This window comes from Pseudomonas sp. GW456-L12, assembly GCF_059424045.1.
In genome coordinates this window covers 112,897-167,545 of record NZ_JBWKZA010000002.1, presented here as the reverse complement: position 1 = coordinate 167,545, position 54,649 = coordinate 112,897, and the positions used below count along the sequence as shown (strand labels likewise).

Below are 54,649 nucleotides of genomic sequence, written 5' to 3'. Positions count from 1 at the left end.
GTGACAGGGTTTGTTGGAGGAGCGATCTTGCGTCACTTGTGCGATCGCCCAGAGTATAGTATCCGTGTAGTGACACGAAATCCCGCCGTTTTTCCAGGTGTCGTTAAAAACTCGGTATTGCTCGGTGATTTGAATTCGACGCAGTCTTGGGGGGATGCGCTCAAGGGCATAGACGTGGTGGTTCACTCAGCAGCACGCGTACATGTTATGAATGAGCAAGCTGTGGACCCGCTGTCAGAGTTTCGAAAAGTGAATGTTGATGGCACATTGAATCTTGCAAATCAAGCTGTTGCTTCTGGTGTAAAACGTTTTATCTTTATAAGTTCAGTAAAGGTTAATGGCGAAGAAACTACTGCTGGAAACAAGTATACAGCTGACGGGGTTGTACATCCGGTTGATGACTACGGAATTTCTAAGTCTGAGGCTGAACAAGGTCTATTAAAGATTTCCGCAGAAACAGGAATGCAGGTTGTTATTATCAGGCCTGTCTTGGTATATGGGCCAGGTGTTAAAGCAAACTTTCTGAATATGATGAAGCTGGTCGGGAAAGGCTTCCCTCTCCCCCTTTTATCAATTGAAAATAAAAGAAGTTTTGTAGCTTTAGATAATCTTGTCGATTTTGTTGCTCTTTGTATAAAACATCCGCGCGCAGCTAATCAGATTTTTCTGGTCAGCGATGGTGATGATTTATCCACGCCCGAATTGTTGAGAAAGATGGCGCGTGCCCTTGGGAAAAAAGTAATTCTTCTACCATTTCCTGTTCGGCTATTGAGGGCTGCGGCGCGGCTTATGGGTAAAGAGAATATAACTGATCGTCTTTGCGGTTCGCTTGAGGTTGATATCAGTAAGAATCAAGAACTTTTAGGCTGGACCCCGCCTTTGAGCGTTGACAATGCGTTGCTTAAAACAGCCAAGCATTATCTAGGAAACCGTAATTCATGAGCGTCTGGTTCGTACTACCTATTATTTTTCTGTGTGCTCTGTTTTTGACCGCGAAGCTTCGTAGTTATGCGCTATCGCATAGTCTAATCGATGTCCCGAACGACCGCAGTTCGCACTTGATTCCCACACCTCGAGGCGGAGGTGTCGCTATTGTCGTGAGTTTTCTTCTTTTTCTACCATTTCTATCCTTCGAGAACACCTTGCCTTGGGGGCACACAGTTGGTTTTCTCGGTGCAGGAGCGGGCATAGCGATACTCGGTTTTTTGGATGATCATGGTCATATTGCCGCACGCTGGAGACTGTTAGGACATTTCGCAGCAGCCTGTTGGGCTATGTATTGGGTCGCGGGTTTACCTGTATTGTCAATATTTGGATTGCATGTAGATCTGGGTATATTTGGTTATGTTGTTGCTGCGTTATACCTCGTCTGGATGTTGAATCTTTATAATTTTATGGATGGTATCGATGGTATCGCCAGTATTGAAGCTGTCACCGTCTGTCTTGGCGCGGCTCTTCTTTATTGGATCGGTGGCTTCCATGAACTGGTTTGGGTACCTCTGTTGCTCACCTTTGCTGTATTTGGCTTTCTCTATTGGAACTTTCCTCCCGCACGGATTTTCATGGGGGATGCCGGGAGTGGCTTTCTAGGTATCATTCTAGGTGTTTTTTCGCTGGAGGCTGCTTCTGTCCAATCGGATTTTTTCTGGGTCTGGTTAATTCTGCTCGGTGTTTTCATCGTTGATGCGACTGTTACGTTGATACGCCGATTGTTTAGAGGGGAAAAGGTCTATGAGGCGCACCGTAGCCATGCCTACCAATTTGCATCACGGCAACTGGGCAAGCATCGACCGGTGTCATTAGCTATTGGGGCTATCAATATCCTTTGGCTGCTTCCGTTAGCTTTCTGTGTGATGGCGGGTTACCTAGATGGGATCGTTGGATTGCTGATAGCCTATGTCCCATTGATAATTCTGGCGATTAAATACAAAGCAGGGATGTCGGAGTCTCGTTAATGGTGTGCACTGCGCGTAGAATTGCATTTTTGTTGGTCGGCAATAGGTGAGTAAGGTGTCCGGAGGAGTTATGGATAGATTGAGAGCGTTCCTTCTGGGGTTGCCCCGTCGCCAGAAGCGACTGCTTCAGGTCCTTACCGATATATTGTTGGTCTGGCTGGCTTTGTGGATGGCATTTGTGGTGAGGCTGGGGCTTGATGAGATCATTAATCCGTTAGCTGACCATACATGGTTATTCCTTAGTGCGCCGGTGATTTCAATTCCTCTATTTATACGATTTGGTATGTATAGAGCGGTCATGCGCTATTTTGGTAATGATGCATTGATCGCGATCGTTAAGGCCGTTACGTTCTCTGCTCTAATACTGGGTATTGTAGTTTATTGGTATAGTAATCATCAGAACGTTATCCCTCGCTCAATAATTTTCAATTATTGGTGGTTGAGTTTGATGATGGTTGGTGGCTTGCGTTTAGCCATGCGCCAATACTTTCTCGGGGACTGGTTTTCCGCAGTACAACATGTTCCCTTTGCAAGTAGAGATAATGGACTGCCTCGGGTGGCCATTTATGGTGCGGGCGCTGCAGGTAATCAGCTTGTTGCGGCATTACGTATGGGACGTGTCATGCGTCCGGTAGCGTTCATTGATGACGACAGCGGAATTTCCGATCGCGTCATTTCAGGGCTTCAGGTTTACAAGCCAAAGCACATTCAACAAATGATCGACACCACTGGCGCCCAAGAAATTCTATTGGCGATTCCCTCGTCAAACCGAGCTCGGCGTCGTGAGATACTAGGATTTTTAGAGGGTTTTCCTCTACATGTGCGTAGTGTTCCTGGATTCATGGACCTAGCGAGCGGACGCGTAAAAGTTGATGATATCCAAGAGGTTGATATTGCTGATTTACTAGGTCGTGATGCTGTACCCGCTCAAGCAGATTTGCTTGAGCATTGTATTAAAGATCAAGCTGTTTTGGTAACTGGAGCCGGAGGATCGATAGGTTCAGAACTTTGCCGTCAGATACTGACACAACGTCCGAAGGTTCTGCTGCTGTTTGAGCACAGTGAGTTTAACCTCTATAGTATTTTGTCGGAGTTGGAACAACGTATTACGCGTGAATCGTTGTCGGTGAAGGTTTTGCCGATACTTGGCTCCGTGCGCGATCAAGAAAAACTGCGTGATGTAATGAAGACCTGGCATGTAAATACAGTTTATCATGCCGCCGCGTACAAACATGTGCCGATGGTAGAGCACAATATTGCAGAAGGGGTGATGAATAATGTCATGGGGACGCTCAACACTGCTCAGGCTGCATTACAGGTTGGAGTTGCTAACTTTGTATTGATCTCTACTGATAAAGCTGTACGTCCCACCAATGTAATGGGCAGTACCAAGCGTTTGTCCGAGCTTACACTTCAGGCCTTAAGCCAGGAGCTGGCCCCAGTTCTCTTTGGAGACGGCTCCGGTGTTTCGCAGGTAAACGAAACTCGTTTTACTATGGTGCGATTCGGTAATGTTTTAGGATCCTCTGGCTCAGTGATCCCATTGTTCCACAAACAAATCAAGTCGGGTGGACCTCTAACTGTTACTCACCCAAAAATCACTCGTTACTTCATGACCATTCCCGAAGCGGCTCAGTTAGTGATCCAGGCTGGATCGATGGGGCAAGGCGGAGACGTTTTTGTGCTGGATATGGGGGAGCCTGTAAGGATCGTAGAGCTGGCTGAGAAGATGATCCATCTATCAGGCCTGAGTGTTCGTTCAGAAAAAAATCCTCATGGAGATATTGCTATCGAGTTTACTGGGCTTCGCCCAGGTGAAAAACTCTATGAAGAGTTATTGATCGGAGATAATGTTGCGGCAACTCAGCATCCGATGATTATGTGCGCTAACGAAGATCATCTACCGTGGGGAGTTCTTAAGCTAAAACTATCTGAATTGTTGTGTGCTGTTCAACAAGATGATTATTCTCTCGTTCGCCAATTGTTGCGTGATACTGTGAGTGGTTATGCTCCTGATGGCGATATTGTTGACTGGATATATCAACAGAGGCGGCTTGACCCTTAATCGTGAAGGTGGCGGCTCGGTTTATTGATGCTCTATTTTGAGTCTGGTCTTAGCCGCTCTATCCGCAAGCGCGAATAACTATACTAAACCAAGCAGTTTTTGGATGCCGGTTAAGGAATACGCTGGGTCGGATGGGGGCGGGGCAATTCAAAGTGATGGAATATTGGGTCTTGAACGATATGAAAATACACTTGTTGCGTACTGTTGAGTGATCAATTGAGCGCCAATTAAGATTTATCTGTGGCAGCAAGCTTGAAGTAATTAAATCTTTTGCTGCTCGGAGCGTATACTTTTCGTGGAGTCCTCCATAACTGTTGTCCAGCCCTTAGCGTTGCATGTCACCTTGGTCGCTATATCGGAAGTACGACATAGCTTGGAAGGCACTATATGAGCAATCTAAAATAATGAAAACTGAATATTCACTAGAGGTTTTCGCTATCACTTTGGCAATGGTGATGGCGTTTATTGTGTCTTCAACGTTGCTTAAGTCGAAAATAGAAAGTGCGGAAGTTCCACATGCATATAAATTCATAAATGGTATGCGTGGATTGGCGGCAATATTTGTTTTTATTAATCATGCTCCCTTTGTGCTTTCTAATCTGGGTGTGCAGAATACAGTTTTTTCTTCTTGGGGGCAGTTGTATCCGAATCTTGGTTCTTTCGGAGTTCAAATATTTTTTTGTATAACCGGTTTTTTATTTTTCGATAAGGTAATCAGGAATGAAAAAATAGATTGGATTGATTTCTTTAGCGCGAGGATAAAAAGAGTTGCACCACTTTACTATGTATCTTCTCTACTGGTTTTTGTAATTGCTGCATCTTTCGCGGGATTTAAAATTTTAGATAAGGAGTCACTGATTACAATATCAGGTCTGCTTTCCTTTAATTTTATAGATAATCCAATGCGCATCGGTGGGGTTTCCCTTGTGCCGCTAAGTTCAGTAACGTGGACGCTTATCCATGAGTGGAGGTTCTATGCTGTTCTACCACTGGTGGCTATTTTTTATAGATCCAGATACAAAATAATCATTATGGCTGTTGTCATGATGTTGGCTGCTGTAGACCTTGGTTATTCTGCTGTTGTCTGTTGGGTGTATTTCCTAACTGGGATTGTGGCTGCGAGCGTACATAAAATAGCTGTAACAAATAGATTGCTGAGAGGTACGGCAGTTCTGGTTGCTATATTAGCATTTGTGCTTACATGTGGACTGGTTGAGGTTCCTGGTTATGGTGCGCTCAGATTCGTCTTGACTAGTTTATTTTTTATATGTGTAACTATTGCAAATTCATCGTTTTTGCACTTTCAGTTTTTGAATAGAATGAGTGATATCAGTTTCAGTATATATTTACTTCACTTGCCTATATTGTTTGTTTCTTTTAAAGTGGTTTCCGGTTTTGTGGAATTATCCAGTATTGATAAGTTTACATTTTGGGCAATAAATTTTTCTACGATACCTGTCATTGTTGCGATCTCTACATATACATTCGTGAATATAGAAAAGAGATTTATGAGAAAATCAAAAGCAGAGCGGCCTGAGGGCGGGTTAGCGCAAAGCGTTTGAACTGGCTAGTGTTGTTGTAGGTCTATGTGTGAGGTGCTTTTAAATCTGATCTGAATACATATTTAACAAATCAATAGTTAAAACTATCATTTTGTTAGATGGCAAGAAGATTCTTTCAGTTTCAATTGTACACACTCTGCAATGGACACATTTTTGACAGAAGTGCTTCATGGTCTAAGTTTGGGTGGCAGCTTTGGAAAAGCTGCTGCCTTTATCAATATTATGGAGTATTACCTATGCGTACGGCTTATTTTTCCTCCCTAGTCTTCGGTCTGTTGACCAGTCTTTGCGCCGTCACTTATGCGGCACCTATCCTCAACCCCAAAGTCGATGCCCCTGCGGTCGTAGAAATTGCTGCGGAGCAGGCAGGCAAGATCGATCTGAACACTGCCGATGCGGCGGCCTTGCAGCGCGAGCTGTCCGGCATTGGTGCGGTCAAGGCGCAGGCGATCGTTAAGTATCGTGAAAGCAATGGACCTTTTGCCTCGGTGGACGAACTGCTCGAGGTCAAGGGAATCGGCAAGGCGATTCTGGAAAGCAACCGGGAAAAATTGAAGGTCAACTGACGCTTCAATCCATGCGCAAGGCCGATCACTGATCGGCCTTGCGTTTTTCGGGCCCACCATAAGCAAGGTTGTGCCATTCAATGTTATCTATCGCATCGATAGAATTATGATCGTAATATTTTATTAAATTATGACTATAATCAAACCGCTTCCCAAGCAGCGTATCAATTCCTTGTCTTTCCCTTCTCAAGCACTTTTCTGGAGAGCCGTCATGAATTCGATTTCCCCCAAGGGGTTGGCACTTGTCACCGGTGCTTCATCTGGCATCGGTGCGGTTTATGCCGAGCGGCTGGCCGCTCGTGGTTACGATCTGTTGCTGGTTGCACGCGATGAGCAGCGCCTGCAAACCGCCGCGACCCGGTTACGGGCCGAGCACAAGGTGCAGGTCGAAGTGTTGAAGGCCGATCTGACGCTCCAGGTCGATGTGCTGAAGGTCGAGCAGCGCTTGCGCTCCGACTCGAACATCAGTCTGTTGCTGAATAATGCCGGTATCGCGGCTGACGGAAGCCTGGCCGTTGCCGACACCGATCAGTTGGAGGCAATGATCCAGTTGAATGTGGTCGCGGTCACTCGTCTGGCTGCTGCGGCCGCCGCCAGCTTTTCGGCGGCGGGAAGAGGAGCGATCATCAATATCGCTTCGGTGGTGGCGCTGATTCCCGAGCGTTTTAATGCGACCTACAGCGCGACCAAGGCCTATGTCCTGAGCCTGACTCAATCGCTTGCTGCGGAATTGGATGGTAAGGGTGTGCAGGTCCAGGCGGTATTGCCTGGGGTGACCCGCACTGAGATCTGGGAGCGCTCGGGCATCGACGCCCAAGGGATTCCAGCCGAGATGATCATGGAAGCCACCGAGATGGTAGATGCGGCTCTGGTCGGTTTTGATCAGGGTGAGTTGATCACCATTCCCTCGCTACCTGACTCGGCTGACTGGGAGGCCTTTGTAGCTGCGCGTTTTGCCCTGGGGCCAAACCTGTCGAAAAGCAGTGCGGCTGCTCGCTACAAATAACGGTGTCGAGGCGGGAGGTTGGTGGAGATCACTCCGCCTGACCATCCTGTTTTTTCAGATGCTCGCGTGTTACCTCCAGTGTCCGTTTGGCCAGGTCGGGGTTCTCGACACTGCGCGACAGCACCAGGGCCCCGACCAGGGTCGACATGATCACCAGGCTCTGGTCGGCGGCATTTTCTCCTTCGAGACTGGCCTCTACCTGTGCAAGTCGTGCATTGAGCACCGCATCAGTGGTGGGGCTGGCTTGCCCGCGCAGGCCCAGCTCCGATGACATGGTGGGCAGCGGGCAGCCTTCACCGGGGGAGGTCTGGTGCCACTCGGACAGGTAGCTGTCGATAAACGCCGATAGGGGGTGTTCCTGGGCAAATAGAGTGGCGCAGTGCGCATCGAGTTCTTCCGCCGCGGCCTGCAGGGCTTTTTCGACCAGTTCGTCCTTGGATTTGAAATGCGAGTAAAAACCGCCATGGGTCAGGCTCAGGGCTTTCATCAGTGGTTGCAGGCCTGTCGCCCCGATACCGTCGCGCCGAAAGCGCTCGGCGGCCTCCTTGATGATGCGTTGATGGGTTTGGGCTTTATGGTCGTGCGAGTAACGCATCGGGGAAGTCTCCACAGCTAGAGAGTCATCTTACCCAAGGTTGACGGAGGGGGGATTGCACTATTAACCCCGGAAACCTCATTTTTCCCACTGAATGGCTAGAAAGACATGGTTCGTCAGTGAGCCAAGTATCAGTTGGCATGAATAGTGATTATTGGATATCCATAGATTGTTCAACAATCGCAAGGCGATATTCATGAGCAACGTACTGTCCCTGGCCGATCAGATAACCCTCGAATTACGTGCCGATATCATCGGCGGTCGCTTGCTGCCGGGCATGGCCCTGGTAGAAAACGATCTGGTCTGCGCCTATAACGCCTCGCGCAACACCATTCGCGAGGCCTTGCATCGCCTGGGGCAGGAAGGCCTGACCCGCTATGCACGCAACAAAGGCGTCACGGTGCGCAGGCTGGGCATCGATGAAGTGCGGGATCTGTTCCAGGTGCGCCGTACCCTGGAGTTGCAGGCCATTGCCTCCAGCAAACCGCTGCGCGACTACCAGTCCGACCGGATGCTCGAGGCTATCGAGGCCAGCGAACTCGCCCGCGAGCGCGAGGACTGGCGCTCGGTGGGCACCCACAGCCTGGCCTTTCATCAACACATCGTTGGTCTGATGCGCAGCCCCTTGTTCGATGAGTTCTTCACCAACGTCGTGGCGCAGATGCGCCTGGTGTTCTGTGCCGCCCCTGACGAGCAGCATTTTCAATCGCCCTGGCTGGCCCGCGACCGGCAGATCCATGACTTGCTCGCCGCTGGCGACAAGCAGGCCGCCAGCGAAACCCTGGCGGTTTACCTGGACGATTCCGAACGGCTGCTGCTCGACATCCTCAGCCACTCTTCCCGCCACTGATCGAGGGTTTCAACCATGTACAAAGACTATCCCGCGGCTTATCAGGTCAGCAAAGGTTCGGCCCTGCAGGTGGACACGGTCTTTTATGAGCGGGTCCGTGACAGCAAGGACCAGCGCACCTTGATCGAGCAATTCGAAGTGCCGATCCGTACCGGGCGCGCCTGGCATGTGCCGGCCGGGCATGTGTTCCGGGTGACCACGCCGGCCGGCCCGCAGGTCGGGGACTTCAACGTCTGGAATGCCAACGATCCGCGGGAGCGTCTGTGGGCGGCGCGTACCCGGCAGTTGCAGGGCGCGCATGTCAGTACCCATGACCGGTTGTGGTCGAACCTGCCGTTTTTGCGGCCACTGGTGACCATCACCGATGACAGCCTGGCCGGTTACGGGATCGACGAGCATGGCGGGCGCTTGCACGACCTGCTCGGCACGCGCTGCGATCCTTACGTGAACCGCATGCTCACCGGGGAGGACTTCCATCACCATTGCCATTCCAACCTGACGCGCGCGGTCCTGCCCCACGGCCTGACCGAGTTCGATGTGCATGACGTGCTGAACATCTTCCAGTGCACCGGGCTCAATCATGACGACATGTACTTCATGAAGGCCTGCCCCGCGCAGAAGGGCGATTACCTGGAGTTCTTTGCCGAAATCGATCTGTTGTGCGCGTTGTCGACCTGCCCGGGTGGCGATCTGTCATTGCCCATGTGGGGCCCGGAGGCTCAGGATCCACTCAGCGTCTGTCGGCCGTTGGGCGTGGAGATCTATCGGCTTGACGAGGCATTGCTCGAAGGCTGGAGCCAGCCTGAGCGGGCGGCCTACAAAGGTTTGCATGGCCTGCACATCGCCAAGGCTGCCTGGGAGAAATAGCGCTGCCGGCCGCAGGGGCGGATAAAAAAGCCCCGCCATTTCGAGAAGGGCGGGGCTGTTCGATCGGGTTATCCAGTCAGCGGTCCTGCGCGTCCTTGGCGTCCGCTTCCGCGTTGCGTTCAGCAACGCGCTTGCGTTGCTCATCGGTCAGTTCCACCTTGTTGGCGGTGTCGCGCAACATCATCAGACCGCCAACGATCGAGCCGATTGCAACGACCAGAATCAACCAGGCATACCAGGGCATAGGGCTCTCCTTGAGGGCATACCGGCGGGCGAGGAGTTTCGCCCGTCAAGTTGCCATACCACTTCGAGTTACAGCGTTTTGCAGTGGTTCCATTGTAGGCCTGATCTGCCCCGGCAACCTCTCTTGCATCAATCTTCTCGAAGGTTGCATTCGGCCTTGCAAGCCAACTACAGAGAGATGCCATCCCCTCGGAGCCCGGTCAGCATTGCATCCGCCGGCGCATCGGCGCGCAGTTGCGCGGTCAGTTGGAAATAGATGAAACCGGCCACCATGAAACCGAGGAAGATCAGGCCGATCAGGCTGTTGAACCAGGCCATCGCTACCAGGCAGACCACGGCCAGTGCCAGGGCTATGGCCGGGACCAGCGGGTAGCCCGGTGCGCGGAAGGTGCGTTCCAGCTGCGGCTCGGCCTTACGCAACTTGAACAGGCTGAGCATGCTCATGATGTACATCACGATGGCGCCGAATACGGCCATGGTGATCATCGCCGCGGTCAGGGTCATGCCTCCCAGGTTGATCAGGCCATCGCTGTAGATGGCGGCGATGCCGATCAGGCCGCCGGCGATGATGGCGCGGTGCGGCGTCTGGAAGCGTGACAGCTTGGCCAGCGACGCCGGCAGATAACCGGCGCGGGCGAGGGCGAAGAACTGCCGCGAGTAGCCAAGAATGATGCCGTGGAAGCTCGCCACCAGGCCGAACAGGCCGATCCACACCAGCATGTGCAGCCAGCCGGAGTTGTCCCCGACCACGGCTTTCATCGCCTGGGGCAGCGGGTCGTTGATGTTCGACAGGGTGCGCCAGTCGCCCACGCCGCCGGCGAAGAACATCACGCCCATGGCCAGCAGCACAAGGGTCAGAATGCCGCTGATGTAGGCCTTGGGGATGGTGCGTTTCGGGTCCTTGGCTTCTTCGGCGGCCATGGCCGCGCCTTCGATGGCGAGGAAGAACCAGATGGCGAACGGAATCGCCGCGAACATCCCGGCAATCGCCGGCGCGCCGAAGGTGTCCGAGCCCGCCCAGCCGTTGAGGGCGAAGTTGCTGAAGCTGAAGGCCGGCGCGACCACGCCCATGAACACCAGCAGTTCCGCCACCGCCAGTACGCAGACCACCAGCTCGAAGGTGGCGGCGAGTTTGACCCCGAGGATGTTCAGCCCCATGAACACAATATAGGCGCCGACCGCCGCATGCTTCGGGTCCAGGGCCGGGAACTGCACATTCAGGTAGGCACCGATCGCCAGGGCGATGGCCGGTGGCGCGAAGACGAACTCGATCAGGGTCGCCAGCCCGGCGATCAGCCCGCCTTTTTCACCGAAGGCCCGGCGGCTGTAGGCAAAAGGGCCGCCTGCATGGGGAATGGCGGTGGTCAGTTCGGTGAAGCTGAAGATGAAACAGGTGTACATGGCCGCGACCATCAGCGAGGTCAGCAGAAAGCCCAGGGTGCCGGCGACGCCCCAGCCATAACTCCAGCCGAAGTATTCCCCGGAGATCACCAGCCCGACCGCGATCCCCCATAAATGCAGCGTGCCCAGCGTTGGTTTGAGTTGTGTGTTCATGCGTGGCTCCCGGAACGGAATGAAATGCTCGGGACTGCTCACTGCACCGCTCATGCCAGAGCGAAAACGGCCGTCGTAAAGCGCAAAAAGCTGTCGTATCGAGGATGTTTCCAGTTGTTTCGGGGCCGAAGGCGCCTGGGTTGGTGCACAGCGGTGCAACAGAGGAGGGCGGCGGAGCCTGGAGGCGCGCGATCGCGAGCAGGCTCGTTTCTACGTGCATCGTGCTTTTCCGGTGCAGCAGCAAACCGGCTGGCGATCCCTCCCCCTGGCCACGCCGATGGCCGGTGTAAATCCCGCGTAAAGCCTTTCTTTACGCTTTCTTTATGCGTCGCCCACGCCCTCGATCTCGTTCCTTTACAGCCTCCCTGCGGACAATGCCCCACACGCGGCGATTGCCGTACGACGGAGAGATTCCATGAGCGTTCTGGACGGGGTGTCCCTGCTGCTGGCAGTGGGGCTGTTCATCTATCTACTGGTTGCGCTGTTGCGCGCGGATCGGAACTAGGAGCGGCTATGCACAGTTATGACTATTGGCTGATCCTCGGCTTCTTTGCCTTGGTGCTGCTGCCCGCGCCTTTCCTGGGGCGGTTCTACTACAAGGTAATGGAGGGCCAGCGCACCTGGCTGACGCCGCTGTTGGGGCCAGTCGAACGCGCTTGTTACCGGCTTTCGGGCGTCGATGCGCAAAGCGAACAGAGCTGGCAGAAATACACCCTGGCCCTGCTTGCGTTCAACCTGGCCGGCTTCTTGTTGCTGTTCACGATTCTGTTGTTCCAGGACCATCTGCCGCTCAACCCGCAGAACCTGCCGGGGCAGGAGTGGACGCTGGCATTCAACACCGCGGTCAGTTTCATGACCAACACCAACTGGCAGTCCTACAGCGGTGAAGCCTCCCTGAGCTACCTGAGCCAGATGATCGGCCTGACTGTGCAGAACTTCGTCAGCGCCGCCACCGGTTTGGCGGTGCTGGTTGCACTGTGTCGTGGCATCGGCCGCAAGTCGACCAAGACCCTGGGCAACTTCTGGGTCGACATGACCCGTGCCACCCTCTACGGCCTGCTGCCGCTGTGCCTGCTGCTGGCATTGTTCCTGGTCTGGCAGGGCGTCCCGCAAACCTTCGCCCAGTATGTCCACGCTGTGACCCTGCAAGGTGTCGATCAGGTGATTCCATTGGGCCCGGCCGCCAGCCAGATCGCCATCAAGCAACTGGGCACCAACGGCGGGGGCTTCTTTGGCGTCAACTCGGCGCATCCGTTCGAGAACCCGACGGCCTGGAGCAACCTGTTCGAGGTGGCCTCGATCATCCTGATCCCGGTGGCCCTGGTGTTCACTTTCGGCCACTACGTCAAGGATCTGCGCCAGAGCCGGGCGATCATCGCCTGCATGCTGGCGCTGTTCCTGATCGGTGGCGCGACCTCGCTGTGGGCCGAGTACCAGCCCAACCCGACCCTGAACAACGTCGCGGTCGAGCAGACCGCGCCGCTCGAGGGCAAGGAAGTGCGTTTCGGGACCACCGCCACCGTGCTCTGGTCGGTGACCACCACCGCGGCCTCCAACGGTTCGGTCAACGGCATGCATGACAGCCTCAGTCCGCTGAGCGGCATGGTCGCGCTGATCAACATGATGGTCGGCGAGGTGATCTTCGGCGGCGTCGGCGCGGGCCTCTACGGCATGCTGCTGAACGTGCTGATCGCGGTCTTCCTCGCCGGCCTGATGATCGGGCGCACCCCGGAATACCTGGGCAAGAAGCTGCAGGCCAAGGAAGTGCAGTTGCTGGTGGTGACGCTGATGGTGATGCCGGTCGGCGTGCTGGTACTAAGCGCCATCGCCGCGAGCCTGCCGGGGCCGGTGGCGGCGGTGAGCAACCCTGGCGCCCACGGTTTCAGCCAGTTGCTGTACGCCTACACCTCGGCCAGCGCCAACAACGGTTCGGCCTTCGCCGGCCTGGGCGCCAACACCCCGTTCCACAACCTGATGCTGGGCCTGGGCATGTTGATCGGCCGCTTCGGCTACATCCTGCCGGTGCTGGCCCTGGCTGGCAGCCTGGCGCTGAAAAAGACCGCGCCGGTCGGCCAGAACAGCTTCCCGACCCATGGTCCGCTGTTCGTCACGCTGCTGACCATGACCATTTTGCTGGTGGGCGGGCTGACCTTTTTGCCGACCCTGGCGCTGGGACCGATTGCCGACCACTTGAGCTTGGCTGCCTTTGGAATGAAGGGCTGAGGACTTAATGATGAATATGCATGTTCCTGCCTCCAAGAAGGCTGTAACCGAAATGCCCGGCGCTAAAACCGCGGCCTCGAAACACACTGCTGCCGAACAACAGAAAACCTCGATCGCAGCCCTGTGGCGTCCGGCGCTGGTACAGGCCTTCGTCAAGCTCGACCCACGCCAGTTGCAACGTTCGCCGGTGATGCTGGTGGTCGAGCTGACTGCGATCCTGACCACGGTACTGTGCCTTGTGCCGGATACCGCGGTGCCGACCTTCGTCGCCGCGCAGATCGCCCTCTGGCTGTGGTTCACCGTGCTGTTCGCCAACTTCGCCGAAGCCCTGGCCGAAGGCCGTGGCAAGGCCCGCGCCGACAGTCTCAAGGCTGGCAGCGAAGGCCTGAGTGCACGCCTGAAAAAGGCCAATGGCAGCTTCCAGGTGATCCCTGCCGCCAATCTGCGCAAAGGCGACGTGGTGCGGGTCGAGGCCGGCGAGATGATCCCCGGTGACGGCGAGGTCATCGAAGGCATTGCCGCGGTCAACGAAGCGGCGATCACCGGCGAGTCGGCACCGGTCATCCGCGAGTCCGGCGGCGATCGCTCGGCGGTGACCGGCAATACCCGGCTGGTGTCCGACTGGTTGCTGGTGCGTATTACCAGCAATCCGGGCGAATCGACCCTCGATCGCATGATCGCCCTGGTGGAAGGCGCCAAGCGCCAGAAGACCCCGAACGAAGTGGCCCTGGATATCCTGCTGATCGGCCTGACCCTGATCTTCCTGATCGTGGTCGTGACCCTGCAGCCGTTCGCCCACTTTGCCAATGGCAGCCTGCCGCTGGTGTTCCTGGTGGCGTTGCTGGTGACCCTGATTCCGACCACCATCGGTGGCCTGCTGTCGGCCATCGGGATCGCCGGGATGGACCGCCTGGTGCGGCTGAACGTGATCGCCAAATCCGGTCGTGCCGTGGAAGCGGCGGGTGACGTGCATGTCCTGCTGCTGGACAAGACCGGCACCATCACCTTCGGTAACCGTCGTTGCGCGGCCATCCACGCAGCGCCCGGGGTCAACCACCAGGAAATGGCCGAGGCGACCTTGCTGGCCTCGCTGGCGGACGACACGGCGGAAGGCAAATCCATCGTCGAATACCTACGCGGGCTTTATCCACAGCCCGAGCCGGGCGCCGAAATGCTGACCGCCGTGCCGTTCAGTGCCGAGACCCGGCTGTCCGGTGTCGACTATCAGGGGCGGGTCTATCGCAAGGGCGCGGTGGATTCGGTGCTGGACTTCGTCGGTCTGCAACGGGGCGACCTGGCCCCGGCGCTGTCCCGGGAGATCGACAAGATTGCCCAGAGTGGCGGCACGCCGCTGCTGGTGTGCGCCGAGGGCAAGCTGCTCGGCGCCATTCACCTCAAGGACGTGGTCAAGCCCGGTATCCGCGAGCGTTTCGCCGAGTTGCGCAAGCTGGGGATCCGTACCGTGATGGTGACCGGCGACAACCCGCTGACCGCCGCCGCCATTGCCGCGGAGGCCGGGGTGGATGACGTGCTGGCCGAAGCCACGCCGGAGAAAAAGCTGGCGCGCATTCGCCACGAGCAGAACGACGGCCGCCTGGTCGCCATGTGCGGCGACGGCGCCAACGACGCCCCGGCGCTGGCCCAGGCCGACGTCGGCATGGCAATGAACGATGGCACCCAGGCGGCGCGCGAAGCGGCGAACATGGTCGACCTCGACAGCGATCCGACCAAGCTGCTGGACGTGGTGCAGATCGGCAAGGAGCTGCTGGTGACTCGTGGCGCCCTGACCACCTTTTCCATTGCCAACGACATCGCCAAGTACTTCGCGATCTTGCCGGCGCTGTTCGCGGCGATTTATCCACAGCTCGGCGTGCTCAATGTCATGCAACTGAGCAGCCCGCAGAGCGCGATCCTCTCGGCGATCGTGTTCAACGCCCTGATCATCGTCGTGCTGATTCCGCTGGCCCTGCGCGGCGTGCGGGTGCAGGCGGCCAGCGCGGCCCATCTGCTGCGCCGCAACCTGCTGATCTATGGCCTGGGCGGGATCCTGGTGCCGTTCCTGGGCATCAAGCTGATCGACATGCTGCTGACGGCTTTGCATCTGGTGTAACCCTGCGACCCTGTAGGAGCCAGCTTGCTGGCGATAGCGTCAACCCAGTGCAGACGCACCGCATCGCTAGCAAGCGGGTTCCTACGGAGTCCGGGTAAACCCGTTAACCGAATCGAGGATTTGATGATGTCCACAGTATTGCGTCCGGCCTTGAGCCTGATTGTGTTGATGACCCTGATCACTGGCGTGGCCTATCCGCTGGTGGTCACCGGTGTGGCCCAGGTGGCGTTCCCGAAACAGGCCAATGGCAGCCTGGTGCTCGATGGCGTGGGCCAGGTCCGTGGTTCGGCCCTGATCGCCCAGGATTTCAGCGGCGACAGCTGGTTCCACCCGCGTCCATCGGCCGGGGCCTTTGCCACGGTGTCCAGCAGCGCGAGCAACCTGGCGCCGAGCAACCCGGCCCTGGCCAGCCGTGTGATCGACGACGCCAACAAGCTGGCGGTGCCAGGGCAGGGGCCGGTACCGCTGGCGCTGCTGACGACTTCGGGCAGCGGCCTGGATCCGCACTTGCCACCGGCAGCGATTAACTATCAACTGGCGCGGGTCGCGGCGGCGCGCAACCTGCCGGTCGCCACGTTGCAGCAACTGGTGGATGCCCATGTCGAGCAGCCTCTGATCGGCCCGCCGGTGGTGAATGTGCTGGCCTTGAACAGGGCGTTGGAAAAGCTCGCCCTGTAGCCAACTGCTACAAGTTTGTATGTCGATGATTTGAGTCCAGAGAGAACAATGCATGAGTGATTCCGGCCGCGCCGACGCCCTGTTAGCCGATCTGTCCCATGACGGCCGTGGCCGCCTCAAGGTCTTCCTTGGCGCCGCCCCGGGCGTCGGCAAGACCTACGCCATGTTGCAGGCGGCGCACACGCAATTGCGTCAGGGGGTGACGGTCCTGGCCGGGGTGGTGGAAACCCATGGCCGGGCGGAAACCGAAGCCTTGCTCGGCGGTTTGCCGCAACAGCCGCTGGTGCGCTCCGAATACCGCGGGGTCATGCTCGAAGAGATGGACCTCGACGGCCTGCTCAAGGCCAAGCCCAAGCTGGTATTGGTGGATGAACTGGCCCATACCAACGCCCCCGGCAGCCGGCACGCCAAGCGCTGGCAAGATGTTCAGGAACTGCTGGCGGCCGGTATCGACGTCTTCACTACGGTCAACGTGCAGCATCTGGAAAGCCTCAACGATCAGGTCCGCGGCATTACCGGGGTGCAGGTCCGCGAGACCCTGCCCGACTGGGTGCTGCAGGAAGCCTACGAGTTGCTGCTGGTGGACCTGCCGCCTCGAGAACTGCTGGAGCGCCTGCGCGAAGGCAAGGTGTATGTACCGGAGCAGGCCCGGGCGGCGATCGATGCGTTCTTCACCCAGACCAACCTCACCGCGCTGCGCGAGCTGGCGATGCAGGCCGCGGCGGCGCAGGTCGACGACGATCTGGCCCAGGGGTATCGCAAGCTCGGGCAGGCCGCGCCGGCGGTGCGCGGACGCTTGCTGGTAGGGGTCGACGGCGATGCCCAGGCCGAGCGCCTGGTGCGTCATGCCAGCCATGTCGCCCGGCGGCGGCATCTGCCCTGGAGCCTGGTGCATGTGGATGACGGCCGGGTGCCTGACGAGCAAGCTCGCCAGCGCCTGCAAAGTGCCCAACAACTGGCTGAGCGCCTGGGCGGCGAGGTGGTCCTGCTGCGGGCCGGCGAGGTGGCCAAGACCCTGATCCAGCATGCCGCGGAGCGGCGCGCCAGCCTGGTGCTGGTGGGGCAGTCACGCAAACGCCTGCGCCGCCGTTTGTTCGGCGGCGGTCTGGCGGCGCGCCTGCTGCGCAACGCCCAGGGCCTGGAAATCAACGTGCTCGACAGCGAGGACGAACCCGGCCAGCCGCGCCTGCGGGTGGAACGTTCGCTGGTCTGGTTCGACTACGCCCTGGCGGTCCTGGCGACGGTCCTGGCTTCGGGGCTGTCGTGGGCGGTGGCGAGCGTGCTGGCGTTGCCGAACATCTCCCTGGTGTTCCTCGCCGCAGTGCTGCTGGTGGCGGTGCGCAGCAGTCTCGGGCCGGCACTGGTGTGCGCGGCGTTGTCGTTCCTGACCTACGATTTCCTGTTCATTCCGCCGACGTTCTCCTTCGCCATCCAGCGCGAGGAAGACGTGCTGACGCTGCTGTTCTTCCTGTTGATGGCGGCCCTGACCGGCAACCTGGCGGCGCGCCAGCGTCGGCAGTTGCAGGCATTGCGCGACACCCAGGAAGAAACCAGCGAGCTGCTGGACCTATCGCGCAAGCTCACCGCCGCCACCGACCGGCAGGCGGTGATCAGTGCCGCGGCGCAGCACCTCAATGGCTGGAAGGAATTGCAACTGTGCCTGCTCAATCGCGACGGGCAGGGCGGCTGGAAGGTCGAGACGGGTGGGCCCTTGCAGTTTTCCGAGTCCGAACGGGCCGCCGCCGACTGGGCCTGGCAACACGATCAACCGGCCGGGATGGGCACCGGAACCCTGCCTTTCGGGCGCTGGTGGTGGTGGCCGTTATCCGTCGACGAGGGCCCGCTGGGCTTGCTTGGAGTCTGTCCGAAAGAAGGCGAGGAGCTCAACGCTCAGCGTCGTCGCCTGTTGAGTGCCTTGAGCCAGCCCCTGGCCCAGGCTTTGGCCCGGGCACAGTTGGCTGAGGATCTGGAAGCGGCGCGCCTGCACGGCGAGACCGAGCAATTGCGTAGTGCGCTGCTGGCCTCGGTGTCCCATGACCTGCGTACCCCCTTGACCTCGATGCGCGGCAGCATCGACAGCCTGCTGGCGCTGGGGGAGGCGATCCCCCTGGAAGACCGTCGCGAACTGCTCGAAGGCACGCGGGATGAGGCCGAGCGCCTGGATCGCTACATTCAGAATCTGCTGGACATGACTCGTCTCGGCCATGGCTCGTTGAAGCTGGCGCGAGACTGGGTGGCGCCGGCCGATATCGTTGGCAGCGCGCTGAATCGCCTGCGAGTGGTGCTGGCGCCGCTGCGGGTCAGCACCGAATTGCCGGCCGAACTGCCGTTGCTGTTCGTGCATGCGGCGCTGATCGAACAGGCGCTGATCAATGTCCTGGAAAACGCCGCGCGCTTTTCACCGGCCAACGGCCGTTTGCAACTGAGTGTCGGGACCCGCGATACCGAGCTGCTGTTTGCCGTGAGCGACGAGGGGCCGGGAATTCCAGTGGAAGACCGGCCGCGGATTTTCGACATGTTCTACACCGCGGCACGGGGCGATCGCGGCGGGCAGGGCACCGGCCTGGGGCTGGCGATCTGTCAGGGCATGGTCGGTGCCCATGGCGGGCGCATCACGGTGGGCGAGGGGATTGACGGGCGTGGTACCTGCATCACCTTGTGCCTGCCGCTGCAGGCGCAACCCGAGCTTGAAGGAGAGGCCTGAGTGCCGGTAAAAAAGCGTCAATCCAACGAGGCCAGGAGGGCCGCACATGTTCTTTACGATCCAGAGCCACGCCTGCGCTACTCTTGCGCCACTTATTTGTCTTGAAGCGAAACCATGAGCCAGACCGCGACCATCCTGGTCATCGATGACGAGCCGCAGATCCGTAAATTCCTGCGCATCAGCCTGGTGTCCCAGGGCTACAAAGTGCTCGAAGCCGGCACCGGCAACGAAGGCCTGGCCCAGGCGGCGCTGAACAAGCCGGACTTGCTGGTGCTCGACCTCGGCCTGCCGGATATGGACGGCCAGCAGGTGTTGCGCGAGTTTCGCGAGTGGTCGGGCGTACCGGTGCTGGTGTTGTCGGTGCGGGCCAGCGAAGGGCAGAAGGTCGAAGCGCTGGACGGTGGCGCCAACGACTACGTGACCAAGCCCTTTGGCATCCAGGAGTTCCTGGCGCGTATTCGTGCGCTGTTGCGCCAGGCGCCCGTCGGCGAAGCGCAGGAAGCAGCCCTGGATTTCGGCCCGCTGACCGTGGACCTGGCGTATCGCCGGGTACTGCTCGACGGTGCCGAAGTGGCGCTGACGCGCAAGGAATACGCCGTGCTGGCGCAACTGGCGCGGCACCCGGGGCGGGTGATCACCCAGCAGCAACTGCTCAAGGATATCTGGGGGCCGACGCACACCGAGGACAGTCACTACCTGCGTATCGTGGTCGGGCATCTGCGGCAGAAGCTGGCGGACGATCCGACTCGGCCACGCTTTATCGTGACCGAGGCCGGGGTGGGGTACCGGTTGCTGGGGGCGGAGGAGTGAGCGGGCTGCTGATAGAGGGATCGTGACGCTCTTTCAATTCAGTTCGTTCTCGTAGCGGTCCAGGGTGTCGCTGGCAATTTCCCGTCCCAGTGCGATCAGTTCCGGAGCCTTGTAGAACTCGAAGAAGCGGCACACCCGCTTGGGCACGTTGATCAGGATGTCCGGCGGGTAGCCGGCGATCTTGTACTGGGCCAGCGAGGTCTGCATGACCTCGAAGCTCTGGTTGATCAGGTCCAGCAGGGAAGCGGGGCCGACGTTATCGATAATGAACGAGCCGGTGGCCGATTTCGGGGCACCATCGGTTTCCGGAGCCGCGGCCGGTTGCTGGGCCTCGGGCTCGGCGGATTCGATCCAGGGGTTGCCGATGTCGGCAGCCTCGCTGCGCAGCGCTTCCTGTTCGAGCAGCAGCAGTTGTTCGGCTTGCTTGCGGCGAAAGGGCAGGTGCGAGCCCAGGGAGTTGATCAGGCTGTCGAAGCGGCTCTTGAAGGCGGCGGGGCGTTGGATCACCGGCAACTGGTAACGACGCTGGTTGGTCGAGTTGAGGTTGACGGCGATGATCAGGTCGCAGTGGCTGGAGACCACCGGCACGATGGGCAGCGGGTTGAGCAAGCCGCCGTCCACCAGCATGCGATTGCCTTGCATGACCGGGGTGAAGAGGCTGGGGATCGCCGCCGAAGCCCGCATGGCCTGGTGCAGACAGCCTTCCTGGAACCAGATTTCCTGCTGGTTGGTCAGGTCGGTGGCCACGGCGGTGTAAGGGATGCGCAGGTCTTCGATGTTGATTTCGCCGACGATCTTGCGGATCTGGCCGAATACTTTCTCCCCGCGTATCGCCCCCAGGCGAAAGCTGACATCCACCAGCCGCAGCACATCCAGATAGTCCAGGCTTTCGATCCAGCTGCGGTAGTCGTCCAGTTTGCCGGCGGCGTAGATACCACCGACCACCGCTCCCATGGAACAGCCCGCGACACAGGCAATGTCGTAACCACGTCTTTCGATTTCCTCAATCACCCCGATGTGGGCGTAACCCCGGGCACCACCAGAGCCCAGGACCAGTGCGACACGCTTCTTCATGACTCGATCCTTCGCCAGACAGGTTTCCACAATGCACCCATCGAGGGTCTCGGTTCAATCACTGACGGCCTCTGCGGGCCCTGGATAGAGGGATTTTTTCCAGTGTTTTGCCGCATGGGGTTATGCTCGCGCGGCTATATTTTCCCTGACGAGCCAAGGCACTTTTAGTGGCGGCGATCGTCTTACGTTCACGATTGTTTTTATTGTTCGCAATTGCTTCTTATCGTTCACGACTGTTTCCCCCCTACCTTGAGGTGTCATTGATGAAAGCCTGGATCTGTCTACCGTTGATTGCATTGGTACTCGGTGGTTGTGCTGGCAAGACCGCCTATCGCGACAGCTGCGGTACGCAACTGGATGCGGCCTGGCATGAACTGGACCTGGCCAAGGCCGAAGGTTTCGCTGGCACAGTCAGCTATTCCAAGGCCCTGTCGCTGCTGACCGGGGCCAAGACCCAGCAGCAATTCGAAGCCTTCGAGGGCTGCACCAAAAAAGCCGAGAAAGCCCGTTTCTATATTCGTGAGTCGCGCGCCGGCCGCTGATCGCAAGGCTGTCGTTTGCCGCTAGACTGAAGAGCGCTCTTCAGTTTCCGTCTCGCAGGCGTCGTGAGCGCGCCTGCCAGTCATGCCAGGGCCCGGCCGCAGTCTTTGTGCTGCGAGCCGGGTCATTCGTTTCGGGAGTCAATGATGTCTGCCTTGGTTGATCGGTTGGTGGCACAGGTGTTGGGGCTGGAGGTGCGCTTGCTGGCGTGCCAGGCGCGTTTGCAGGCGGTGACCGACCCCGAGGCGCTGCACGATCTGCGTACCACGGTGCGCCGCTTGCGCAGCCTGTTGCGAGCGTTGCGCGGCTTGCCTGGTGTCGAGCAACTGGAAGCGGCGGCTTCGGCGGTAGGGCAACTGACGACGCCGTTACGCGACCGTGAGGTCCTGGCTGCGTACCTGCATCAGCATGACTACCATCAGGCCGCGGAACGCCGTACCGCGGGGCTGGCGGATGAATACCGGACAGTGGCGACGGGCTCCGAACTCCAGCAGCTGCTGCTGGTGCTGGATGCCTTCCCGCGTTTCCTGCGGGCGGCGCAACGTCAGGAGCTGTTGCGCGGTTTGCGCAAGCGCATCGAAAAGCGCCTGTCCAAGCAATGGAAGGCACTGGACGAGGCCCTGCACGATCCGGCTCACGATCGGCATCGTTTGCGCCTGCTGATCAAGCGTGTGCGCTACGCCGCCGAGGCTTATCCCGAACTTGCCGAACTGTCGCCCAAGGCGGTCTCTCGCTTGAAGGCCGCTCAGGGCGCGCTGGGCGACTGGCATGATTGCTGGCAATGGCTGGCCCAGGCCGAACGGCAGGCGGACCTGTTGCCTTGTGTTCCGGTCTGGCACGCCACCATGCACAAGGCCGAGGTTCGTGCCGATCGGGTGCTCGACAAGCTGAGCGCGGCCTGTTTCCGTAGCTGACTCCCGGCTGGCGGCTTATCTGTCAGTCTTTTTGGCGGGAACAAGTGCTTTACGCGTGTGCACTGCTGGTTAAGATCCTCGAACCCTTTTCTTGATCAGAGGTGCTCATGCGCTTTTGCGATTTGCTCGATGCCGTCCGCCACCAACCGTTGGAACTGTCGATTCCAACCGAGTGGGCGCAGGGGCGGGCCAGTTTCGGCGGATTGGTGGCGGCTTTGCAGTATGAAGCCATGCGCGCAAAAGTCCCCGCCGAACGTCCGGTGCGTTCACTGGCGATCACCTTTGTCGGTCCGGTCACCCCCGATGTGCCGGTCAGCTTTGAAGTCGAGGTGCTGCGCGAGGGCAAGGCCGTCAGCCAGGTGCTGGGGCGTGCGGTGCAGAACGGTCAGGTAGTGACCCTGGTACAGGGCAGTTTTGGTGCCTCTCGGCCGTCCGAGGTGACGGTTGTCGCCGAGGAAGCGCCCAGCATGAAACATTGGGACGAGTGCCCGGAACTGCCTTACGTCAAGGGCGTGACGCCGGAGTTCATGCGCCATCTGGCAATGCGCTGGAGCATCGGTGGCATGCCGTTCACCGGCAACAAGTCGCGGGACATGGGCGGTTGGGTGCGCCTGCGGGGCGACGTGAAGGAAGAGCCCATGACCGAGGCGCATATCCTCGCACTGGTGGACGCCTGGCCGCCGGCCTTGTTACCACACCTGACCAGCCCGGCACCCGGCAGTACCCTGACCTGGACCATTGAATTCGTGCAGCCGCTGCTGGCGTTGAGCACCCTGGACTGGTGCAAGTACCGGGTGAATATCGAACATGCCTGTGACGGTTACGGGCATGCGGCCGCGGCACTCTGGAGTGCCGAAGGCCGGTTGATTGCGCTCAGCCGGCAGACGGTCACTATCTTCGGTTGAACTCCTCTCAATGCCGGTGGCGCTTGCGCCATGCACGCCACCAGGCGCCGCTGAGGACGAAGCGTGGAAAGGTCACGAATTGTTCTACCAGCAGGCGCTGGACTGCATCTTTACGGTCACTGAACGGCTCGGCGGCTTGGGCCTCCAGGCTATGGCCGTGACGCTGCAGGCCCAAGGCTGCGATCAGGCCGACCACGCCGATGGCGACGTTGGTGAAGCTCAAGCCGAATACTCCTGAAACCAGCAACAGAAAGCCGACGATGAACAGCGGCACTGCAATCAGGTGCAACACCAGGTTGGTCGGGTTGCAGTGGTTATGCGGGTAGGAGCGCCATTGCCAGGCGGGGAGGTTGGGGTGACGTTTACCCATGACAGTGATCCTTGATTCGTAGAAGCCTATGTATCAAAGGATAGGCCCCACGCGAGGGGGCGGCGAATCAAGGCTGGCTATGGGGGCGATAGCTTGGCAAGGGTTTCGCCGCGGCAGGGAGGCTGATCCTGCTGCAACGAAACTCGCGGTTTTAAAGCTTCAACTGACCGATGGCCTTGCTCAACTCTCCGGCCAGGGTCGCCAGTTCGTTGCTGGTGGTCGCCGAGTCGACGGTCTGTTGCACCGTGTTTTCGGTGACGTCGCGAATACTCACCACGGCGCGATTCATTTCTTCCGCCACCTGGCTTTGCTGCTCGGCGGCCACTGCAATCTGGGTATTGCTTTCACGCATCTGCGCCACGGCCGTGGTGATTTCCGCCAGCGCTGCGCCAGCTTCCTGTGCCTGCTGCACGCAATCGTCTGCCTTGAACGAGCTTTCCTGCATGAAGTCCACCGCGTCGCGGGTACCTGCCTGCAGGGCGGAGACCATCCGGGTGATTTCGTCGGTGGAGGTCTGCACCCGCTTGGCGAGGTTGCGTACTTCATCGGCGACCACCGCGAACCCCCGGCCCATTTCACCGGCGCGCGCCGCTTCGATCGCGGCATTGAGCGCCAGCAGGTTGGTTTGCTCGGCAATGCTGTGGATCACGTTGACCACGCCATTGATCTTCTGACTGTCCTCGGCCAGGCGCTGGATCATCTCGGCGGTCTGTTGCACGCCGCTGGAGAGCCCGGAAATGGACTTCTGCACGCGGCTGACCACTTCCTGGCCGCTGCCGGCGAGGACATCGGCGGCCTGGGAGCGATCCCGGGTGGCGCCGGCGTGCTGGGCGATGTGATAGACGGTGGCGGACATTTCGTTGATCGCTGTCGCGGCCTGATCGGTTTCGCTTTGCTGGCCCAGCATGCCGTGACGCACATCGTTCATGCTCGATGCCAGGCGCGCGGCGCCGATATCCAGTTGCCGGGCGGTATTGGCGACGGTGTTGACCACCCGCTGATAACCCGCCTGCATCGCATTGAAGGCGCTGGCCATCTGGCCGACCTCGTCCGTGCACGACAGGGGCACGCGGGCCGACAGGTCGCCGGTCTTCTCCACATGCAGCATCACATCCTTGAGGGTGTTCAGTTGGCTGAGCAGGAAACGGATCAACAGTTGCGAAGCACCGAGCATCGCCAGCATCAGAATGAACACGGCCACCGCGTACTGGCTGAAGCGTTCGCTGAACACCTGATGCAGGCTTGGCCCATGGGCAAGCACCGCAACCCGTTGGCCATCGGCCCGGGGCAGCACCTGCGCGCCGATCAGTGGGTTTTCGCCGAACAGCGGCATTTCATCGAAGGCCACCCATCCATTGGCATTGCTCAACTGCGGCAGGGAGCGCTGGTCGAGGCTGGGGATCTGGCCGGCCGCGAAGCTCAGCAGATTCTCGGCATGGGGCAGCGCTTGCCCGGAGGGCCATGCGCCGAGCAGGCTCGCCTGGGCCTTGGCGTTGTTTTGTGAGGCCTGGCTACGCGCTTGCTGCTCCAGCTGGACGGCGTACAGGACCAGTAGCAGGGTGGTCACGAAGGCGACCGCATTGACCGCCCAGAACTTGTATTTCAATGAGATATTGCTGAGCCAGGCACCCATGGAAGGTCTTCTCTGATTAAGCGGAACAGTATTGGCAAGGTGCCATTATTGTGCCGCTATGCAGAGAGTTAAATCTTGATATGCGTCAAGCAATCTCGGGCAAGGCGAAGAAGGCACGGGCGTTGGCGGTACTGTGGGCCGCCAGCTCTTCCTGGCTCTCGCCGCGATGCAAGGCCACCTCGCGCAACACTTCGGTCAGGTAGGCCGGTTCGTTGCGACCGTTCTTCGGCTTGGGGCGCAGGCTCCGGGGTAGCAGATAGGGGGCGTCGCTTTCGAGCATCAGGCGACCGCGGGGAATCTCTCGTACCAGCGGGTGCAAGTGAGTGCCGCGGCGCTCGTCGCAGATCCACCCAGTGATGCCAATGTGCAGGTCAAGGTCCAGATAGTTGAACAGCGCGCGCTGTTCGCCGGTGAAGCAATGCACCACCGCGGCCGGCAAGCGGTCACGAAAGTCGCGGACTATTTCCAGCAGGCGCTGGCTGGCATCGCGTTCGTGGAGGAAGACCGGCAGTTGCAGTTCAACGGCCAGGGCCAGGTGTTCCTCCAGCACTTTTTCCTGTTGCCCTCGGGGGGAGAAGTCCCGATTGAAGTCCAGGCCGCATTCGCCCACGGCCTTGACGCTGCTTTCCTTGAGCAGGCTGCGCAAGCGCTGTGCGCTGTCGGCATTCCAGTCGCTGGCGCAATGCGGATGAATCCCGGCGGTAGAGAACAGTTGGCGGCCACTTTCATCCAGTTGCCGCGACAGCTCGAGTGCCTGTTCGCTGCCCTCGACACTGGTGCCAGTGAGCACCAGTTGGCAGACGCCGGCGGCATAGGCACGGTCCAGTACTGCGCGATGTTTTTCGGCGAAACTTGGATTGGTCAGGTTGACGCCGATATCGATGAGTTGCATGGTGCTATCTCCGCCTGCGGCCGGAAAGCATATCAGAGCTGTAGATTTATAAGAAAAGCTAAGAACTACAACGAGTTGAAGCTGTCTCTTGATGCCGGAAGAAAGGCTGCGGTTGGTTTGCCAGCCGTGGTTGTGCCAGTCTTTCGCATCTTGTCAGCGCTCTAGGCGCTCTGTTTCTGTCGCCCGCGTTTTCGCCATTGCTCGAAAACCCGGACAGTATTCTTCCCGGAGAGCGGATGACGCGACCCTCGGTTTTGCTAGCGTTGTGCTTGTTGTTGCTGCTGCCCCTGCCGGCGGTAGCACGCTTGGCTGGCCCTCCGGAAGCGGCCGTAGCGGGCAAGGTTCGCGACCTGGCGGACATTCGCAGCAGCCGGGTCTTGCGCGTGCTGGTCAACCAGAGTCGCAATAGCTCCGGTGAAGTCCAGGGCCAGGCCATCGGTGTCGAATATCACCGTCTGCGCGCCTTTGAGCAGTACCTCAATGGTCACGCTCGCGACGGTCAGGAAATCAGTCTCAAGATCATTCCCAAAGCCAAGGATCAATTGCTCGGTGCGCTGCAGCGTGGCGAGGGGGATCTGGTCGCTCCAGGAGAGTTGTTGGAGGCGCTACCGGGGCAAGCGGTAAGCCCCAGTGAACCGGTCGCCAGCAACGTGCCGTTGCTGCTGGTGGGAGTCAAGGGCGAGCGGCGCTACACCCGGCCTGAACAGCTCTCCGGCAAGACCCTGGCGCTGACCACAGGCAGCGCTGCCGGGGATGCGGTGAGCCAGATCAATCAGAAGCTGGCGCTGCATAAGCTGGCGCCGGTCAAGGTCGAGTGGGTCGATCCGAGCCTGGCAGTCGAAGATGTCCTGGAAATGGTCCAGGGCGGGATCTTTCACCTGACCATCGTCGAGAAGCCCATTGCCGAGCGCTGGGGCAAAGTTCTGCCGAAGCTGCGTTTTGATCGGCAACTGGTCATCAGCGAGCCTGGCGAGGAGCACTGGTTCGTGCGGCGGGATGCCTCGATGCTGCGGGCGAGCATCGATCGTTTCCTGAAGGTCTACAAGGCTCCGGCGGATCAGGATGTTGCGTTCTTACGCATCTATCGACGCCTGTATCAGGTGCATAACCCTTTGACCCGGGCCGATCGCCAGCGCCTGGAAAAATTGCGCCCGGTATTACAGAAGCATGCCGATGCCCAGAACATGGACTGGTTGAATCTGGCGGCGCTGGCCTTCAAGGAGTCGTCGTTGCAGCCCTCTGCCAGAAGCGGCAGCGGCCCGACCGGCCTGATGCAGATCACCCCGTCAGCCGCCCAGCGGGTAGGGGTCAATAACATCCAGACCCTCGATAGCAATGTGCTGGCCGGAGCCAAGTACCTGGCGTTGATCCGGCGCAAGTTCTTTTCCAGTCCCAAGCTCAACGAGCGCGAGCGTATGGCATTTGTCCTGGCGGCCTACAACATGGGGCCGGAGCGAGTGCAGGGTATGCGGACCGAAGCCCGGCGACGCGGGTTGAACCCCAATCAGTGGTTTTTCCAGGTCGAGCGCATTGCCATGGAACAGGTCGGAATGGGCGCCGTCAGCTATGTTAATAGCGTCAACAAATACTATTTGGCCTTTGACCGGGAACGCGAATCGTTGGAGCCGCAAGCGCGTAAGGTCGTCTCAAGGAAATAATCGATAAAATTGATTGTTATATTGCTATTTTTGCACTTTTAACATGAGATTTTGTGATTAATATAGCGACCCATTACCCAACACTACAAAGGACTACACAGCATGAGCACACTGATCAAAACCGTACTGAACACCCGTGCAGGCTACGGCCTGACCGTCCTGCGAGTTTTTGTCGGCATCATTTTCGCCGCTCACGGCGCGCAAAAGCTTTTCGGTCTGTTTGGCGGTTACGGATTGGCAGGTACGGCACAGTGGATGGAGAGCATCGGCCTGGCACCAGGACACTTGATGGCGCTGTTGGCGGGCGGTACCGAGTTCTTCGGCGGTCTGGCGCTGATTATCGGTCTGTTGGCACGTCCTGCCGCGTTGGGGTTGAGCTTCACCTTGCTGGTGGCGATTTTCTCCGTGCACATCAGCAATGGCCTGTTCATGGCGAACAATGGTTATGAGTTCGCCCTGGCTCTGCTCGGCGGTGCCATTGCGGTTCTGATCGAAGGCGCGGGCAAATTGTCACTCGATGCGGCAATTGCCAAGTAACTTCCGGAAAACACCCAAGGCCCGCTTGTAGCGGGCCTTTTTTGTTGCTGATTTCGTTATTGGGGATTCTTGACACTACCCCGTCGGCTTCTCTAGGATTGTTGCCCATGCGCCGATTTAAACAGCTACTTGCGGGGCGCCAGGTGATTCGGAATATCACCGACAGAAGCTCTACCGGCTTCGAAATACCGCTAAAGCGCTGGTTCGGTGTTGCCTCTCACCTGCCCGGCAGAAAATTGAGGCAGAGACACGACACGATGAATGCACTCCACCCTCCTGTACGTCTTGCGCCAATCACGGCGAATCTTGTTCAGCGCAATCCAAAAATTCTTCTTGGCGGCACACACCAGCCGACATTGCTGCGTTATCTCGATGGCTGGCCACGTCGCAGCACAGGCCCTTCGGCCTTTCTGATCCAGTTCATCGAAGACGGCGAGTCCTTGGCACGTTTTGCCAACGACAGTTTTGACCTTGCGGTGATACAGGCGCCCAGCTCGGAAAATGCTGCGGAAGTCATCCGGCATCTGACCCGTGTGGCTCGACAGGGGCTGATCACCCGTAGGTAAGTACCGTAGGTGATCAACCTGGCTGTCGAGGTGGGGGCGATGTTTCTGAATCCCAGCTAAAGGCTGCATCGATATCAGGGGGTCAAACTACGGAGTTGCGTTTGGCCAGCTCCGCCAGCGCTACCAGATTGGAAACATTGAACCGTTTTAGCAGCCTGACCTTATAGGTGCTCACCGTCTTGTGGCTGATCAGCAACGCATCCGCGATTTTCTGATTATTCAGACCGCTCGCCAGCAGTTTCAGGACGGTGATTTCCCGGTCGGTCAGTTGGGCAATCAAGACACTCTCTTGGCAGGCGGCGTTTGTATTCTGTTGCAAGGTGCTGATTGTATCCTCGGGGAAATAGCTATACCCCGACAATATGGCTTTTACCGCATTAGCCAGTTCGTTCAGATTATCGTTCTTGCACAGAAAACCAGCCGCTCCGGCCTGCAAACAGCGCAAGGCGAAGTTCTTGGAGTTGCTGGAAGTCAGCACCAGTGTCTTTATTGGCAGTCCAGCGGACTTTATATGGGAGATAACGGAAAAACCGTCGAGGTTGGGTATGTTCAAGTCCAGGATGAGCAGGTCTGGAAGATGCTTGCGTACCAGCTGGACGGCGTCGGCCCCGTTGTCCGCCTCCGCGACGATGTTGTGTTCGTGAGGTTCCAGAACGGTTCTTATGGCGAGTCGAATCAACGGATGGTCGTCGACGATGATGATACTTCCCATGCAAGGCATCTCGATATTTAGGGGGAGGGTGCCCTGCGTATGTTATCCGAGCACTCTGAAAACTAAATCAGACGAATCTGATAGTTGTCATTGTGTGGCTAAGTTATGGTTGAGCTCCGTTTTTATCTGGCCAAGCCACGCCCGCTATGCATATTATTATCTTTAGACCGACCTCTCATCTGAAAGGCTCTTGGTTATTCAACACTCTTTTGCGTCTTGATCGTTTTATCTACTGGTTTGCTCCTTCTCTAGCGATGTTGATGGGGGTGGCTGGTGTCGCGCTGTGTTTTTTTAGCTGGCAGCAACGACTGATATTGACAGGAGGGGCCGGGCTAGTACTGCTACTGCTGGCGGGAGGGTTAGTCATGCTATGGTCGAATTATGATTGGTGGCTGTTCAAGCTCAGTCCGCAGAAGGGTTTGAATATTCCTCTTAAATGAGATCGGAGTGGTCAAGGCTGTCAGCCATAACATGGTAAATCGAAAGCGTTGACTTTTCTGGTTGTGAGTTGTCGGATAGTTCTACCTGAAGAATGGGAATTGTCCGGTTGCTGGCATGTGTTGTTAGGAGGTATTTTTTACTCCGTGTGATATGTTTTTAGATATATGACGGAGCCTAAGTCAGCGATGCTGCTACGAACTATTTCCATCGAAAACGCAGAGCAAGAAGTGCTGAATGGTGCGGTGCTCTGCAGTTTTGCAATTCCTATGCTGAGGCGTAATTTTCTTGCCTATAGCTTAAATGAGGGCGCTGAAGTCGGAGAGTCGCGAGTTTATATTGCGATGTTGCATAAAAAGGGGAAAGAGTATGCGCTGAGTTCGATTGAAAGCGAGCGCGATTGGCGTCTGGTTATTCAGGTCTTCAAAGAGATAGTTACTCATGCAACGCGGCTTGAGATTCGACAACAAGGTGCTGCTGGCAGTGTTGGCACTCCCTACCATCTGATTGACCTTAAAGGCTGTGTGATACCGACGGGGAACCTTTCCGAGCATCGCTCACTCACCATCAAGAAAAATTTGGTGGTGAAACTCATATCATCAGAAGCTTCGACAGTTTGTCTGCCTGCAATTGATGACACCGAACTCAGCGTTCCAGCCCTTGATGTTTCTATTGAGACGACCTCTCAAAATACCCCTGCTGCAAAAGATGCCACAGAGTATGTGGACGAGGTTCCTGACTCGAACGAGTATGGTTCGCCAGAAACTGTTGAGGACCTTGAAGGGGACCTACCCGATGATGCCCCGTCCAGATCTGAGCCGATTGGAGAACCATATGAATTATGCCAAAAGGACGCTGAAACCGAGGCTTATGTAAGGGAGGGCTCTACTGAGGCCTCGTTATTGGCCGAGGATCTTCAACAGGGTATTGCTGGCTTAGCTATCACCAATATCGAAAGCCATGTCGACTCATCCAGGAATGATGCTCTCCTGTCAGGTGTTACAACACATAGAGTAGATGCTGACCAGTCTGCTGACCCGGAGGTCGATGCTGTACGTCTGCATCAAGGTATACAGAACACACTGGCTGACTTGGCGGAGGTGGTTCGCGATTTGACTTCGGAGGATGATGTGGAATTAACCCAGGGAAATGAGTACGACCTGTCGATGTCTGACAGAGTTCCGACTTTGGTAGACAGGCAGCTTCAAACCATCCCTGATATCGATCAGTCCGGTGAAAATGCTGTGGATGCAATGCCGGATGAGTCGGACGGTTGTGAAGCCTCACTAGAGCATTCGCTGGATAAGGATCAGTTCCTGATGGATACGGCTCCCGATACCGAAGTTGTATCTCAGGGGGCGGATACCGATCATCTGCTTTTTGATGTAGAGAACACGTTGTCGAATCTTGCACATATGGCGCAGGAACTGGCACAACAAAAATTGATTGCAGTGAAGCAGCAGGAGGCCTTGGAGCTTTTAAAGGAGCAATTGCAGGAGCGAGAACGCAAGCTTCAGGAAAAGGATGAATACTTGCGCCAGTTACAAAGCCAGCTTCAACAAGAGAGGATCGCTATCGATAAATCCGCAGAGCACAACTCCAAGGTGATTGCCGAACGCAGCGTTGCGCTACAGCAGTTGGCTGAAAGTGTGGAGTCCCGAGAGCGAAGTGTTGCGCGGCGCTCTGAGCTATTGCAGTTGGAGCAACAACGTCTTGAAGAAATTTCTGTAAAACAAAGTGTTCGTGCATCCGAGCTCGAAAAACGGGACATCGGGATCCAGCAAAAAAATGCCGAGCTTGTGGAAAGATTAGCGCAGCTATCCAGCACCCGTAAAAAGCTGAGTAATATTGTAAAAGGCTTCAATGAGACAGTGACCTTCAATAATAGTCTGCATAGCATATCTAGTACCTTATTCAACGATGACGAGTAAGGCGCCTCAGTTGAAATTGCAAGTGTCTATTTTAGTCCCTGGGTGTTTTTTCATATAAGGCAATATGTGATCTGTATGAAATAGTCGGCTAGTAATGGTTGGGCAGGAGACGGGAGGAATGGGGAGCATGCGTGTTCTTTGATGAGCGTTCTGATCGGACTTGCGCATGAGCTTGTTTTTACCTCGCATGACCAAGGCAGTCGCTTTTCATACAGAGCCTAGAGAACGATTCATTCTAGATGGTGGATGTTCCGATGGCATGCGTCTTACTGGAAGGTTTATTTTGCTCAATATTGGTTCTCAGTGCCCCGGTTGAATCATAATGCTGAACGGCTCATAAGGCTCTGCATGGGGAATTTAACCAATTGAGTACCAAGCTCATTACGCAGGAAGGTTTCGAGGCTCTGAAAAACGAGCTGGATTACCTGTGGCGGGAGAAGCGTCCGGATGTGACGCAGAAAGTCACTTGGGCGGCCTCCCTGGGGGACAGAAGTGAAAACGCCGATTATCAATACAACAAGAAACTCCTGAGGGAAATTGATCGCCGGGTTCGCTACTTGCGCAAGCGACTCGAAGACATGAAGGTCGTGTCTTATTCGCCGGAACAGGAGGGTCGGGTTTTCTTCGGCGCCTGGGTCGATATCGAGAATGAAGAGGGTGAAACCAAGCGTTTCCGTATCGTCGGCTATGACGAGATATACGGGCAGAAGGATTACATCTCTATCGATTCGCCCATGGCCCGGGCGCTCTTGAAGAAAGAAGTCGGCGACGAGGCGATAGTGCAGACGCCCGGTGGAGAAATGTGCTGGTGGATCAATCAGATCGAATACGTGAAATGAACTGCCTGCGAGGGGCTTACCCCTCGCGCAGTACTGTTAGTGGGCTGGCATTCAATGCTCGGCGTGTCCCGTAGACACCGGCACCTCCGATCAGCAGGGCACCGATAACAGGCAGGAGCAACAGCCAAGGATGTGGATGCCAGGGCAGGTCGAAGGCAAACCGATACAGCACCAGGCTCACCAGTTCCGATCCCAATGCCGCCAGTAGCCCGCTGAGGGCTCCCAGCAGCCCGAACTCGATACGCCGGGCCTTGACCAGTAATTGTCGTTCCGCACCCAGCGCCCGTAGCAGGGCACCCTGACGAATACGCTCGTCCAGGGTGGCCTGCAGTCCGGAAAACAGCACGGCCATGCCGGCAGCGAGTACAAACAGCAGCACGTATTCCACGGCCAGGGTGACCTGGGCCAGGATGCTGCGTAGTTGTTCGAGCAGAGCCTCCACTTGCAGGATGGTCACTGCCGGAAACGCCCTGGACAACTCGACCACCTGCTGGTCATGACCCGCAGCCAGATAGAAGCTGGTCAGGTAAGTGGCGGGCAGATCCCGCAGCGTGCCCGGCTGAAAGATCATGAAGAAGTTGGGCTGGAAGTTGTCCCAGTTGATTTCTCGCAGGCTGGTCACCCTGGCCTCGCGATTGACCCCTCCGACGCTGAATGTCATCTGGTCGCCGAGTTTGAGTTTCAAGCTTTCGGCCACCTGGGCCTCGACCGAGACGCCAGGTAAATCCCCTTCGGGCTGTTGTGCCCACCACGAGCCGCTGGTGATCTTATTGCCAGCTGGCAGATCTGCGGCCCAGGTCAGGCTCAAATCGCGCTGCACGGCGCGATCGCCACTGGAGTCCTTGCTGACGATTTCCCGGACCGGTTCGTCGTTGATGCTGATCAGCCGCCCTGGCACTACCGGATACAGCGGCGCGGAAGGGGCGGAAAGCGCCACCAGCTTGTCGGTGAAAGCTTGTTTGTCCGCGGGCAGGATATTCAGCGCGAAATAGTTCGGTGCGTTCTTGGGCAACTGGTTTTGCCAGGTGTCGAGCAATTCTCCACGCAACAGCGCAATCAAGGCCATCGACAGCAGAATCAAGCCGAAGGCCAGGGATTGCCCGGCAGCGGCCAAAGGATGCCGCAGCAGCTGGCCCAGCCCCAGGCGCCATGGCAGCGACGCCTTGGTCAGCAAGCGACGCAGACTCTGCAGGGCCAGCAGCAGTAATCCGCCCAGAACCAGGGCAGCAATGACGCCGCCGCCGAGCAAGGCAAAGGTCAGCAGCAGATCCAGGCTCAGGCGCCACATGATCAAGCCCAGGGCCAGCAAGGCGGCGCCATACACCATCCAGGTGCTTGGGGGGATCGGCAGCAGGTCACGGCGCAACACCCGCAAGGGTGGGACACGCCCCAGCGCCGCCAGTGGCGGCAAGGCGAAACCGCCAAGTGCCACCAGGCCGGTGCCGATACCGGCGACGGCGGGAAGCAGCCCGCCAGGAGGCACATCGGTGGGTAGCAGGTCATGCAGCAGGTAAAACAGCCCAAGCTGGGCGAGCCAGCCAAGCAGTGCGCCGACGATGCTAGCCAGGATGCCGAGCAGGGCCAGTTGCAGGGTGAACAGCAGCATGGTTTCCCGGCGGGACAGGCCCAGGCAGCGCAGCAGCGCGCTGGCGTCGAAACGGCGGGAAGCGAAGCGTGCAGCGGACAGGGCAACCGCCACGCCTGCCAGCAGCACCGCCACCAGGCTGGCCATGTTCAAGTAGCGTTCGGCCTTGCCCAGGGCTCCGCCGATCTGGCGGTTGCCATCTCGGGCATCCTGCAGGCGCTGATTGGCCGCCAGGCCTGGCTTGATCAATTGACGATAGGTTTCCAGGGCGCTTCCCGGACCGCGCCAGAGCTCCTTGTAACTGACCCGGCTGCCCGGTTGCACCACGCCGGTGGCGTTCAGGTCGCTCAGGTTGATCAGGACCCTGGGGGTCAGGCTATAGAAGTTGCCGGCGCGATCCGGTTCGTAAGTCAGTACCCGGCTCAGGCGCAGGGTTTTCATCCCGACGTCGATGCTGTCGCCGATTTTCAGGTCCAGCGCGGTCAATAGTCGGGCTTCGACCCAGGCTTCACCCGGTTGCGGACCACCGCCGGTTTCTTCCGTCGCGTAAGGGGCGGGGGCGCTTTTCAGTTCGCCGCGCAGCGGGTAGGCATCGTCCGCGGCCTTGATACTGGAAAGCTGGATGCCATTGTCGGTGGCGATCACACTGGAGAACTCCACCACCTGCGCATGTTGCAGGCCCAGTTCCCGGCCGCTTTGTATCTGTTCTGGCCTTGCTGGAGAGCTGCTTTCAAGCAACAGGTCCGCGCCGAGAAACTCCGTGGCGCGCAACAGCATCGCGCCGTTGAGGCGTGCACCGAAATAGCCGATGGCGGTGCTGGCGGCTACAGCCACCACCAGGGCGAAGAACAATACCCGCAGTTCTCCGGCGCGGGCGTCGCGCAGAAGTTGGCGAACGGCAAGACTGAACAGGCGCAACAGCGGCAGGCGTGCCATCAAGGCTCCAGGGGGGCGACCAGCAGGCCGGCTTCAAGGCGGATCAGGCGCCGGCAACGATGGGCCAGGCGTTCATCGTGAGTGACCAGGACCAGCGTCGTACCGCTTTCCTTGTTCAGGTCGAACAGCAGGTCGCTGATGCGCTCGCCGGTGTGGCTGTCGAGGTTGCCGGTCGGCTCGTCGGCGAACAGCACGTCAGGTTCGGCGGCGAAGGCGCGGGCGATGGCCACCCGCTGTTGTTCGCCACCGGAGAGCTGGCGAGGCGAGTGACTCAGGCGCTGCCCGAGCCCGACGCGTTGGAGCAGTTCGGTCGCACGCTCGCGGGCATCCCGACGGCCGTCCAGCTCCATGGGCAACATGACGTTCTCCAGGGCATTGAGGCTGTCGAGCAGTTGGAACGACTGGAAGACGAAGCCCACATGCTCGGCCCTGATTCGGGCGCGCTGGTCTTCGTCCAATGTGCCGAGACTGCGACCGGCCAGGGTGACCTCGCCGCTGCTGGGCAGGTCGAGCCCGGCCAGTAGGCCGAGCAGGGTGGATTTTCCGGAGCCGGAACTGCCGACGATGGCCAGGCTGTCGCCTTTGTTCAGCTCCAGGCTGAGTTCGTGCAGGATGGTCAGTTCACCTTCCGCGCTGGGAACCACTTTGCTAAGGTTCCGCGCAGTGAGAATGCTTGCGCCCATGGAGAATCCGATGCGTGTGTGGTTTTTGAGTGCTGGCCTGGCCTTGATGTGCATGGCCCAGAACGCAGCGGCGGGTACAGTCCTGATCGTTGGCGATAGTATCAGCGCGGCTTTCGGCCTGGATACCCGGCAGGGGTGGGTGGCACTGCTCGAGCAACGGCTCAAGAGCGAAGGTTTCAACGATAAGGTGGTCAATGCTTCCATCAGTGGAGACACCAGCGCAGGTGGCCAGGCGCGGCTGCCGGCGCTGCTTGCAGAGCACAAGCCGGAGCTGGTGATTCTCGAGTTGGGCGGCAACGATGGACTGCGTGGGCAACAGCCCACGCAATTGCAACAAAATCTTGCTTCGATGATCGACAGCTCCAAGGCCAGTGGTGCCAAGGTGTTGTTGCTTGGCATGCAGTTGCCACCCAATTACGGCGTGCGTTATACCCAGGCGTTTGCCGAGGTGTACAGCAAGCTCGCGAATGAAAAAAACGTAGCGCTGGTGCCATTTTTTCTGGAAGGGGTCGGCGGCAATCCCGAGCTGATGCAGGCCGATGGCATCCACCCTGCGGTCACCGCTCAGGGCAAGTTGCTGGAAAATGTCTGGCCGACGCTAAAACCGCTGCTTTGACGCTTTTCTACCGGCAGTGTTTCGGCTAATGTGGCGCCCCCGATTTGGAGCCCCCGATGCCGCGTCCCGCCTGGTCCCTGTTTGCCTACCAACTGATCGAGCCTGACGAACAGCTCGACCTGTTCGCCTGCCAGGAAGTCCGGGTGCACCTGGTGACGCGTCAGCTGGAGCTGGGCGGCTCTGCCGATCGCACGTTGTGCGGCACCTTGCTGCCCGCGCAACCGCGCTGGTCGAGTGTCGACCGGACCATTTTCCAGGACCAGCGCCTGTGTCCGTTGTGCCGGGCGATCCTCGAATCGCAAAAGCGCGGCACGCCACCGATCTGGCCAGAGTTGCGTTTCGAACTGTAAGGCAGCAAGTTCTCGCCCGGCTCCCTCCTTGCTGATGCAGCTGTCGCTCCCGCAGCCACGGGGGCGGGTGTACAATCACTTTTTTACTCGTTGATCATGCGAAGGATTTTCCGGATGTTGCCGCGCTTTCCTGTCGTCACCCGTTGCCTGACGCTTGCCGCCTTCTGTGTGGCTGGCCCCGTTGCCGCATTGGAACTGCCTCTACCTCCACCGGGCGAAGATATCGTCGGTCAGGTACAGGTGATCAAGGCCAAGTACGAAGACACCTTTGCCGACCTGGGCACGACCTACGACCTGGGCTATTACGAGATGGTCGCGGCCAACCCGGGAGTGGATCCCTGGTTGCCGGGCGCGGGCACCGAAGTGGTGTTGCCGACGCGTTTCATCCTGCCGCCGGGACCTCGTGAAGGCATCGTGATCAACCTGGCTGAGTATCGCCTGTACTACTACCCGAAAGGGCGGAACGTGGTGTACACCTTCCCCCTGGGTATCGGCCGGGAAGGTTGGGGGTCGCCGATCGCCCATACCAGCATTGTCGCGAAGACGCCGAATCCGACCTGGACTCCGCCTGCCTCGATCAAGGCCGAGCACGCCGCCGACGGTGACCCGCTGCCAAACGTGGTGCCGGCAGGTCCGGACAATCCGTTGGGGCCATTCAAGTTCACCCTGGGTACGCCGGGCTACCTGATCCACGGTTCGAACAAGAAGTTCGGGATCGGTATGCGCACCAGCCACGGCTGCTTCCGGATGTTCAACAACAACGTCCTGGAAATGGCGAGCATGGTGCCAGTGGGGACATCGGTGCGCATTCTCAACGATCCGTACAAGTTTGGTATCAGCGCTGGAAAAGTCTATCTGGAAGCTCACACGCCGCTGGATGACAAGGGCAATCCGTCGGTCGTGGACAAGCACACCGCGGTGATCAACGCCTTGCTCAAGCGTGAAGACCTGGCCAATAACTTGCGGATGAACTGGGATGTGGTGCGCGACGTGGTGGCGGCCGAAGATGGTTTACCGGTAGAGATCGCCGTACCGACCACTGCGCCCGTAGTCTCGGCGCTGCCTATCGATATGCAGCAGTAACGGTTGGAACAGCAACCCGTCGATGCTTTCGGGCGTCGACGGGTTTTTTATTGCCGCAAGAAAACCCGGGCAATAAAAAAGCCGACCCAGTAAATGGGTCGGCTCGATAACAATCCCGAGGGATTATTACTTGCGGCTAGCTTTTTCCAGCATACGCAGAGCGCGCTCGTTAGCTTCGTCAGCAGTCTGTTGTGCTTTTTGAGCAGCAGCCAGAGCTTCATCAGCTTTACGGTAGGCTTCGTCTGCACGAGCCTGGGCACGAGCTGCTGCGTCTTCAGTTGCAGTCAGACGAGCTTCGGTTTCTTTGGATACGCTGCTGCAACCGGTAGCCAGAACTGCGGCCAGAGCCAGAGCAGAGAATTTCAGAACGTTGTTCATCGTGTTCCCCTTCAAGGACTTTCTATTAAGTAGCTATCTCATCCGAGTGATGAAATGGCCGGCGTACATACTACCCATTACTTGTAGTAAGTAAACTGACGTAGCGCAAGAAGCAAAAAAAATTCTAGGCGTTGAATCTTTTTCGAGCAACTTTTTATCGATCTGTATAAAAAATACGCAACCTTGTCACCCTGTTGGGAGGTTGCGCTTGTTAAGCGTATCTGCCGTAGAGCCCCTTTGCACGGCGCTTGCGGAGTGTAGGCTAAAGTCTATCTATATCGACTCGTCTACACTTTTGTTCAGAATCTGTGGGGCGTCTCACGCATCTTTGTCCATGTTGAGGTGACTTTAAATGGGTGGGCTCGTCTTAAATCTCAACATCCGGCGATGTTCAGGTTGTTGATCCTTAGGCGGTTTGATCGAGCGTTTTGCATGTAGCTGGGAACAGGTCTGAGGACGCATCGACAGCAAACTGGCCTGATGCCAGTAGCTTGAACGCAAGCGTCCCTTGAGCATTGGTGCCAATGGTGCCTACTATTTGAAACGTGCTCGGTCATGCGAGAGCGGCAAGCTCTCCTCGGTGTCCAGACAGGCACGGGGTGGCGTAGTTGTTCCTTCGCCGGAAAAACATCGGTAAGGTAGGGGTCAGAATCCAAGACCCGCGAGGAGTAGTGATGAGCGAGGCGTTGTCCATCCACCATGACCAGGCTGGTCATCAATTCGAGACCAATGTGGACGGTCATCGTGCCTACCTGACCTATATGGACCTGGGTAAGCAGACCCTGGATATTTATCGGACGTTCGTGCCTAACGCGCTGCGTGGTCGTGGTATTGCCGCGGCACTGACCGAGCAGGCGTTGGAATATGCTGACCGCATGGGTTACACGGTGATTCCGTCGTGCTCATATGTGGAGCGCTATATGGAGCGCCATCAGCGCCACGCCGCGAAACTCTGAGCGGGGACGCCAAAAAAAACGCCGGGCTTGGCCCGGCGTTTTTGTGTCTGCGATACGGGGTCAGGTACGAACCCGTTTTGGCAGGACGTCCTTGAGCTTGGCGTGCATGCCGCGCAAGGTTTTCTCGGTGCTTTCCCAATCGATGCAGGCATCGGTGATCGACACGCCGTATTGCAGTTCGGCCAGGTCCTTGGGAATTGCCTGGCAGCCCCAGTTCAGATGGCTTTCGACCATCAGGCCGATGATCGACTGGTTGCCTTCGAGAATCTGGTTGGCCACGTTCTCCATTACCAGCGGCTGCAAGGCCGGGTCCTTGTTGGAGTTGGCGTGACTGCAGTCGACCATGATGTTCGGCTTGATCTTCGCCTTGTTCAGCGCCTGTTCGCAGAGGGCCACGCTGACTGAATCATAGTTCGGCTTGCCATTGCCGCCGCGCAGAACCACGTGACCGTAGGCATTACCCTTGGTGGTGACGATGGATACGCCGCCTTCCTGGTTGATGCCGAGGAAGCGGTGAGGGCTGGAAACCGATTGCAGGGCGTTGATGGCAACGGTCAGGCCACCGTCGGTGCCATTCTTGAAACCTACCGCCGAGGACAGGCCGGAAGCCATCTCGCGGTGGGTCTGGGATTCGGTGGTACGTGCACCGATCGCCGACCAGCTGATCAGGTCCTGCAGGTATTGCGGGGAGATCGGGTCCAGCGCTTCGGTGGCGGTCGGCAGGCCCATCTCGGCCAGGTCCAGCAGCAGCTGGCGACCGATGTGCAGGCCGTCCTGGATCTTGAACGAGTCGTCCAGGTACGGGTCGTTGATCAAGCCTTTCCAGCCAACGGTGGTCCGTGGTTTCTCGAAGTACACGCGCATCACCAGATAAAGGGTGTCGGAGACTTCGGCAGCCAGGACTTTCAGGCGCTCGGCATATTCGTGAGCCGCCTTGATGTCGTGGATCGAGCACGGGCCGATGACGACGAACAGGCGGTGGTCGGTGCCGTCGAGAATATTGCGGATCACTTCGCGACCCTTGGTCACGGTGCGCAAGGCTGCGTCGCTCAGCGGGATGTCACGCTTGAGCTGGTCGGGAGTGATCAGGGTTTCGTTGGAGGCGACGTTAAGGTCGTTGATCGGTAAATCAGCCATCGTGTTACTCGTCAGGTCACGGGTGCCGGCCGCCAGCGATCCCCGCGCGGCGGTGCACAGCGGATTTAAGCGCGTCGGGGAGCCGAACCTTAGCGCGTTACACCGGGGCTCGACAATGGGCAGAGGCGGGTTTAATCCAGCGCTGGCTGCATAAAAGCCTGGTGAACCCGGTCATGGGAGAACTCGGCGGCATGCTGTTCGACCCATTGCTGGGCCAGGGCTTCGATCTGTCGCTGCTCAGCCTGGGGCTCATGCAGGTGGCAGTAGTGGGTGATCTGGCACACCTGCTCACTCATCCGGGCATGGAACAGGGTCTGCTCATCGATGAAGGCGATCCCCACCAGATAGCCATGCTTGCGTCGCAGGCACCAGGCCACATAGCCGTTGTAGCGGGCGTTTTCACCCAGTGTGGGGATGCAGATTTCCAGTGCGGTGCCGCGGCGCCAGGCGCGGTGATAATTGCAAGCCATGCCGCCGAGGCTGATAGTGTGCAACCGTTGACGCGAAATACATGCGTGCTCGCGTAAGGTCATCTCAACCGGAACATCGTCAGGATGAGGAATGAAACGTCCCATGAACGCAGACTCCGAGTGTCGGCTATGTGACATTGTTTCCCCCAGTATAGTGGTCGAATTGGAGCTGACTGATTTCGATATCGATCAGCGGCTGTTGGCGATGAGCGGTGTTTCGCTGGTGATATTCACCAGCGTCGGCTGCGCCAGCTGTCGCTGGGCCAGGCAGCAGTTGCCCGACTTCGATCTGCCAATCGAGCGGTTGTGCTGGATCGATGCGGGAAACAATGGCGGCGCGGTCGAGCGTTATCAGGTGTTTCACTTACCGGCATTGTTCGTGGTGCGCGACGGTGAGTTTTATGGGGCCTTGCAGTCGCGCCTGGCACCTGGCGAGCTCAGCGAGCGCCTGGCGCAGGCGCTGAACCGAATTCCAGAGGAGTTGCCTTGATGGAAGCAGTCCACACGCCGCGAATCGGCATTATTGGTACCGGAGCGATTGGTGGTTTCTACGGGATGCTGCTGGCGCGAGCCGGCCTGGATGTACATTTCCTGCTGCGCAGCGAATTCGCCGCGGTCACCGAGCGGGGGTTGCAACTGCATAGCGCGGTGCATGGTGAACTGACCCTGAACCCGGTCCAGGCCTATGCCAGTGCCGAAGACATGCCGCCCTGCGATTGGCTGCTGGTGGGGGCCAAGACCACCAGCAACGCCGAGCTGGCTCCGGCGATCCTTCGTGCGGCGGCTCCTGGCGCCAAGGTGCTGTTGCTGCAGAATGGCCTGGATGTGGAGGACGGCTTGCGCGACCTGCTTCCCGACTCGCTGCATCTGTTGGGCGGCCTGTGTTTTATCTGCGTGCACCGTGCCGGCCCCGGGGTGATTGAGCATCAGGCGCTGGGCGCGGTGAACCTGGGGTATCACAGTGGCCCGGCAGCGCAGGGCGAGTCGCAGCGCCAGGCAATAGTGGAAGAGGGCGCCGCGCTATTCCGCAAGGCCGGTATTGATTCCCAGGTCATGGCCAACCTGCAGCAGGCGCGCTGGCAGAAACTGGTGTGGAACGTGCCCTATAACGGTTTGTCGGTATTGCTTAACGCCAGCACCACGCCGCTGATGGCCGATGCCGACAGTCGCGAGCTGATTCAGGCCTTGATGCGTGAAGTGGTGCAAGGTGCCCTGGCCTGTGGTCACAGCATGCCGGACGGCTATGCTGAGCACTTGTTCAAGGTGACCGAAGGCATGCCGGACTATTGGCCGAGCATGTACCACGACTACCAGCACAAACGTGCGCTGGAGTTGTCGGCCATCTATGCCGCGCCATTGGCCGCGGCCAAAGCGGCGGGGTGCGAACTGCCGAAAATGGAAGCCTTGTATCAGGCGTTGAGTTTTATCGACCGGCATAACGGTTGATCGCAGCATCGGGGGAAGGGATATGGCAAAGGGCTTGGGCGGTAAACTGGTGGTGGCGATTTCATCGCGGGCCCTGTTCGATCTCAGCGAGAGCCATAAGGTCTATCTGGCCGAGGGGGTCGAAGCTTACCGCAAGTATCAGATCGATCACGAGGAGGAATCCCTCGAACCGGGCGATGCTTTTCCCCTGGTGAAAAAACTCTTGAGCCTCAATGCCAGCCTCGGCCGGGCGCGGGTCGAGGTGGTGCTGGTGTCGCGTAACAGTGCCGACACGGGCCTGCGGGTCTTCAACTCGATTCAGCATTACGGCCTGGATATTTCCCGGGCCGCGTTTGTTGGTGGGCGCAGCCCTTATCCCTACCTCGCGGCCTTTGGCTGCGACCTGTTTCTTTCCACCCATGCCGAAGATGTGCGCAGCGCACTGGACGCCGGGTTCGCCGCGGCGACCATTCTTTCCGGTGGCGCCCGACGCGCCGCCAGCGCCGAACTGCGGATCGCCTTCGACGGTGACGCCGTGCTGTTTTCCGATGAGTCGGAACGGGTCTATCAGCTCGGTGGCCTGGAAGCCTTTCAGGCCAAGGAGCGTGAGTCCGCCCGCGAGCCGTTGCGTGGGGGGCCGTTCAAAGGCTTCCTCGCCGCGCTCAATCTGTTGCAGCGTGAATTCCCCGACGATGGTTGTCCGATCCGCACCGCCCTGGTGACGGCGCGTTCGGCACCCGCCCATGAGCGGGTGATCCGCACCCTGCGCGAATGGGATATCCGCCTGGACGAATCGTTGTTCCTGGGCGGCCTGGAGAAGGCCGCCTTTCTCGAAGCTTTCGCCGCCGATGTGTTCTTCGACGATCAGGCGGGTCATTGCGAACTGGCCCGCGAAGTGGTCGCCACCGGTCACGTACCCCACGGTATCAGCAACGAAACCAAGGTTTAGCTCAATGTTCACGGGCTTGCGCGGGACGTCGTAGTCGCCTTGGCACTGCTAAGCTGAATCAATCTCCGCCATATTGGCAGTCGAGGAGGTCATATGATTCGTTCGATGCTGTATGCCACTGACCTCGGTCTGTATGCGCCCTACGTGATGCAACATGCCCTGGAGCTGGCTCGAACATTCAATGCCGAATTGCACGTGGTTCATGCGGTGGAGCCCATGGGACTGTTTGCCGAGTCGGTGTTGCAGAGTTATCTCGACGAACAGGCCCTGAATGAGTTTCACAGTCAGGGTCTGAGCACGGTGATGGCGAATATCGAGCAACGGGTACTCGACAGCTTTCGCGAAGAGTTGGGGGAGGGCATGCAGGATCTCGCGCTGATTCAGTCGGTCAGGGTCTTTCAGGGGGACCCCTCGCACGTCATTCTCGAGCAGGCGTCGAAACTCTCTGTGGATTTGTTGATCGTAGGAAGTCACAGCCATGGGGCGGGCGGTGAAACTCCATTGGGCAGGACGGCAGCCAGGGTACTGCAACTGGCCAAGGTTCCGGTTTACCTGGTGCCCTTGGTACAGCGTCGGCGGCTCGGAGATATCTGACGCGCTTGTTGGAATTTTCTGAAGAAAAGTTCTAGATTTATTCTTCGAACCATTAATATAGTTATATACCGTCGCTGATGCCCGTGGCGTCTACCTGCTTTGAGGGATTCATATGAAGCTTCAACAATTGCGCTACATCTGGGAAGTGGCGCACCACGACCTCAACGTCTCTGCTACAGCCCAAAGCCTTTATACCTCGCAACCGGGTATTAGTAAGCAGATCCGCCTGCTCGAGGACGAGCTGGGGGTCGAGGTATTCGCTCGTAGCGGCAAGCACCTGACTCGCGTCACCCCGGCTGGCGAACGCATCATCACCACCGCTGGCGAGATCCTGCGCAAGGTCGAAAGCATCAAGCAGATCGCCCAGGAATTCTCCAACGAGAAGAAGGGCACCCTGTCGATCGCCACCACCCATACCCAGGCCCGTTATGCCTTGCCGCCGGTGATCAGCAGCTTTATCAAGCAGTACCCGGATGTGGCGTTGCACATGCATCAGGGCTCGCCGATGCAGATCGCCGAAATGGCTGCCGATGGCACCGTCGACTTCGCCATCGCCACCGAAGCGCTGGAGCTGTTCGGCGATCTGGTGATGATGCCGTGCTACCGCTGGAACCGTTGCGTAGTGGTACCGCAGGGCCACCCGCTGACCAAGCTGCCGAAGCTGACCCTGGAAACCCTCGCCGAATACCCGATCGTGACTTACGTGTTCGGTTTTACCGGCCGCTCCAAGCTCGACGAAGCCTTCAGCCATCGCGGCCTGACGCCGAAGGTGGTGTTCACCGCCGCCGACGCCGATGTGATCAAGACTTACGTACGCCTGGGCCTGGGTGTGGGCATCGTTGCCAAGATGGCGGTCGATACCAAGCTCGACAGTGACCTGGTGGTACTGGATGCCAGCGAACTGTTCGAGTCGAGCATCACCAAGATCGGGTTCCGTCGCGGCACTTTCCTGCGTGGCTTCATGTGCGACTTCATCGAGAAGTTCGCGCCGCACCTGACGCGCGAAGTGATGGCCAAGGCCATTCAGTGCCACAACAAGCAGGAACTCGAAGAGCTATTCGACGGCGTCGAACTGCCTGTCCACTAAGCCGGGCTTACTTGACCTCGGTGACAGCGAACTGTTGCCGAGCGCCCGCGACGACGATCTCCAGTTCATCCCCCTCGAACTTGCCCAGCAGGCCTTTGCCCAACGGTGAACGAGGGGTGATGACGGTCACCGGTTGCCCCACCACCTCTACCTTCAGTCCCGCCCCATCCGGCGCTAGGAACAGCCATTGTTCGTGGCCGTTTTCGTCTTCGAGGCCCAGCAGCGCGCCGACCTGGATACCAACTTGCTCGTCGTACGGGCGCAGGGTCAGGTTCTGGCAGAGCGCCAGCGCCTGCCGGATTTCCTCGACGCGCCTGGCCTGGCCGGCGGCGAGATAGGAGGCCTCGAGCCCCAGGGTGTCGTACTTGTTTTCGGCAATGTTCTCTTCGTGGGTCGCCGCCTCATAGGCGGTCTGCGCCGCCCGCTGAGCGATCTCCAGATCGCCACGGAGCTTGTCGAGAATCAGTTGGTGGACCGTAGGTTTGTTCATGATCAATCGCAGAATTGCAGGACGTTGGCCCGGCTCTTTTCGCTCGGCGCCGTCTGGTCCTGTTGCAACCAGAACTGGCATTTCGGGTTGGACTGGTTGCGCAGGTTGCTGCGCGCATTATCCAGGGCCTGCTGCTGTTCGTTTTTACGCAGGTTTTCCTGGTACTGCTCGAACATGCGGTTGGACGCTGTCGATTCCGCACTGGGCGGTTTTGCCAGCTGTTGCACGGCCTGGGCGACGGGCGCCAATGGCTGGTCGAGCAGAAAACGCCAGGCCAGCCAGCAGGTCAGGGCGATCGCCAGAAAACCCAGCCACAATCCCAGGGCAATACTGCCGCTGAGTTGAAGTGCGTTTACGCTGATACGTAATGATCGACGGGGTGTCGGGCGATAGGGCATGGCAGCCTCCTGGCAGGCGGTGTCGGCAAGCTGCGATTGTCGCACGAAGATTATCGGCGTTGGCTCTTCTGTCTGTGACCATTTATGCGGACAATCGGCGCCTTTGCCAAATGGAGCCCGGAATGAAAGCCTCCTGGGATATTTTCTGCAGCGTCGTCGACAACTACGGCGATATCGGCGTGACCTGGCGGCTGGCCCGGCAACTGGTGGCCGAGCATCAGTGCGCAGTACGGCTGTGGGTGGATGACCTGCGGGCCTTCGAGCGTTTGTGTCCGCCCATCGATATCGCCTTGCCTCAGCAATGGCAGGAAGGCGTCGATGTGCGTCACTGGCCAACCGAGTGGTCGCCGGTGGCGGCTGCCGATGTGGTGATCGCGGCCTTTGCCTGCCAGTTGCCAGCGGCTTATATGGAGGCGATGGCCGAGCGTGAACATACCCCTTTGTGGTTGAACCTCGATTACCTCAGCGCCGAGACCTGGGTGACCGGCTGCCACGGCCTGCCCTCGGTGAAGTTCAAGGGCGTGCAGAAGTACTTCTTTTTCCCCGGGTTTCAAGCCGGCACCGGTGGGCTGCTACGCGAGGCTGGATTGCTGGAGCGGCGCAGGGCGTTTCAGCAGGACTCCCTGGCCCGGCAACGCTTCCTGGAAGGGCTCGGCGTATTTGCAGCACCTGGCGCGCGATTGATGTCGCTGTTCGCCTATGAGAACGCCGGCCTGGCCAGTTGGCTGCAAGCGCTGGCTGCCGACTCGCGGGCTACCCATCTGCTGGTTCCCGAAGGGCGGATCCTCGGTGACGTGCAACACTGGCTGGATGTCGAGGCGCTGGCGGCGGGTGCGGTGCAGGTCCGTGGGGCCTTGACGGTACAGGTGCTGCCGTTCGTCCGACAGGAGGAATACGACCAGCTCCTGTGGTCCTGCGATTTCAACGCGGTACGCGGTGAGGACTCGTTCGTGCGTGCGCAATGGGCCGGCCGGCCGATGCTCTGGCACATTTATCAACAGGACGAAGACATCCACCTGGACAAGCTCGACGCCTTTCTCGAGCTTTATACGCGGGGGCTGTCACCAGAGGCCAAGGCGGCGCTGATCGACCTGTGGCGGGCCTGGAATGCCGGAGGCGAGATGGCGCAAGGCTGGAAAAAGCTGCTCGAACACTGGCCGGAAGTGGCTGCTCACGCCGAAAAGTGGTGTCTGGAACAGGGCTCGCAGCCCGATCTTGCTGCGGCGCTGGTGCAGTTTTACCTAAATCAGGGTGGGCACTGAGAGGACCCAATGAACACGGGACGAAACCCTCTATGCGCACCATGAAAGGCCCGGTCTGTGAGGGCTGTAAAACCACTCACTATTAGGGGAGGGTCTTAAGGTTACTTACTTTAGATAGCTCCTTAAGGGCGTCTCTGAGGCTGCCCTGTATACCCACCTACAGTTCAGATGACTACACGGTGTGTGAATACCTGTGTTGCTGTAATCCGCACTCTGGCTACCCACCGTGTCACCTATCGATTTCTTGGTCTACTCCTTGTCTCTCTGGGAGTTGCTCAAGGTGGTCCTTTGGTCGAAGGCTTTGGGAATGTCGTCTGCGTTCTACTTGGTGGCTGTGCTGGGTGACCTCATAGTGGCACTGGTAGAGAACTTTAGGACCGGAAAGGGTCAGACTCGCCCGGGCATCTCTTCAAGCGAGCAATAACGTCAGGGGCTGTTTTAGTGGTGTCGACCCTACCTGCTGCATCAAGGTAGATGTCTACCGTTGCCCAGTGCTTAGGTGTGATGTCGATGCATTGTTGAAAGCCCTTGTCCGTCCACCAAAAGAACATCATAAAGAAGTCTTCGCCAGGGAACATGTAGCCGGACTCAATGGCAGAGCCTCCATGCTTAATGTCGCCTCTATGGATTCTGTCCTGAGTGTTCCAAACGTATTGGAACTCTTCCTTGCTATCTGAGGAAAAGTCTACCGATACAACTGGGGAGGCAAAATGCCAAAGTGCTATAGGGAGAATGACGAGAATCAGAAATAGCCAGCGACCATATCGGACCTTATGTCTCTTTGCAGACATGTACCCTGACTCCCTTTCTCCATTCTTCCGGTGGTACTGCAAGAACTTCGTCCATGATCATCTTTGCCGTTATGCCTCCGTTGGGGCGTTGTAGATAGAGCTTCACGCCGATACTAATGGATATTCGGTCAGGTGCATCATCCCATGCCCGCATGCCCTCGATATCTGCTGAACGATGTGGGCCGGGCAGTTCCCATTCTGCTTTAGGCTTGTCATACATCTCTTCAGCCTTCCGATAAGCATCCGACGCTATTTGTTCTATACCTGCACCATCCAAGAGGACGCTTTCGGAGAGGCCCCCAGCCATTCCCACATAGCCATAGTGAACGTTCGACCAGATGTCGTAGAAGTAATCATATTTGCCTTGTTTGTGCCAAATTCCACCGATGGTCCTGCGAATTATGGGCTTGTGGTCCCATGGGCGGTCCTGAGCTACGCGCTCCGTCCAGATAGCTAAGGCCTTCGCTTTCTTCCCCAGCGCTAAGCTGTAGAAGTCAGGGCTTTGACCAAGACGAAGATAGAAAGGAAGTTCCTTATACTTCTTTGTCTCAGCCGTTGGGCTAAAGCTGTTGAGGTCCTTCATCTGTCGCACAGACGGACTATTGATGTTGGTATTCATCTCGCCCGCAATGTAGCTCGCCAGTTCCTCCATGCGGTCGGGGTCGGTACAGACCTTCTCCTTCGGCTTCTCTTCAGGCGCTTTAGAAGCATCATTGGGATCAACCAAGGCATTTGCCGCGGTGGCCTTCTCGGTCAGCTTCGGGTCGGCCAACAAGGTCGCCATCTTTTCATCGTCCACCGAGCCATCCGGGCGAAACACGCCGAGTGCTGCGAAGTTGATGATGGCAGCCCCAGGAGCAGGCCCCATGACAAAACCACCGAAAGTATCACCCGACCCCGTGATGATTGTCCCGCCGTGGCTGGTGGGGCTCCCTAAGTGTGCCATGGGGCGACCATTCAGGATGATCGATGGAAACCCCGTGGTAATGACTGCACCACAGCCGCAAGTGTCACCGACTCGGGCCGCGCCCATGAAGTTGATGTTTATGTCGCCAGAAGCGGAAGCGATAGGGGTCGTGCCGTGACCGGGGAGAGGGCAGACGTGTTTGTCGCCCAGGCGAGCAGAAGAAAGCATTGAACATCATCCTTGCGTGTAAAGGTCCTTTTAGAGCCTCGCGAGGCTACCAAGTATCAAAGGGGAGGGCTGTAGGATGATTCTGAACTTTGCTGGAGCCCTTCGAGAATCTGGCAGAAAAATCTGAATGACCTCCTCAATACGCGTATGCGCCCAGGCTCCCCCGTGGTGGGGCCTTATCGCGGACCTGCGCGCCTCTGGATGAAGCGTTACAACTCATCGCCAAGGGTTCACCAAGGCCACACCAAGCCTTGCCCCAAGGGCGTTACAAGGAACTTTACCGGGCCCAATGGTCCCGCTACGATGGCCGCCCAGCTCTTTCATTGCCCAGTTTTACCTAAATTGGATATGATACGCGGCCTAGATTTTTGTAAATCCCATCCAAATTCGGATATTCGCAATGAAAACTGGTAAAGAACTCAAACCCGGTACCGTGATCCGTATCGACAACGATCCTTGGCTGGTTCAGAAAGCTGAATTCACCAAGTCCGGTCGTAACAGCGCGATCATGAAGACCAAGCTGAAGAACCTGCTGACCGGTTACAAGACCGAAACCGTTTACGGTGCGGACGACAAACTGGACGACGTGATCCTGGATCGCAAAGAAGCGACCCTGTCGTTCATCAGCGGCGACACCTACACGTTCATGGACACCACCGACTACACCATGTACGAGCTGAACGCTGAAGACATCGAAGCCGTTCTGCCGTTCATCGAAGAAGGCATGACCGACGTTTGCGAAGCTGTGTTCTTCGAAGACCGTCTGGTTTCCGTTGACCTGCCGACCACCATCGTGCGCCAGGTTGACTACACCGAAGGTTCCGCTCGCGGCGACACTTCGGGCAAGGTGATGAAGCCTGCCAAACTGAAGAACGGTACCGAGCTGTCGGTTGCTGACTTCATCGAAATCGGCGACATGATCGAGATCGATACTCGCGAAGGTGGTTCCTACAAAGGCCGCGCCAAGGTTTAAGCCCCTGCTTGAATCCTTAGCCACGAAAAAGCCCGACCATTGAGTCGGGCTTTTTTGTGACCGAAGGTCCGGGTGGCAAACTTACTTCAGATGTTGCTTGAGCTCATCGGATGCCTGCAGCAGTGCCGAACGTACCGCGGGTACCTGGCTGACGACGTTGAGCAGACCGTAGTCGTGGATCATCCCGTTGTAGCGCACCGAGGTCACGGTCACGCCGGCTTCGTCCAGCTTGCGGGCATAGGCTTCGCCTTCGTCGCGCAATACGTCGGCGCCGGCCGTCTGGATCAGCGCGGGTGGCAGGCCCTTGAGCTGGGCGCTGGTGGCGCGCAGCGGTGAGGCGTAGATCTCATTACGCTGCCGGGCATCGGTGGTGTAGTTGTCCCAGAACCACTTCATCATGTTTTTGCTGAGGAAGTGTCCCTCGGCATACTGGTTGTACGACGCTGTCTCGAAATTCGCGTCGGTTACCGGCCACAACAACAGCTGGAAGCGGATCGCCGGCGTGCCCTTGTCCTTGGCCATCAGGCTGACCACGGCGGCCATGTTGCCGCCGACGCTGTTGCCGGCAACCGCCAGGCGCTTGCCGTCGACGTTGATTTCCCGGCCATGCTCGGCCACCCATTGGGTGGCCGCGTAAGCCTGATTGATCGCCACCGGGTAATGCGCTTCCGGGGACGGCGTGTAATTGACGAATACCGCCGCCGCCCCGGAGCCCACCACCAGGTCCCGCACCAAGCGCTCGTGGGTCGGGAAGTCTCCCAGCACCCAGCCGCCGCCGTGGAAGAACATGAACACCGGCAAGGTGCCTTTCACTCCGGCCGGCCTAACGATGGTCAGGCTGATGGCCTGGCCGTCGACGTCGATGGTCTTCTGGCTGACATCCGCCTTGGGCAGCGTCAGCTTGACCCCGGCCTGGGCGCCGACCAGCACGGCCCGGGCCTCTTTGGGTGTCATCTGTTCCATCGGCTTGCCGCTGCCGGCGTTCAAGGCGTCGAGGAACGCCTGGGTGTTGTGTTCGACCCCGCCTTCGGCGAACGCCGTGTTGATGGACAGGGCGAGAAGGCTACCGGTCAAGACCTTGCTGAAAGTGTTCATGTTCGTCTCCTGGGCGGTGCGGGCGCTGGCGCGCAGCTGGGTTAGACAGTCACGTGCAGACGTACGTCGACGTTGCCGCGGGTGGCGTTGGAGTAAGGGCAGACCTGGTGAGCCGCTTCGACCAGGGACTGCGCGTCGCTCTGTTCAAGACCTGGCAGGCTGATATGCAGGTCGATGTCCAGGCCGAAGCCGCCAGGAATCTGGCCGATGCCGACGTTCGCAGTGATCGACGCGTTGTCCGGGATCTTGCGCTTGCTTTGGCTGGCGACGAATTTCAGGGCGCCGATAAAGCAGGCGGAGTAGCCGGCGGCGAAGAGTTGCTCAGGGTTGGTCGCCTGGCCGCCGGCACCACCGAGTTCTTTGGGGGTGGAGAGTTTGACGTCGAGGATGTTGTCGCTGGAGACGGCGCGACCATCACGGCCACCGGTTGCGGTTGCGACTGCGGTATAGAGAGTTTGCATGGTGTGAGCCTCTTGGGTTTCGAAGTTTTGCGCTAAATATTTGCGCGCTAAGTAATTGCGAAATAAATGTATCGCTCAAATATTTAGTGCGCAAGATAAATTTTTGAAAAAACTCGAAAATGCTTGCCAGCAGCCATGTTTTTTTGGCTAAGCGAATGATTTAAATAATATTTTTATCGAGAAATTTTTTCGTCGATACGCTGTTGGCGGCAACGAAACAGAGAGAATCGCGAGCAAGCGCTCCTGCAGAAGAGCAGGGCGTGCTCGCGAGAGCGCCGTTAAAGGCTGTCTTGCAGATGGCCACGCAGCTTCAGCAGGTCGGCCTGCAGTTTGCGCAGTTGCTCCAGGGTCAGGCCGCTGGCGCCGAGGATGCATTGGGGAACGCCGCGCGCCCGGTCATACAGGGTCCGGCCTTGCTCGGTCAGCTCGATGATCACCACCCGTTCATCTTCGCGGCTGCGGGTCCGGCTTAGTAATCCCTCGGCTTCCAGGCGCTTGAGCAAGGGCGTCAATGAACCGGGATCGGTCAGCAGGCGACTGCTGATCTCGCCGACGGTCAGTCCGTCCTGCTCCCAGAGCACCATCATTGCCAGGTACTGGGGATACGTCAGGCCCAGCTCCTGCAGCAGTGGTTTATAGACTTTGGTCATCAGCAACGAAGTCGAGTGAAGGGCGAAACACAGCTGGTTATCCAGCAGCAGATCGTCACATTTTTCCGGGGTGGAGCCTTTGGTGTTCATGGTCGGGCCTTGATCGATACTCGCCCTGAATCTAGCGGGCGAATCTTTAATGCGCCAGATAATTCTCACGAGCGCTCAGCCCATGGCGCTCTGCAGGGCCAGATCCCAGGGCGGAATCGGACTGAAGCGAGTCTTCAGGTATTCCAGCAACAGGCGGCTGCGAGCGTTGGTGTGCTGTTCCAGGCGCAAGGCGTAGATACCGGCGCTTTCCGGTTTGGGCAGGCCGGTTTCGCAGAACAGCGGCAACAGTTCCCCACGCAGCAGGTATTCGCTGGCCAGCCAGGTCGGCAGGTGGGCGATGCCCAGCCCGGCCAGGGCTCCGGATAGCAGGGCCTCGGCATTGTTGGCGCTCATGCGGATGCGTTGTGGGCGATGAGTCTGCAACTGCCCGTCCAGTTCGAAGCGCCAGGCGAACAGCGGAGCCAGGCCGTCCCAGTCCAGGCCGTCGTGCTGGCTCAGTTCGGCGGGATGCACCGGGGTGCCGCGCAGCTTGAGGTAGGCCGGGCTGGCGCAGGCGATGCGCACGATGCTTGCCAGCGAGGTCGCCACCATCCGGGTATCGACCCTTTGTCCGGCGCGTAGTACCAGATCGACCTTGCCCAGGTGCGAGCCCTGCATGTCGACGAAGCTGTCGATCAGGTGCAACTGCACATCGAGCCCCGGATAGCGCATCAGGAAATCGGCGATCGCCGGCGCCAGGTGTCGCCGGCCGAACGCCGCGGGAGCGTCGATGCGGATCAGGCCCTCCGGTGCGTGGCTCAAGGACACGGCTTCCGCCCGCGCCAGTTGCAGTTCGGCGACGATGCGTCGGGCGCGTTCGGCAAAGGCCTGGCCAGCCGCCGTCGCCACCACCGCGTGGGTGGTGCGCATGAACAGCTTGCTGCCGACGGCGTTTTCCAGGCTGTCGATACGCCGGGCCACCGCCGAAGGGGTCAAGGGATGCCGGCGGGCGGCGGCGGAAAAACTCCCGGCTTCCAGCACATCGAGGAACAGGCCGAGCTGATCGGTGAGGGCGTTGGGGTTCATGGTGGACATTTGCTTGTGCGAAGTTGGCAAAGCCATTGTGCGTTGCTGTGCGTTTCCGCACCAGAGCCGACTGCGTAGCATGCAAGGCCTGAGTGAGGAGAGCGGCGGTGATCGATTTAGCGATGTATGTGGTATTGGGCGCGGCGCTGGGCACGGTGGGCGGCTTGTTCGGGATCGGTGGAGGGCTGATTGCGATTCCGGTGCTGGGCGTGCTGTTCGGGCTGGACCAGCAGATCGCCCAGGGCACGGCGTTGGTGATGGTGGTGCCGAACGTGATGCTCGCGCTGTGGCGTTATCACCAGCGCAACCGGATCGAGGCGCGCCATGCGTTGCCGTTGGCCCTGATGGGCTTCAGTTTTGCCTGGCTCGGTTCGATCTGGGCGGTGGGCATCGATGCCCAAGTCATGCGGATCGGCTTCGTCGCGTTCCTGGTGGCCTTGTCGGCCTACAACCTGTTGCGCATGTTCCTGGCCAATGCCCCGGCTTCGGCGCAGATGCGCTATCCCTGGCCGTGGCTCGGTGTGCTGGGTGCGGCTTCCGGGGCCATGGGCGGGCTGTTCGGCGTCGGCGGCGCGGTGGTTGCCACCCCGGTGCTGACCAGCGTGTTCGGCACCACCCAGGTGGTCGCCCAGGGGCTGTCGCTGGCCCTGGCCCTGCCCAGCACCGGGGTGACCCTGGTGACCTACGGGGTGCATCAGGAAGTGGACTGGATGATCGGCTTGCCGCTGGCGGCGGGTGGGCTGTTGAGCATCAGTTGGGGCGTGAAAATCGCCCATGCGCTGCCCGAGCGAATACTGCGCGGGCTGTTCTGCGGCTTCCTGGTGGTCTGCGCGGTGATGCTCGCCTTTAAAGTTTGAAGCCTTCGACTATGTGCTCGGCCAGGCATTCGGTGATGGGCGAAGGCGTGTTGAGGTTGCGCACCAGCATGATGCTGGCCTCGGGCAGCAGGGGCAGATCTTCGGCGGCGCCCAGGATGCGCATGTCCGGGGTGATCAGGCTTTCCAGCTGCGCGGTGATCGCCAGGCCGGCGCTGACCACGGCCATCAGTGCCGACAGGCTGGAGCTGTTGTAGGCGATGCGATAGTCGCGCCCGGCGGCGTCCAGCGCATTGCAGGCCCACTGCCTGCAGAAGCAATCGCTGTTGAACATCGCCAGGGGCAGCGGCGTCTGTTCGTGGGGGCAGAACCCCTGGGCCTCGGCCCAGACGAAACGCTCCTTGCGCAGCAACTGGC

Annotated in this window: 58 protein-coding genes (2 of these 58 running past the window's edge); 36 read left to right on the top strand and 22 right to left on the bottom strand. The window is 58.5% G+C overall.

The features are described 5' to 3' along the window. The 6 genes from AC07Y9_RS03210 to AC07Y9_RS03185 form a co-directional block, all read left to right on the top strand. Nucleotides 1–942, top strand: the 3' portion of a protein-coding gene (locus AC07Y9_RS03210; protein WP_102679114.1) for a UDP-glucose 4-epimerase family protein. It extends 36 nt beyond the left edge of the window; only the last 942 of its 978 coding nucleotides appear in the window; the start codon falls outside the window, past its left edge; the stop codon is at nt 940–942. Continuing rightward, nucleotides 939–1,955, top strand: coding sequence for an MraY family glycosyltransferase (locus AC07Y9_RS03205; protein ID WP_102679115.1), 1,017 nt, complete (start codon nt 939–941; stop codon nt 1,953–1,955). Before AC07Y9_RS03210 ends, AC07Y9_RS03205 begins: the two co-directional genes overlap by 4 nt. 70 nt (nt 1,956–2,025) lie before the next feature. Beyond that, nucleotides 2,026–4,020, top strand: a complete 1,995-nt coding sequence (locus AC07Y9_RS03200; protein WP_102679116.1) for a polysaccharide biosynthesis protein — start codon at nt 2,026–2,028, stop codon at nt 4,018–4,020. Between the two features lie 404 nt (nt 4,021–4,424). After that, nucleotides 4,425–5,582 carry an acyltransferase family protein gene (locus tag AC07Y9_RS03195; protein WP_158245983.1) on the top strand — a complete coding sequence of 386 codons (1,158 nt, stop codon included), beginning with the start codon at nt 4,425–4,427 and terminating at the stop codon, nt 5,580–5,582. 236 nt (nt 5,583–5,818) lie between these two features. Further along, nucleotides 5,819–6,148: a ComEA family DNA-binding protein gene (locus AC07Y9_RS03190; protein WP_102679118.1), complete on the top strand. Its 330-nt coding sequence runs from the start codon at nt 5,819–5,821 to the stop codon at nt 6,146–6,148. Between the two features lie 211 nt (nt 6,149–6,359). After that, nucleotides 6,360–7,154 (top strand): SDR family NAD(P)-dependent oxidoreductase, encoded by a 795-nt coding sequence (locus AC07Y9_RS03185; RefSeq protein WP_087092939.1) that lies wholly within the window; start codon nt 6,360–6,362, stop codon nt 7,152–7,154. Nucleotides 7,155–7,182: 28 nt separating this feature from the next. On the opposite strand, the gene AC07Y9_RS03180 is transcribed toward AC07Y9_RS03185, so the two are convergent. Beyond that, nucleotides 7,183–7,749: a TetR/AcrR family transcriptional regulator gene (locus AC07Y9_RS03180; protein WP_102679119.1), complete on the bottom strand. Its 567-nt coding sequence runs from the start codon at nt 7,747–7,749 to the stop codon at nt 7,183–7,185. Between the two features lie 196 nt (nt 7,750–7,945). On the opposite strand from AC07Y9_RS03180, the gene AC07Y9_RS03175 reads away from it, so the two are divergent. Continuing rightward, a complete protein-coding gene (locus AC07Y9_RS03175) occupies nt 7,946–8,599 on the top strand; it encodes a GntR family transcriptional regulator (RefSeq protein WP_087092945.1) in 654 nt (217 codons plus the stop codon). A 15-nt stretch (nt 8,600–8,614) separates the two neighbouring features. Then, nucleotides 8,615–9,466, top strand: coding sequence for an urea carboxylase-associated family protein (locus tag AC07Y9_RS03170; RefSeq protein WP_085531729.1), 852 nt, complete (start codon nt 8,615–8,617; stop codon nt 9,464–9,466). Between the two features lie 76 nt (nt 9,467–9,542). Here AC07Y9_RS03170 and AC07Y9_RS03165 read toward each other — a convergent pair whose 3' ends face one another. Both AC07Y9_RS03165 and eat read right to left on the bottom strand, forming a co-directional pair. Continuing rightward, nucleotides 9,543–9,710 (bottom strand): DUF2897 family protein, encoded by a 168-nt coding sequence (locus AC07Y9_RS03165; protein ID WP_007931351.1) that lies wholly within the window; start codon nt 9,708–9,710, stop codon nt 9,543–9,545. Nucleotides 9,711–9,877: 167 nt separating this feature from the next. Next, complete coding sequence (gene eat, locus AC07Y9_RS03160; protein ID WP_102679120.1) at nt 9,878–11,263, bottom strand: ethanolamine permease; 1,386 nt, start codon at nt 11,261–11,263, stop codon at nt 9,878–9,880. A 415-nt stretch (nt 11,264–11,678) separates the two neighbouring features. Here eat and kdpF point away from each other — a divergent pair, with 415 nt between their 5' ends. From kdpF to AC07Y9_RS03130, 6 genes are all read left to right on the top strand, one after another. Next, nucleotides 11,679–11,768, top strand: coding sequence for a K(+)-transporting ATPase subunit F (kdpF, locus tag AC07Y9_RS03155; RefSeq protein ID WP_007899818.1), 90 nt, complete (start codon nt 11,679–11,681; stop codon nt 11,766–11,768). An 8-nt stretch (nt 11,769–11,776) separates the two neighbouring features. Continuing rightward, nucleotides 11,777–13,486 carry a potassium-transporting ATPase subunit KdpA gene (gene kdpA / locus AC07Y9_RS03150; protein ID WP_007931354.1) on the top strand — a complete coding sequence of 570 codons (1,710 nt, stop codon included), beginning with the start codon at nt 11,777–11,779 and terminating at the stop codon, nt 13,484–13,486. Nucleotides 13,487–13,496: 10 nt separating this feature from the next. After that, nucleotides 13,497–15,596, top strand: a complete 2,100-nt coding sequence (gene kdpB, locus AC07Y9_RS03145; RefSeq protein ID WP_494990490.1) for a potassium-transporting ATPase subunit KdpB — start codon at nt 13,497–13,499, stop codon at nt 15,594–15,596. A gap of 126 nt (nt 15,597–15,722) precedes the next feature. Then, on the top strand, nt 15,723–16,274 hold the full coding sequence (gene kdpC / locus AC07Y9_RS03140) for a potassium-transporting ATPase subunit KdpC (protein ID WP_037005296.1): 552 nt from the start codon (nt 15,723–15,725) through the stop codon (nt 16,272–16,274). 52 nt (nt 16,275–16,326) lie between these two features. Continuing rightward, nucleotides 16,327–18,978, top strand: a complete 2,652-nt coding sequence (locus AC07Y9_RS03135) for a DUF4118 domain-containing protein (RefSeq protein WP_101338720.1) — start codon at nt 16,327–16,329, stop codon at nt 18,976–18,978. Between the two features lie 114 nt (nt 18,979–19,092). Further along, nucleotides 19,093–19,788: a response regulator gene (locus tag AC07Y9_RS03130; RefSeq protein WP_007931358.1), complete on the top strand. Its 696-nt coding sequence runs from the start codon at nt 19,093–19,095 to the stop codon at nt 19,786–19,788. A gap of 33 nt (nt 19,789–19,821) precedes the next feature. On the opposite strand, the gene AC07Y9_RS03125 is transcribed toward AC07Y9_RS03130, so the two are convergent. Further along, nucleotides 19,822–20,862, bottom strand: a complete 1,041-nt coding sequence (locus tag AC07Y9_RS03125) for a patatin-like phospholipase family protein (RefSeq protein ID WP_007931359.1) — start codon at nt 20,860–20,862, stop codon at nt 19,822–19,824. 263 nt (nt 20,863–21,125) lie between these two features. Here AC07Y9_RS03125 and AC07Y9_RS03120 point away from each other — a divergent pair, with 263 nt between their 5' ends. From AC07Y9_RS03120 to AC07Y9_RS03110, 3 genes are all read left to right on the top strand, one after another. Then, complete coding sequence (locus AC07Y9_RS03120; protein ID WP_007931360.1) at nt 21,126–21,404, top strand: hypothetical protein; 279 nt, start codon at nt 21,126–21,128, stop codon at nt 21,402–21,404. A gap of 144 nt (nt 21,405–21,548) precedes the next feature. Continuing rightward, on the top strand, nt 21,549–22,316 hold the full coding sequence (locus AC07Y9_RS03115; RefSeq protein WP_102679633.1) for a CHAD domain-containing protein: 768 nt from the start codon (nt 21,549–21,551) through the stop codon (nt 22,314–22,316). Between the two features lie 107 nt (nt 22,317–22,423). Beyond that, nucleotides 22,424–23,221, top strand: a complete 798-nt coding sequence (locus AC07Y9_RS03110; protein WP_102679632.1) for an acyl-CoA thioesterase — start codon at nt 22,424–22,426, stop codon at nt 23,219–23,221. 7 nt (nt 23,222–23,228) lie between these two features. On the opposite strand, the gene AC07Y9_RS03105 is transcribed toward AC07Y9_RS03110, so the two are convergent. The 3 genes from AC07Y9_RS03105 to AC07Y9_RS03095 form a co-directional block, all read right to left on the bottom strand. Next, nucleotides 23,229–23,591, bottom strand: a complete 363-nt coding sequence (locus AC07Y9_RS03105; RefSeq protein ID WP_102679631.1) for a terminase — start codon at nt 23,589–23,591, stop codon at nt 23,229–23,231. A gap of 151 nt (nt 23,592–23,742) precedes the next feature. Beyond that, the gene (locus tag AC07Y9_RS03100; RefSeq protein ID WP_102679630.1) at nt 23,743–25,224 is read right to left on the bottom strand and encodes a methyl-accepting chemotaxis protein; all 1,482 of its coding nucleotides are present in this window, start codon (nt 25,222–25,224) and stop codon (nt 23,743–23,745) included. Between the two features lie 85 nt (nt 25,225–25,309). After that, the gene (locus AC07Y9_RS03095; RefSeq protein WP_102679629.1) at nt 25,310–26,116 is read right to left on the bottom strand and encodes a TatD family hydrolase; all 807 of its coding nucleotides are present in this window, start codon (nt 26,114–26,116) and stop codon (nt 25,310–25,312) included. A 236-nt stretch (nt 26,117–26,352) separates the two neighbouring features. Between AC07Y9_RS03095 and AC07Y9_RS03090 the strand changes: the two genes are divergently transcribed. The 3 genes from AC07Y9_RS03090 (at nt 26,353) to AC07Y9_RS03080 (ending at nt 28,877) form a co-directional block, all read left to right on the top strand. Continuing rightward, nucleotides 26,353–27,774 (top strand): MltF family protein, encoded by a 1,422-nt coding sequence (locus AC07Y9_RS03090; protein ID WP_102690476.1) that lies wholly within the window; start codon nt 26,353–26,355, stop codon nt 27,772–27,774. 102 nt (nt 27,775–27,876) lie between these two features. Beyond that, entirely contained in the window at nt 27,877–28,311 is a 435-nt protein-coding gene (locus tag AC07Y9_RS03085; RefSeq protein ID WP_102679627.1) for a DoxX family protein, read from the top strand. Nucleotides 28,312–28,568: 257 nt separating this feature from the next. Next, a complete protein-coding gene (locus tag AC07Y9_RS03080) occupies nt 28,569–28,877 on the top strand; it encodes a hypothetical protein (protein ID WP_037035956.1) in 309 nt (102 codons plus the stop codon). 82 nt (nt 28,878–28,959) lie between these two features. Here AC07Y9_RS03080 and AC07Y9_RS03075 read toward each other — a convergent pair whose 3' ends face one another. Then, the gene (locus AC07Y9_RS03075; RefSeq protein ID WP_007931372.1) at nt 28,960–29,589 is read right to left on the bottom strand and encodes a response regulator transcription factor; all 630 of its coding nucleotides are present in this window, start codon (nt 29,587–29,589) and stop codon (nt 28,960–28,962) included. 146 nt (nt 29,590–29,735) lie between these two features. On the opposite strand from AC07Y9_RS03075, the gene AC07Y9_RS03070 reads away from it, so the two are divergent. The 3 genes from AC07Y9_RS03070 to greB all read left to right on the top strand — a co-directional run bounded on the left by AC07Y9_RS03070 (nt 29,736) and on the right by greB (nt 32,797). Then, the gene (locus tag AC07Y9_RS03070) at nt 29,736–30,029 is read left to right on the top strand and encodes a hypothetical protein (protein WP_037035922.1); all 294 of its coding nucleotides are present in this window, start codon (nt 29,736–29,738) and stop codon (nt 30,027–30,029) included. Between the two features lie 186 nt (nt 30,030–30,215). Further along, a complete protein-coding gene (locus tag AC07Y9_RS03065) occupies nt 30,216–31,958 on the top strand; it encodes a hypothetical protein (protein ID WP_102679626.1) in 1,743 nt (580 codons plus the stop codon). A 365-nt stretch (nt 31,959–32,323) separates the two neighbouring features. After that, nucleotides 32,324–32,797 (top strand): transcription elongation factor GreB, encoded by a 474-nt coding sequence (greB, locus tag AC07Y9_RS03060; protein WP_009044968.1) that lies wholly within the window; start codon nt 32,324–32,326, stop codon nt 32,795–32,797. 16 nt (nt 32,798–32,813) lie between these two features. Here the strand turns inward: greB and AC07Y9_RS03055 are convergent, their stop codons facing one another. Beyond that, complete coding sequence (locus AC07Y9_RS03055) at nt 32,814–35,318, bottom strand: ABC transporter permease (protein ID WP_102679625.1); 2,505 nt, start codon at nt 35,316–35,318, stop codon at nt 32,814–32,816. Next, complete coding sequence (locus AC07Y9_RS03050; protein ID WP_007931376.1) at nt 35,318–36,001, bottom strand: ABC transporter ATP-binding protein; 684 nt, start codon at nt 35,999–36,001, stop codon at nt 35,318–35,320. The genes AC07Y9_RS03055 and AC07Y9_RS03050 overlap by 1 nt, the downstream gene beginning before the upstream one ends. A 10-nt stretch (nt 36,002–36,011) precedes the next feature. On the opposite strand from AC07Y9_RS03050, the gene AC07Y9_RS03045 reads away from it, so the two are divergent. The 3 genes from AC07Y9_RS03045 to AC07Y9_RS03035 all read left to right on the top strand — a co-directional run bounded on the left by AC07Y9_RS03045 (nt 36,012) and on the right by AC07Y9_RS03035 (nt 38,050). Beyond that, nucleotides 36,012–36,617, top strand: coding sequence for an arylesterase (locus tag AC07Y9_RS03045; RefSeq protein ID WP_009044965.1), 606 nt, complete (start codon nt 36,012–36,014; stop codon nt 36,615–36,617). A 56-nt stretch (nt 36,618–36,673) separates the two neighbouring features. Continuing rightward, on the top strand, nt 36,674–36,967 hold the full coding sequence (locus AC07Y9_RS03040) for a hypothetical protein (protein WP_007931378.1): 294 nt from the start codon (nt 36,674–36,676) through the stop codon (nt 36,965–36,967). A gap of 114 nt (nt 36,968–37,081) precedes the next feature. Beyond that, nucleotides 37,082–38,050 (top strand): L,D-transpeptidase family protein, encoded by a 969-nt coding sequence (locus AC07Y9_RS03035; protein WP_007931379.1) that lies wholly within the window; start codon nt 37,082–37,084, stop codon nt 38,048–38,050. 126 nt (nt 38,051–38,176) lie between these two features. Here the strand turns inward: AC07Y9_RS03035 and oprI are convergent, their stop codons facing one another. Further along, nucleotides 38,177–38,428, bottom strand: a complete 252-nt coding sequence (gene oprI, locus AC07Y9_RS03030) for an outer membrane lipoprotei OprI (RefSeq protein WP_003448337.1) — start codon at nt 38,426–38,428, stop codon at nt 38,177–38,179. 674 nt (nt 38,429–39,102) lie between these two features. Here oprI and AC07Y9_RS03025 point away from each other — a divergent pair. Further along, complete coding sequence (locus AC07Y9_RS03025; RefSeq protein ID WP_007931380.1) at nt 39,103–39,384, top strand: GNAT family N-acetyltransferase; 282 nt, start codon at nt 39,103–39,105, stop codon at nt 39,382–39,384. A 60-nt stretch (nt 39,385–39,444) separates the two neighbouring features. Here the strand turns inward: AC07Y9_RS03025 and AC07Y9_RS03020 are convergent, their stop codons facing one another. Both AC07Y9_RS03020 and AC07Y9_RS03015 read right to left on the bottom strand, forming a co-directional pair. Beyond that, nucleotides 39,445–40,521, bottom strand: coding sequence for a 3-deoxy-7-phosphoheptulonate synthase (locus tag AC07Y9_RS03020; RefSeq protein ID WP_053262169.1), 1,077 nt, complete (start codon nt 40,519–40,521; stop codon nt 39,445–39,447). A gap of 131 nt (nt 40,522–40,652) precedes the next feature. Next, nucleotides 40,653–41,096, bottom strand: coding sequence for a PilZ domain-containing protein (locus tag AC07Y9_RS03015; protein ID WP_007931382.1), 444 nt, complete (start codon nt 41,094–41,096; stop codon nt 40,653–40,655). Between AC07Y9_RS03015 and AC07Y9_RS03010 the strand changes: the two genes are divergently transcribed. From AC07Y9_RS03010 to cysB, 5 genes are all read left to right on the top strand, one after another. Next, nucleotides 41,095–41,481 (top strand): thioredoxin family protein, encoded by a 387-nt coding sequence (locus tag AC07Y9_RS03010; protein ID WP_102679624.1) that lies wholly within the window; start codon nt 41,095–41,097, stop codon nt 41,479–41,481. The two genes, AC07Y9_RS03015 and AC07Y9_RS03010, sit on opposite strands and share 2 nt — an antisense overlap. Next, nucleotides 41,481–42,437 (top strand): putative 2-dehydropantoate 2-reductase, encoded by a 957-nt coding sequence (locus tag AC07Y9_RS03005; protein WP_102679623.1) that lies wholly within the window; start codon nt 41,481–41,483, stop codon nt 42,435–42,437. Before AC07Y9_RS03010 ends, AC07Y9_RS03005 begins: the two co-directional genes overlap by 1 nt. Nucleotides 42,438–42,459: 22 nt before the next feature. Further along, the gene (locus tag AC07Y9_RS03000; protein WP_007931385.1) at nt 42,460–43,365 is read left to right on the top strand and encodes a 5'-nucleotidase; all 906 of its coding nucleotides are present in this window, start codon (nt 42,460–42,462) and stop codon (nt 43,363–43,365) included. Nucleotides 43,366–43,458: 93 nt separating this feature from the next. Continuing rightward, nucleotides 43,459–43,959 (top strand): universal stress protein, encoded by a 501-nt coding sequence (locus AC07Y9_RS02995; RefSeq protein ID WP_007931386.1) that lies wholly within the window; start codon nt 43,459–43,461, stop codon nt 43,957–43,959. A 112-nt stretch (nt 43,960–44,071) separates the two neighbouring features. After that, on the top strand, nt 44,072–45,046 hold the full coding sequence (gene cysB, locus AC07Y9_RS02990; protein WP_007931387.1) for an HTH-type transcriptional regulator CysB: 975 nt from the start codon (nt 44,072–44,074) through the stop codon (nt 45,044–45,046). Between the two features lie 7 nt (nt 45,047–45,053). Here cysB and AC07Y9_RS02985 read toward each other — a convergent pair whose 3' ends face one another. Both AC07Y9_RS02985 and AC07Y9_RS02980 read right to left on the bottom strand, forming a co-directional pair. Continuing rightward, a complete protein-coding gene (locus tag AC07Y9_RS02985; RefSeq protein ID WP_009044959.1) occupies nt 45,054–45,536 on the bottom strand; it encodes a GreA/GreB family elongation factor in 483 nt (160 codons plus the stop codon). Nucleotides 45,537–45,538: 2 nt separating this feature from the next. Continuing rightward, nucleotides 45,539–45,934: a hypothetical protein gene (locus AC07Y9_RS02980; RefSeq protein WP_102679622.1), complete on the bottom strand. Its 396-nt coding sequence runs from the start codon at nt 45,932–45,934 to the stop codon at nt 45,539–45,541. Between the two features lie 122 nt (nt 45,935–46,056). On the opposite strand from AC07Y9_RS02980, the gene earP reads away from it, so the two are divergent. Together earP and AC07Y9_RS02970 are read left to right on the top strand one after the other, a co-directional pair. Further along, nucleotides 46,057–47,196: an elongation factor P maturation arginine rhamnosyltransferase EarP gene (gene earP / locus AC07Y9_RS02975; RefSeq protein WP_102679621.1), complete on the top strand. Its 1,140-nt coding sequence runs from the start codon at nt 46,057–46,059 to the stop codon at nt 47,194–47,196. A 168-nt stretch (nt 47,197–47,364) separates the two neighbouring features. Next, on the top strand, nt 47,365–47,541 hold the full coding sequence (locus AC07Y9_RS02970) for a gp19.5 family protein (RefSeq protein WP_371858209.1): 177 nt from the start codon (nt 47,365–47,367) through the stop codon (nt 47,539–47,541). Between the two features lie 26 nt (nt 47,542–47,567). Here the strand turns inward: AC07Y9_RS02970 and AC07Y9_RS02965 are convergent, their stop codons facing one another. Both AC07Y9_RS02965 and AC07Y9_RS02960 read right to left on the bottom strand, forming a co-directional pair. Further along, nucleotides 47,568–47,987, bottom strand: coding sequence for a hypothetical protein (locus tag AC07Y9_RS02965; RefSeq protein WP_102679620.1), 420 nt, complete (start codon nt 47,985–47,987; stop codon nt 47,568–47,570). Next, entirely contained in the window at nt 47,968–49,122 is a 1,155-nt protein-coding gene (locus tag AC07Y9_RS02960; RefSeq protein ID WP_102679619.1) for a polymorphic toxin type 44 domain-containing protein, read from the bottom strand. The genes AC07Y9_RS02965 and AC07Y9_RS02960 overlap by 20 nt, the downstream gene beginning before the upstream one ends. Before the next feature lie 400 nt (nt 49,123–49,522). Between AC07Y9_RS02960 and AC07Y9_RS02955 the strand changes: the two genes are divergently transcribed. Continuing rightward, nucleotides 49,523–50,095, top strand: a complete 573-nt coding sequence (locus AC07Y9_RS02955) for an elongation factor P (RefSeq protein WP_007931398.1) — start codon at nt 49,523–49,525, stop codon at nt 50,093–50,095. An 81-nt stretch (nt 50,096–50,176) separates the two neighbouring features. Here the strand turns inward: AC07Y9_RS02955 and AC07Y9_RS02950 are convergent, their stop codons facing one another. The 4 genes from AC07Y9_RS02950 to AC07Y9_RS02935 all read right to left on the bottom strand — a co-directional run bounded on the left by AC07Y9_RS02950 (nt 50,177) and on the right by AC07Y9_RS02935 (nt 53,417). Next, the gene (locus AC07Y9_RS02950; protein WP_102679618.1) at nt 50,177–51,190 is read right to left on the bottom strand and encodes an alpha/beta hydrolase; all 1,014 of its coding nucleotides are present in this window, start codon (nt 51,188–51,190) and stop codon (nt 50,177–50,179) included. A 41-nt stretch (nt 51,191–51,231) separates the two neighbouring features. Then, nucleotides 51,232–51,651, bottom strand: a complete 420-nt coding sequence (locus tag AC07Y9_RS02945; protein WP_102679617.1) for an organic hydroperoxide resistance protein — start codon at nt 51,649–51,651, stop codon at nt 51,232–51,234. A gap of 278 nt (nt 51,652–51,929) precedes the next feature. Then, nucleotides 51,930–52,391 (bottom strand): MarR family winged helix-turn-helix transcriptional regulator, encoded by a 462-nt coding sequence (locus AC07Y9_RS02940; protein WP_087092760.1) that lies wholly within the window; start codon nt 52,389–52,391, stop codon nt 51,930–51,932. Nucleotides 52,392–52,466: 75 nt separating this feature from the next. Beyond that, nucleotides 52,467–53,417, bottom strand: coding sequence for a LysR family transcriptional regulator (locus AC07Y9_RS02935; protein WP_087092761.1), 951 nt, complete (start codon nt 53,415–53,417; stop codon nt 52,467–52,469). Nucleotides 53,418–53,524: 107 nt separating this feature from the next. On the opposite strand from AC07Y9_RS02935, the gene AC07Y9_RS02930 reads away from it, so the two are divergent. Next, entirely contained in the window at nt 53,525–54,274 is a 750-nt protein-coding gene (locus AC07Y9_RS02930; protein ID WP_087092762.1) for a sulfite exporter TauE/SafE family protein, read from the top strand. Here AC07Y9_RS02930 and AC07Y9_RS02925 read toward each other — a convergent pair. Next, nucleotides 54,264–54,649 carry the 3' portion of a LysR substrate-binding domain-containing protein gene (locus AC07Y9_RS02925; RefSeq protein WP_162136185.1) on the bottom strand. 469 nt of this gene lie beyond the right edge of the window, so 386 of the gene's 855 nt are visible here — the last part of the coding sequence; its start codon lies off the right edge, out of view; its stop codon occupies nt 54,264–54,266. The two genes, AC07Y9_RS02930 and AC07Y9_RS02925, sit on opposite strands and share 11 nt — an antisense overlap.

Bases quoted from the DNA above. Each gene is read 5' to 3' on its own strand.
- AC07Y9_RS03205 (WP_102679115.1), top strand. From the start codon at position 939: ATGAGCGTCTGGTTCGTACTACCTATTATTTTTCTGTGTGCTCTGTTT.
- AC07Y9_RS03200 (WP_102679116.1), top strand. From the start codon at position 2,026: ATGGATAGATTGAGAGCGTTCCTTCTGGGGTTGCCCCGTCGCCAGAAG.
- AC07Y9_RS03195 (WP_158245983.1), top strand. From the start codon at position 4,425: ATGAAAACTGAATATTCACTAGAGGTTTTCGCTATCACTTTGGCAATG.
- AC07Y9_RS03190 (WP_102679118.1), top strand. From the start codon at position 5,819: ATGCGTACGGCTTATTTTTCCTCCCTAGTCTTCGGTCTGTTGACCAGT.
- AC07Y9_RS03185 (WP_087092939.1), top strand. From the start codon at position 6,360: ATGAATTCGATTTCCCCCAAGGGGTTGGCACTTGTCACCGGTGCTTCA.
- AC07Y9_RS03180 (WP_102679119.1), bottom strand. From the start codon at position 7,749: ATGCGTTACTCGCACGACCATAAAGCCCAAACCCATCAACGCATCATC.
- AC07Y9_RS03175 (WP_087092945.1), top strand. From the start codon at position 7,946: ATGAGCAACGTACTGTCCCTGGCCGATCAGATAACCCTCGAATTACGT.
- AC07Y9_RS03170 (WP_085531729.1), top strand. From the start codon at position 8,615: ATGTACAAAGACTATCCCGCGGCTTATCAGGTCAGCAAAGGTTCGGCC.
- AC07Y9_RS03165 (WP_007931351.1), bottom strand. From the start codon at position 9,710: ATGCCCTGGTATGCCTGGTTGATTCTGGTCGTTGCAATCGGCTCGATC.
- eat (WP_102679120.1), bottom strand. From the start codon at position 11,263: ATGAACACACAACTCAAACCAACGCTGGGCACGCTGCATTTATGGGGG.
- kdpF (WP_007899818.1), top strand. From the start codon at position 11,679: ATGAGCGTTCTGGACGGGGTGTCCCTGCTGCTGGCAGTGGGGCTGTTC.
- kdpA (WP_007931354.1), top strand. From the start codon at position 11,777: ATGCACAGTTATGACTATTGGCTGATCCTCGGCTTCTTTGCCTTGGTG.
- kdpB (WP_494990490.1), top strand. From the start codon at position 13,497: ATGAATATGCATGTTCCTGCCTCCAAGAAGGCTGTAACCGAAATGCCC.
- kdpC (WP_037005296.1), top strand. From the start codon at position 15,723: ATGTCCACAGTATTGCGTCCGGCCTTGAGCCTGATTGTGTTGATGACC.
- AC07Y9_RS03135 (WP_101338720.1), top strand. From the start codon at position 16,327: ATGAGTGATTCCGGCCGCGCCGACGCCCTGTTAGCCGATCTGTCCCAT.
- AC07Y9_RS03130 (WP_007931358.1), top strand. From the start codon at position 19,093: ATGAGCCAGACCGCGACCATCCTGGTCATCGATGACGAGCCGCAGATC.
- AC07Y9_RS03125 (WP_007931359.1), bottom strand. From the start codon at position 20,862: ATGAAGAAGCGTGTCGCACTGGTCCTGGGCTCTGGTGGTGCCCGGGGT.
- AC07Y9_RS03120 (WP_007931360.1), top strand. From the start codon at position 21,126: ATGAAAGCCTGGATCTGTCTACCGTTGATTGCATTGGTACTCGGTGGT.
- AC07Y9_RS03115 (WP_102679633.1), top strand. From the start codon at position 21,549: ATGTCTGCCTTGGTTGATCGGTTGGTGGCACAGGTGTTGGGGCTGGAG.
- AC07Y9_RS03110 (WP_102679632.1), top strand. From the start codon at position 22,424: ATGCGCTTTTGCGATTTGCTCGATGCCGTCCGCCACCAACCGTTGGAA.
- AC07Y9_RS03105 (WP_102679631.1), bottom strand. From the start codon at position 23,591: ATGGGTAAACGTCACCCCAACCTCCCCGCCTGGCAATGGCGCTCCTAC.
- AC07Y9_RS03100 (WP_102679630.1), bottom strand. From the start codon at position 25,224: ATGGGTGCCTGGCTCAGCAATATCTCATTGAAATACAAGTTCTGGGCG.
- AC07Y9_RS03095 (WP_102679629.1), bottom strand. From the start codon at position 26,116: ATGCAACTCATCGATATCGGCGTCAACCTGACCAATCCAAGTTTCGCC.
- AC07Y9_RS03090 (WP_102690476.1), top strand. From the start codon at position 26,353: ATGACGCGACCCTCGGTTTTGCTAGCGTTGTGCTTGTTGTTGCTGCTG.
- AC07Y9_RS03085 (WP_102679627.1), top strand. From the start codon at position 27,877: ATGAGCACACTGATCAAAACCGTACTGAACACCCGTGCAGGCTACGGC.
- AC07Y9_RS03080 (WP_037035956.1), top strand. From the start codon at position 28,569: ATGAATGCACTCCACCCTCCTGTACGTCTTGCGCCAATCACGGCGAAT.
- AC07Y9_RS03075 (WP_007931372.1), bottom strand. From the start codon at position 29,589: ATGGGAAGTATCATCATCGTCGACGACCATCCGTTGATTCGACTCGCC.
- AC07Y9_RS03070 (WP_037035922.1), top strand. From the start codon at position 29,736: ATGCATATTATTATCTTTAGACCGACCTCTCATCTGAAAGGCTCTTGG.
- AC07Y9_RS03065 (WP_102679626.1), top strand. From the start codon at position 30,216: ATGCTGCTACGAACTATTTCCATCGAAAACGCAGAGCAAGAAGTGCTG.
- AC07Y9_RS03055 (WP_102679625.1), bottom strand. From the start codon at position 35,318: ATGGCACGCCTGCCGCTGTTGCGCCTGTTCAGTCTTGCCGTTCGCCAA.
- AC07Y9_RS03050 (WP_007931376.1), bottom strand. From the start codon at position 36,001: ATGGGCGCAAGCATTCTCACTGCGCGGAACCTTAGCAAAGTGGTTCCC.
- AC07Y9_RS03045 (WP_009044965.1), top strand. From the start codon at position 36,012: ATGCGTGTGTGGTTTTTGAGTGCTGGCCTGGCCTTGATGTGCATGGCC.
- AC07Y9_RS03040 (WP_007931378.1), top strand. From the start codon at position 36,674: ATGCCGCGTCCCGCCTGGTCCCTGTTTGCCTACCAACTGATCGAGCCT.
- AC07Y9_RS03035 (WP_007931379.1), top strand. From the start codon at position 37,082: ATGTTGCCGCGCTTTCCTGTCGTCACCCGTTGCCTGACGCTTGCCGCC.
- oprI (WP_003448337.1), bottom strand. From the start codon at position 38,428: ATGAACAACGTTCTGAAATTCTCTGCTCTGGCTCTGGCCGCAGTTCTG.
- AC07Y9_RS03025 (WP_007931380.1), top strand. From the start codon at position 39,103: ATGAGCGAGGCGTTGTCCATCCACCATGACCAGGCTGGTCATCAATTC.
- AC07Y9_RS03020 (WP_053262169.1), bottom strand. From the start codon at position 40,521: ATGGCTGATTTACCGATCAACGACCTTAACGTCGCCTCCAACGAAACC.
- AC07Y9_RS03010 (WP_102679624.1), top strand. From the start codon at position 41,095: ATGAACGCAGACTCCGAGTGTCGGCTATGTGACATTGTTTCCCCCAGT.
- AC07Y9_RS03015 (WP_007931382.1), bottom strand. From the start codon at position 41,096: ATGGGACGTTTCATTCCTCATCCTGACGATGTTCCGGTTGAGATGACC.
- AC07Y9_RS03005 (WP_102679623.1), top strand. From the start codon at position 41,481: ATGGAAGCAGTCCACACGCCGCGAATCGGCATTATTGGTACCGGAGCG.
- AC07Y9_RS03000 (WP_007931385.1), top strand. From the start codon at position 42,460: ATGGCAAAGGGCTTGGGCGGTAAACTGGTGGTGGCGATTTCATCGCGG.
- AC07Y9_RS02995 (WP_007931386.1), top strand. From the start codon at position 43,459: ATGATTCGTTCGATGCTGTATGCCACTGACCTCGGTCTGTATGCGCCC.
- cysB (WP_007931387.1), top strand. From the start codon at position 44,072: ATGAAGCTTCAACAATTGCGCTACATCTGGGAAGTGGCGCACCACGAC.
- AC07Y9_RS02985 (WP_009044959.1), bottom strand. From the start codon at position 45,536: ATGAACAAACCTACGGTCCACCAACTGATTCTCGACAAGCTCCGTGGC.
- AC07Y9_RS02980 (WP_102679622.1), bottom strand. From the start codon at position 45,934: ATGCCCTATCGCCCGACACCCCGTCGATCATTACGTATCAGCGTAAAC.
- earP (WP_102679621.1), top strand. From the start codon at position 46,057: ATGAAAGCCTCCTGGGATATTTTCTGCAGCGTCGTCGACAACTACGGC.
- AC07Y9_RS02970 (WP_371858209.1), top strand. From the start codon at position 47,365: ATGACTACACGGTGTGTGAATACCTGTGTTGCTGTAATCCGCACTCTG.
- AC07Y9_RS02965 (WP_102679620.1), bottom strand. From the start codon at position 47,987: ATGTCTGCAAAGAGACATAAGGTCCGATATGGTCGCTGGCTATTTCTG.
- AC07Y9_RS02960 (WP_102679619.1), bottom strand. From the start codon at position 49,122: ATGCTTTCTTCTGCTCGCCTGGGCGACAAACACGTCTGCCCTCTCCCC.
- AC07Y9_RS02955 (WP_007931398.1), top strand. From the start codon at position 49,523: ATGAAAACTGGTAAAGAACTCAAACCCGGTACCGTGATCCGTATCGAC.
- AC07Y9_RS02950 (WP_102679618.1), bottom strand. From the start codon at position 51,190: ATGAACACTTTCAGCAAGGTCTTGACCGGTAGCCTTCTCGCCCTGTCC.
- AC07Y9_RS02945 (WP_102679617.1), bottom strand. From the start codon at position 51,651: ATGCAAACTCTCTATACCGCAGTCGCAACCGCAACCGGTGGCCGTGAT.
- AC07Y9_RS02940 (WP_087092760.1), bottom strand. From the start codon at position 52,391: ATGAACACCAAAGGCTCCACCCCGGAAAAATGTGACGATCTGCTGCTG.
- AC07Y9_RS02935 (WP_087092761.1), bottom strand. From the start codon at position 53,417: ATGAACCCCAACGCCCTCACCGATCAGCTCGGCCTGTTCCTCGATGTG.